The following is a 46,529-nucleotide window of genomic DNA, read 5'->3' on the forward strand; positions in this document are numbered from 1 at the left end:
GCCGAGGTCAACCTACACGGTCGGCGACGGGGCTCTTGAATATCCGAACGCTGTTAGTTTATCGTGGCGATAGATACCTAACAACGTTCGGTTAGGAGTGTCCGTCATGGATCTGGAACTCGGCGAGGCCCACCGCGAGCTGCGCGAGGTTGCCCGCGCCTGGGTCGACAAGGAGGTCGTGCCCTACGCCACGGCCTGGGATCGCGCCGAATCGGTCGACACCGCGATCGTGCGCAAGCTCGGTGACATGGGATTTCTCGGCATCGAGATCCCGGAGGAGTACGGCGGCTCCGGTGGGGACGCGCTGTCGTACTGCCTCCTGCTCGAGGAGCTCGGCCGCGGCGACAGCTCGGTGCGCGGGATCGTCTCGGTTTCCCTGGGGCTGGTGGCCAAGTCGATCAAGACCTACGGCAGCGACGAGCAGAAACGGGACTGGCTGCCGCGATTGTGCGCGGGGGAGTCGCTGGGCTGCTTCGGCCTCACCGAACCGGGCACCGGATCCGACGCGGCGAATCTGACCACTCGGGCCGTGCGCGACGGCGCGGACTGGGTGCTGTCCGGCACCAAGATGTTCATCACCAACGGCACCTGGGCCGATGTCGCACTGATCTTCGCTCGCACCGGCGGGCCGGGACCGAAGGGCGTCACCGCATTCCTCTTGCCCACGGACACACCGGGTTTCGGCCGCACCGAGATCAAGGGCAAACTCGGCCTGCGCGGCCAGGCCACGGCGGAAATCGTGCTCGACGGGGTGCGGGTGCCGGATTCGGCGCGACTCGGTGCCGAGGGACAAGGCTTCCGAATCGCGATGGCCGCGTTGGACAAGGGCCGGATGGGTGTGGCGGCCGGCTGCGTCGGTGTCGCTCGTGCGTGTCTGGAGGCCGCCGTGCGGTACGCCGGGGAACGCGAGCAGTTCGGCAAATCCATCGCTTCCTATCAGCTGGTGCAGGAGCTGATCGCCGATATCGCCGTCGACGTGGAGGCCGCCCGGCTACTGACCTGGCGGGTCGCCGACCTGGTCGATCGCGGTCGGCCGTTCGGCACCGAGGCCTCGGTGGCGAAGCTGTTCGCCAGTGAGGCCGCGGTGAAGGCGGCGAACAACGCCATCCAGGTCTTCGGCGGGTACGGCTACATCGACGAATACCCGGTGTCGAAATATCTGCGCGACGCGCGGGTCCTCACCCTCTACGAGGGCACCAGCCAGATCCAGAAATTGCTCATCGGCCGCGCCCTCACCGGCGTGAATGCCTTCGTGTGACAACCGCTTTCGAGTTCGAGGAGAGTTTTTCATGTCGGATCAGCGCAGAGTCGCCGTGGTGACCGGAGCCGCGCGGGGGATCGGTGCGGCGACCGCGGCCCGGCTGGCCGCCGATGGCGCGGCGGTCGCCATCGCCGACCTCGACGAGGGTGCCTGCCGGGCCACGGCGGAAGAGATCGTCGCCGCCGGCGGCGTGGCGATACCGCTCGCCGTCGACGTCACCGACGAGGCGGGGGTGGACGCCGCCTTCGACCGGGTCGCAGCCGAACTGGGATCGCTCGACATCCTGGTCAACAACGCCGGTGTGCTGCGTGACAACCTGCTGTTCAAGATGTCGGTCGAGGACTGGGACACGGTGATCTCGGTCCACCTGCGCGGCGCCTTCCTGTGTTCCCGTGCCGCCCAACGGCATATGGTCGCGAAGCGGTACGGCAAGATCGTCAACACCTCCAGCGTCTCGGCGCTCGGCAACCGCGGCCAGGCCAACTATTCGGCGGCCAAGATGGGCATCCAGGGGCTGACCCGCACCCTGGCCATCGAACTGGGCCCGTACGGCATCAATGTCAACGCCGTCGCGCCGGGTTTCATCGTCACCGAGATGACGGCCGCCACCGCGGCGCGGGTCGGCGTGCCGGTCGAACAGTGGCAGGCGAAATCGGCCGAAATCACCCCGATGCGCCGGGTCGGGCGCCCCGAGGACATCGCGAACACCGTCGCCTTCCTCGCCTCCGACGAGGCGTCGTTCATCACCGGCCAGACCATTTACGTCGACGGCGGTCGTCGGCTCTGAAATCCGCCCAGGAGAAGATCATGCGCAGAACCAGCTATACCGAGGATCACGAAGCCTTCCGCCGGACCGTCCGCAAGTTCATCGAAACCGAGGTGGTTCCGGTCTACGACAAGTGGTACGAGGCGGGCATCGTGCCCCGCGAGTTCTATTACAAGCTCGCCGAATTGGGTGTCTTCGGCATCGAGGTGCCCGAGGAAAACGGCGGCGCGGGCATCGAATCGTTCAAATTCCAGGCCGTCCTCATGGAGGAGGCGGCTCGGGCCGGGGTGTCGTTCGGTGGTTCCAGCGTGCATGTCGGACTCTGCCTGCCGTACCTGAAGAAACTCGCCACCGACGAGCAGAAGCAGCGCTGGCTGCCCGGCTTCGCCGCCGGCGAGATCATGTTCGCCATCGCCATGACCGAGCCGGGCACCGGCTCCGATCTGGCCGGAATGCGCACCACCGCAAAGCTTTCCGAGGGCGGCACGCACTACGTGCTGAACGGCGCCAAGACCTTCATCACCGGTGGCGTGAACGCCGACCGGGTGATCGTCTGCGCGCGCACCGCCCCGCCGCGCGCCGACGACCGCCGCTTCGGCATCTCGCTGCTGGTGGTCGATACGAAATCCCCCGGCTACACGGTGGGCCGCAAACTCGACAAGCTGGGCCTGAAGGTGTCCGACACCGCCGAGCTGACCTTCACCGAGGTGCGGGTTCCGGTCGAGGATCTGCTCGGCGAGGAGAACAAGGGTTTCTCCTACCTGGGCCAGAACCTGCCACAGGAACGTCTCTCGATCGCCGTCGGCGCCTACGCCCAGGCCGCGGCCGCGGTGCGATTCGCCCAGGAATACACCGAGCAGCGCAACGTCTTCGGCAAACCGGTGGCCTCGTTCCAGAACACGAAATTCGAACTCGCGGCCTGTAAGGCCGAGGTCGACGCGGCCGAGGCCGTGGTCGACCGTGCCCTGGACGCGCTCGACGCCGATGAGCTCAGCGCCGCCGACGCCGCCTCGGCGAAACTGTTCTGCACCGAGGTCGCCGCCCGCGTCATCGACCGCTGCCTGCAGTTGCACGGCGGCTACGGCTATATCAACGAGTACCCGATCGCGCGGCTGTACGCCGACAACCGGGTCAACCGCATCTACGGCGGGACGAACGAGGTCATGAAGATGATCATCGCCAAGGATATGGGGTTGTGAACGCGACCCTGTCGCTGGCGAGCATCCTCGCCGAACCGGCGCGACGCCGGCCCGGTCACGTCGCGCTCATCGAAGGCGACCAGCGACTTACCTTCGCCGAATTGTGGTGTGCGGCACGGGAACAGGCCGGCGCACTGATCGACCGCGGCATCCGTCCCGGGGATCGGGTCGCGCTGATGTGCCCGAATACCGCCGACTTTCCCCGCGCCTACTACGCGATTCTCGCGGCCGGTGCGACCGTGGTGCCGGTTCATCTGCTGCTCACCGCGGACGAGGCCGAATTCGTGCTGCGCGACAGTGAGGCGACGCTGCTGATCTGTCATCCGCAGGTGGAATCGGTCGGCGCCGAAGCGGCCCGGCGAGTCGGGATCGACTGCGTGCGACCGCAAGCCCTCTCCGGCACGCCGATCGAGCTGTTCGTGCCGCGCGGCCCGCTCGACACCGCGGTCGTGTTCTACACCAGCGGCACGACCGGCCGGCCCAAGGGCGCCGAGCTGAGCCATCTCAACATGGTCATGTGCGCCACCGTCAACGCCTTCGACGCCAACGATGTGCACCGCGACGACATCGCGCTGGGCGCGCTACCGCTGTTCCATGTATTCGGGCAGACGGTATCGATGAATTCGACCTGGCGAGCCGGGGCGACCCTGGTGCTGATGCCGAGATTCACCGCCGCCGAAGCGATTCGGCTGATGGTGGCCGAGCGGGTGAACACCTTCCACGGTGTTCCGACGATGTATCACGGATTGCTCGAGGCGGCCGCCGACGCCGCCGAACTGCCCGGGTTGCGGCTGTGCATCTCCGGTGGTGCGGCCCTGCCGCTACCGGTGCTGGAGCGCTTCGAGGAGGTGTTCCACGCGCAGATCCTGGAGGGGTACGGGTTGTCGGAGACCTCGCCCACCGCCGCGGTGAACCAGCCGGTCTTCGGCGCTCGTCCCGGCACCGTCGGACACCCGGTGTGGGGCGTCGACGTGGAGATCGCCGATCCCGGCCGCGCCGACCGCATCGAGTTGCTGCCCACCGGCAGCATCGGTGAAGTGGTGGTGCGCGGGCACAACGTATTCGGCGGATACACCGGCAATCCGGAGGCGAGCGCGCGGGCCGTGGTCGACGGCTGGTTCCGCACCGGCGATCTCGGCGTGCGCGACGAGCAGGGATATCTGCGGATCGTCGACCGGATCAAGGAGATGATCATCCGCGGCGGATTCAACGTCTATCCCACCGAGGTGGAGGAGGCGCTGCTGCGGCATCCGAAGATCGCGCAGGTGGCGGTGATCGGGGTGCCGGACGAGACCTACGGCGAGGAAATCGTCGCGGTCGTGGTCCCCGCCGATGAGCTGACCGCGGCCGACGTCATCGCCTACGGTCGCGAACATGTGGCACGGTACAAATATCCCAGGCGGGTGGAGTTCGTCTCCGAACTGCCGCTGGGACCGACGCACAAGGTGCTCAAACGCGAACTGAAGCAACGTTTCGGGTGAGCCGCTCGAGCGGGCGGATGCACGGAAGGGACGAGAGATGACCGATTTCGCCGATCTGGACGCGCTCGCCGCGGCGGTGGGCACCGAACTCGGAGTCAGCGACTGGATGCAGATCGATCAGGATCGCATCGACACGTTCGCCGACGCCACCGGCGACCACCAGTGGATCCACGTCGATGCCGACAAGGCCGCCCAGGGCCCCTACGGGCACACCATCGCGCACGGATTCCTCACGCTGTCGCTACTGGTGCCGCTGAGCAACCAGGCGACCACCGTGGGCGGCATCCGAATGGGAATCAACTACGGGCTCAACAAGGTTCGCTTCATCACGCCGGTGCCCTCGGGTGGGCGCATCCGCGCTCGCGTGCACCTGGACTCCGTTACCGAGATCCCCGGCGGCCTCCAGGCGGTCCGTACCGTCACCATCGAATTGGAGGGCGCCGACAAGCCCGCATGTGTGGCCGAAAGTATCGTGCGCTATCTGAAGTGAGAGGGCCGGTCATCCCGTCGCCGGCGTGAGTCTGAGCACCGGGATGGCCCGGTCGGTCTTCTCCTCGTAGCCGCGGAAGCGGGGCTGTTCGGAGCAGATGCGTTCCCATGCCGCCGCGCGTTCGGCGCCCTCGAGCTGTTCGACGTGGACCGGGAATTCGCGTCCACCGACCTCGGCCCACACCTGATCCGGATGAGCGGCGATGTTGTGGTACCAGGCCGGGTTGTCCCGCGAGCCACCCATCGAGGCCGCGATCAACCAGCCCTTGCTGTCGGGGAAGCGGGCCACGGTCACCCGGCGCCGCTGCCCGGATTTGGCGCCGACGGTGGTCAGATACAGCAGATCGATCCCCTGGAACCGGTCGCCCCGGAAGCGGTGGTAGCGCTCCATCGTCCGCATGACGACGCGAGTGACCGGATTCGCCGCCATCGCGGGCTTACCGCGCGTCCCCCGGGGTGTTTTCGGAAAGCTCATGGCACCGCTCCTCGCTGCCTGCTTTCCTGGCGATTCTACCGATCCCGGCGGATCTACTCGCCGAGTTCGTTGCTCACCTTCACCCAGCGATCGAGCAGATGCGTCGCCGCGCCGCTGTCGACGGCCTCGGCGACCCGCTCCAGCGCGGGACGCAGCAGCTCGTGAATATCGGTGCCGGCGTGGGCGGGGGACAATTCGTAGGCGACGACGGCGGCGGCCGAATTCAGCAGCACCGCGTCGCGCACCGCACCGGGGGCACCGGCGAACATCTCGCGCGCGATCGCGGCATTGACGGTCGCGTCGCCGCCGCGCAGGGCCGCCGGATCGACCCGGGCGATACCCAGCCGTTCCGGATCGATCACGGTTTCGCGCTGCTCCCGGCCGGCGACCACCCAGACATCGGTGGTATCGGCGGTGGTGATCTCGTCGAGCCCGTCGTTCCCGCGCACCACCAGCGCGTTGGCGCCGCGCTCGGCGAACGCTCCGGCGATCACGGGGACCAGGTCGGCGAACGCGCAGCCGATCAGGCCCGCGCTCGGCTGCGCCGGGTTGGTCAGCGGGCCCAGCACGTTGAAGACGGTCGGGATGCCGATCTCCTTGCGCGCCGGACCGGCGAAACGCAGCGCCGGGTGGAACAGCGGGGCGAAGCAGAAGCCGATGCCCACCTCGCGCACACACCGGGCCACCGACTCGGGGCTCAGGGCGATGCGCACACCCAGCGCCTCGAGGACATCGGCGCCGCCGCTCTTGGACGAGGCCGCCCGATTGCCGTGCTTGACCACCGGGATTCCCGCAGCCGACACGACGATCGCGGACATGGTGGAGATATTGACGGTGCCGGAACGATCGCCGCCGGTGCCGACGATGTCGACCGCGCCGATATCCAGCGAGACCCGCCGGGCATGGCTCAACATGCCGCTCGCCAGGCCGGACAGCTCGATCGCGGTGGGGCCCTTCATCTTGATGGCCACACCGAAGGCGGCGATCTGCGCCGGGGTGGCGTTGTCGGAGAAGATCTCGTCGATCGCCCACGCGGCCTCCTCCGCGGTCAGATCGACCCCGTCGGTCAGGGCACCGAGAATCTCGGGCCAGCTGCGCGCGCTCATCACATCTCCCGTTCGCGATCGGAGCACCCGGCGACGACCGCGCGGGTGCGCAACGAGCACCCGCCGCGTCGTCGGCAGATGCCCGGCTAGCAGCCTAATCGGAGGACCCGACGGTTTTCCTCCCGGCGGGTGCGGTACCGAACGGCCCGAGCGTGCCCGCGAGCTAGCGAGAGCTCGAATCGACCCCGCTCGGCTGCAGCGCGTCCCAGCCCACCGCGGTGCCGTCGTGTCGCTGGGCCAGACCGGCCATGCGCGACCGTTCCTGCGAACAATGCAGGGCATCGAGGAGCTGAACGCGCTGCAATACCAACTCGATATGACCGGAATCGTCCCGATCGCCGGTCACGGCCTGGTCCACGGGAGCGTAGCCGTCCTGCGCGGCGATCGAGACGACCTCGGCCCGGGCCGCGGCCGGGATCCGCAGATGATGACGCAGCAGCGCCGGTTCTCCCGGCCGCCAGCCGACCGCGCGCTCCAGTGCGCCGGAGCAGGCCTCGGCATCGTCGAAACTCGATACGACGACGACCAGATCCGTTCGTGCCGGATCCAATTCCGCCGTCGCGGCCCGGCCGGACAGCCGCCGCCACACCGATCGAATTCCCATTCCGCCCGCCTTCCGTCGCCCTGTTCCGCAATATTCCACACGCCGAAATTCCCAGCTGTTCACGTTGGCATCGGCGCTCGACCTGCGGGTTCACCGGACACGCCGAATGCTGCCCCAGACCCGCACGCGCGCTGGTGATTCCGGCCCCGACACCCCGAATTCGCACCCGGGTACGCCTGTCGTACTACGACGAGTCATACTTACCGGCGTGACGACCGCAGTAGGGACCCCAGGATCGGCCATTACTCAGCGTGTGCATTCGCTGAACCGGCCCAACATGGTCAGCGTCGGAACCATCATCTGGCTGTCGAGCGAGCTGATGTTCTTCGCCGGCCTCTTCGCCATGTACTTCGTCGCTCGTGCCCAGGCTCATGGCAACTGGCCGCCGGAACCGACCGAGCTGAACCTCAAGCTCGCCGTGCCGGTCACGGCCGTGCTGATCGCGTCCTCGTTCACCTGCCAGATGGGCGTGTTCTCCGCCGAGCGTGGTGACGTCTTCGGACTGCGGCGCTGGTACGTGCTCACCTTCCTCATGGGCCTGTTCTTCGTGATCGGCCAGGGCACCGAGTACCACGCGCTCTACCAAGAGGGCACCACCATCTCGAGCAGCATCTACGGCTCGGTGTTCTTCATCACCACCGGCTTCCACGGTCTGCACGTCATCGGCGGTCTCATCGCGTTCATCTTCCTGCTGGTCCGCACCAAGGTCAGTAAGTTCACCCCGGCGCAGGCCACGGCCGCGATCGTCGTCTCCTACTACTGGCACTTCGTCGACATCGTCTGGATCGGGCTGTTCGCCACGATCTACTTCGTCCGCTAGCCGGGCGGCGGCCGTCACGCGCGGTCCGCGACAAAAACACACTTTGCACAAGTCGGTTCCGTCTACTCCAAAGGGACACAGATGAGTTCATCTCCCCCGTCAGCGCCAGATCCCACGAGCGGGATCGGCAGCGCTGAGAACAACCAGGCCATCAAGACCCGCAAGCAGCGCCGGATGCGCCGCAAGCTCGCCGGCGGTCTGGTTCTTCTGATGGGCCTCGTCGGAGCCGGCTTCGCGGCATCGGCGCTCACCCCGCATGCGCAGGTGGCCACGGCGAACGAGGATCAGTCCGCGCTCATCCGCGAGGGTAAGCAGCTCTACGAGACCTCCTGCATCACCTGTCACGGTGCGAACCTGCAGGGTGTGCAGGACCGCGGCCCCAGCCTGATCGGCGTCGGCGAGGCGGCGGTCTACTTCCAGGTGTCCTCCGGCCGCATGCCGGCCGCGGCGAACGGTTCGCAGATCCAGCGCAAGCCGCCGAAGTTCGACGCCCGCCAGACCGACGCGCTGGGCGCCTACATCGCGGCCAACGGCGGCGGCCCGACCGTGGTCCGCGACCCCAACGGCGAGATCGCGCAGGAATCCCTGATCAAGGGCGCCGACCTGGGCCGCGGTGGCGAGTTGTTCCGCCTCAACTGCGCGTCCTGCCACAACTTCACCGGTAAGGGCGGTGCGCTGTCCTCCGGTAAGTTCGCGCCGCCGCTGGAGCCGGCCTCCGCGCAGCAGATCTACACCGCGATGCTCACCGGCCCGCAGAACATGCCGAAATTCTCCGACCGGCAGCTGTCTCCGGAGGAAAAGCGTGACATCGTGGCATATGTGAAGGATCGCACCGAGTCCAAGCCGGAGGGCGGCTACGGCCTGGGTGGCTTCGGTCCCGCTACCGAGGGGCTGGCGATCTGGGTCATCGGCATCGTGGCGCTGGTCGGCTCGGCGATGTGGATCGGTTCCCGATCATGAGTAACAGCGAACAGGAGCGAAACGACATGAGCCGGCCTGAGGATGGCGGCGGCAACGCAGGGGACAAGGACGTGAACCTGAACCCCACCGAGGAACAGCTCGACGCGATGTCGAAAGAGGAGCTGGTCGAACTCGGCACCGCGCGCGACGGGGTCGACGTCGTCTATCGCGCTCCGCGCTGGCCGGTTCCGGGCACCCGCGCGGAGAAGCGTGCCGAGCGTCAGGTGACGTTGTGGTTCGCCATCTCCGGACTGGCGGCCGCCGCGCTGATCGGGGTCTTCCTGTTCTGGCCGTGGGAGTACAAGGGCCGCCACGAGGACGGCAACGGCCTCTACTCGCTGGCCACCCCGCTCTACGGCCTGCTGCTGGGTATCGCGGTGCTGGCGATCGGCGTCGCCGCGGTCCTGATCCGCAAGAAGTTCGTCCCGAACGAAATCTCCATCCAGACCCGCCACGACGGCCCCTCCGACGAGGTGGACCGGCGCACGCTGGGCGCGCAGCTGTCGGACGCGCTGGAGACCTCGACCCTGGGTCGCCGCAAGATGATCACCCGTACCGCCGGACTGGGCGTGGGTGTGCTGGGTATCGGCGCACTGTTCCTGTTCGTCGGCGGCATGATCAAGAACCCGTGGGCCAAGGGCGACAAGTCCCCGCTGTGGGTGTCGGGCTGGACCCCGGACTACCCGGGCCAGACCATCTACCTGCGCAAGGACACCGGTCGGCCCGAGGACATCGTGCTGGTGCGTCCCGAGGACCTCGACGCCGGCGCCATGGAGACCGTGTTCCCCTGGAAAGAGGAATGGCGCGGCAAGAAGGAGGAGGAGCTCCAGTCGCTGCGCGGCATTCGCAACGCGGTCATGTTGATCCGTCTGCGCACCGAGGACGCGCAGAAAGCGATCAAGCGCAAGGGCCAGGAGAGCTTCAACTTCGGCGACTACTTCGCCTACTCGAAGATCTGCACCCACCTGGGCTGCCCGACCTCGCTGTTCGAGCAGCAGACCAACCGCATCCTGTGCCCGTGCCATCAGTCGCAGTTCTCGGCCACCGAGTGGGGTAAGCCGGTCTTCGGTCCCGCCGCCCGCGCGCTGCCGCAGCTGCCGATCACCGTCAACACCGACGGCTTCCTGGTCGCCAACGGCGACTTCATCGAGCCGCTCGGACCGGCCTTCTGGGAGCGTCGTTCATGAGCCCAAGCAAAGTGGTCGCTCAGGCCAACGAGATGGACGAGCGGTATCGTGCCGCGGCGTTCGTGAAGCGGTCGATCAACAAGGTCTTCCCGACCCATTGGTCGTTCCTGCTGGGTGAGATCGCGCTGTACGCGTTCATCATCCTGCTGCTGTCGGGTGTGTACCTGACGCTGTTCTTCGATCCGTCGATGACCGAGGTCGTCTACCACGGGTCCTACCAGCCGCTGCGTGGCGTGACCATGTCGCGTGCCTACGAATCGGCGCTGCAGATCTCCTTCGAGGTCCGCGGTGGTCTGTTCGTCCGGCAGGTGCACCACTGGGCCGCGCTGCTGTTCGCGTGCTCGATCATCATCCACCTGTTCCGCATCTTCTTCACCGGCGCGTTCCGCAAGCCGCGTGAGGCGAACTGGGTGATCGGCTCGCTGCTGCTGATCCTGGCGATGTTCGAGGGCTTCTTCGGATACTCGCTGCCCGACGACCTGCTCTCGGGTACCGGTCTGCGGGCCGCCTTCGGCGGTATCACGATGGGTATTCCGCTGGTCGGTACCTGGATGCACTGGCTGATCTTCGGCGGTGACTTCCCGGGCACGATCATCATCCCGCGCCTGTACGTCGCCCACATCCTGCTCTTCCCGGGCATCATGCTGGCGTTGATCGCGGCGCACGTGGCGATCGTCTGGTACCAGAAGCACACCCAGTTCCCCGGACCCGGCCGCACCGAGAACAACGTGGTCGGTGCCCGCATCGTGCCGGTGTTCGCCGCCGACCAGGGTGCGTTCTTCATGTTCACCCTCGGCGTGGTCGCCGTCATGGGTGGTGTGCTGCAGATCAACCCGATCTGGAACCTGGGTCCCTACAACCCGTCTCAGGTCTCCGCGGGTTCGCAGCCGGACTTCTACATGATGTGGACCGACGGTATGGCCCGTCTGATGCCGCCGTGGGAGCTGTATCTGGGCCGCTACACAGTGCCGGCGCCGTTCTGGGTCGCGCTCGTCATGGGCCTGGTGTTCGTGGTGCTGATCGCCTACCCGTGGATCGAGAAGAAGCTGACCGGCGACACGGTGCACCACAACATCCTGCAGCGGCCGCGCGACGTGCCGGTGCGGACGGCCATCGGTGCCATGGCCATCGCGTTCTACCTGGTGCTGACCTTGGCGTGTGTCAACGACATCATCGCGCTGAAGTTCGACGTATCGCTGAACGCGACCACCTGGTTCTTCCGGATCGCACTGCTGCTGGCGCCGCCGATCGCCTACTTCCTGGCGTACCGGATGTGCCTGGGTCTGCAGCGCGCCGACCGTCAGGTGCTCGAGCACGGCATCGAGACCGGTGTGATCAAGCGACTGCCGCACGGTGAGTACATCGAGGTGCACCAGCCGCTGGGCCCGGTCGACGACCACGGCCACCCGATCCCGCTGGAGTACCAGGGTGCGCCGGTGCCGAAGAAGATGAACAAGCTCGGCTGGGCGGGCAAGCCCGGTTCCGGTTCGTTCCTGCGGGCCGACCCGGCCGCCGAGGCCGATGCCCTCGTCGCCGCCGAGCACGAGGCCGAGCACAAGCAGCTCCAGGTCCTGGCGGCCTACCAGGAGCAGAGCAGCGGCGGTGGCGGCAAGCACAGCCACTGATCCGTTCGTCGCACGAGGCCCCGAGTCGATTCCGGCTCGGGGCCTCGTCGCGTCTCGACCGCCGCGGCGGCTGCCGGTTCGTCGGGGGCGCGCAATAGACTCGCGCCATGATTACCGCGATCGTGTTGATCCACGCCGAGGCCGCCCGCATCCCGGAAACCGCGCAGGCGCTGGCCGATCTCGACGGCGTCGCCGAGGTGTATTCCTGCGCCGGGGACGTCGATCTGATCGCGGTGGTGCGGGTGCGCGACCACGAGCAGATCGCGGAGGTGGTCACCGGGCGGGTGAACAAGACGGCGGGCGTGCTGCGCACCACGACCCATATCGCCTTCAAGTCGTATTCGAGTGCGGAGGTGGAGGCGGGGTTCTCGCTCGGCGAATGAGCGGGCGCGACCACGCGGCCTAGGTGCCGGTGCGGGCGAGATATTCGCCTGCGGCCGATTCGGCGCGGGCAGCGGATTCGGCCCGCTCGAGCCATCCCAGCCAGGGCCCGGCGCCCAGCCGTGGTTCCCGATAGCCCTCGCTGGTGCGCACGATGCGGGTGCCGGGCTGGTCGAGCCAGCGGGCGATGAGTGCGGTCTCCTCGGGCGAGGCGCCCCGCAGCGGGGGATGGCGGGGGTCGTCGAGGCCGTCGCCGATGCCGGGCAGTGGAGCGGCCGGGGCGTCGGCGACGGTGTGCAGCGTCGCGGGCAGGACGGTCTCCGCGGCGGCGACCAGGCTCTCGACCACCGGCATCGGAGCGACGCCGCGGGCGGCGGTCCCGGCCGCGGCCAGGCGGCCGTAACGGATCACCGTGAATTCCCAGCCGCCGTTGCCGTCGGGACGGGCGGCGATCAGTTCGGCGATCCGCGCGAGCGCGGCCAATCGCTGGGTGCGGCGTAGGACGCGCACCAGCGCGCAGGTGCGGTCCCGCAGGCGCGCCGCCGCTTCGAAATGTTCGGCCGCGACGTACTCGTCGATCCGGGCGGCAATGGCTCGCAACGGGGCGTCGTCGCGGCCGATGAACAGTTCCCGCACCGCCCGCGGTGCGATCGCGTAGTCGGCGGCCGTCGCGCGCGGCCCGAACGTCGCGGCCGGGCAGCAGCCGACGGCGGCGGGTGGGCAGTCGGCGCCGTGTGCGCCGCCGCGCGGGATGCGGGTGGTGCAGGTGCGCAGTCCGCTGTACTCGGCCAGCGTCTCACCGACCTCGGTGGCCTCGGTGCGAGAACCGAAGGGGCCCAGGGCATAGGCGGTCGGCGTGCGGCTCACCGCGAACCGGGGGAACGCCTCGTCGGTCAAGGTCAGCCACCATGCGCGTTTCGGGAATTTGGAGCGTCGGTTGTACGGCGGGGTGTGCGCGACCAGGAGCCGCAGCTCCCGCACCCCCGCCTCGAGGGCGTGCGCACACCGCACGTGATCCACCCGCTGCGCGAGCATGACCATTTCCCGCATCCGGGTGCGGGTTTCGGACCCGGTGAAGTAATTGCGTACTCGGCGGCGCAGATTCACCGCCGTTCCGATGTAGAGCACCTCGTCGGAGGGGCCGCGGAACAGGTAGACCCCCGGGGTGGCCGGCAGATCCGCGGCCAGGACGCGTTTGGCGCGCTGTCGCCGGGTGACCTCGGGGAGATAGTCGATGAGCTCGGGCAGGGTCTGCACGCCGAGATTGCCCACCCGCTCGAACAGCGCGTGCATGACGTCGACGGTGGCGCGAGCATCGTCGAGGGCGCGGTGGATGGGCCGGGTCGAGGCACCGAGCAGCTGCGCCAGCGCCGAGAGGCGGACGGTCGGCGCCTCCTCCCGGTCGAGGATGCGGCGGGCCAGCTGGACCGTGCACAGCACCTGGAAGGCGGGCCATTCGGCGCCGCAGCGCTGTGCGGCCGCCCGCAGGAAGGACATGTCGAAGCGGGCGTTGTGGGCGACGAGCACTGCGCCGGAAGCGAATTCGAGGAATCCGGGCAGTACCGACTCGATCCGTGGCGCCTGTCGCACCATAGCCGTGGTGATGCCGGTGACTTGCACGATCTGCGGCGGAATCGCGCAGCCCGGATCCACGAGGGTGGCGAATTCCCCCAGGACCTCGCCGCCGCGCACCTTCACCGCGCCGATTTCGGTGATCGCGTCTCCCTCGGGTCGCGTGCCGGTGGTCTCGAGGTCGACCACGACGAAGGTGACCTCGCACAGTGCCGGCTCGGGTTCGTCGCCGCCGTGACCGGGGATTTCGAGGGCCAGCTGGGCCGGTCGCGGAGCGGGGGTTGCCACGGCGAGCAGCGTAGGCGCAGGGTCCGACACGAACGGTCGCCGAAGCCGCGCAGCGACGAGGTTTGCGATGTGCGCGGTTCGGATTGCGCGAATATGCGGAAATGTGACCAGGCCCACAGTAATTCGGTTCAGCTATTGATCATGGTGGGTACGGCGGCGCGGTGCGGTCGCGACCGTCGGCTGGGTTCGATCCAGGGGTGGGTGCTGTAAACCTGCGGACTGTTCGGTTGGTTTTTGGTAGATCGAATCCGGGCTACGTGCGCTTTCGGGGGTCTGCCGGTCGGTCCGAGGTGGGGCGGCGCGCCCGATGGCGGGTGTCGGGATACCGCCGGGATCGCAACCGAACCGCCCCATCGTTATCGATTCGTGATTGCTGTGAGTTATCTCGCAGGCCATCGACCGGGGCTTCTTACCTGATCTCGTTTCGGATCGGCTGGGCTTTACAACGCACCGTTATGTCCTCGTAACCTTTTCGAGACCTCACGGAGTCCGACGCACCACCGGGTGCGGCGTCGTGGGGCAGATGAGGAGTACCGCATCATGGCGATCAAGCGACAGGTTCAGGGGCTGCCTCGCACCGCCCGCAGGGCCGTTGCGGCCGGAGCCGTTGGCGCAGCCACCCTCAGCGCTCTGTTGCTCCCGGCGACCACCGCCGCCGCCGCGCCGGTCACCGTACCCGGCGTCGGCACCTTCGACGTTCCCGACCAGGTCCTCGGCGCTATTCCGCCGGGTGCTGTTCCGCCGGGCGTGCAGATTCCGGGCATCGGCCCGGCGCCGTTCGCGCCGCAGCAGACCGTCGGCCGGCGTGCGGCCGACGCGGCCCTGTCCAAGGTCGGTGCTCCCTACTCCTACGGCGCCGCCGGTCCGGACGCCTTCGACTGCTCGGGCCTGGTGAAGTGGTCCTACGAGCAGGCCGGCCGGGAACTTCCCCGTACCAGCTACGAGCAGCTCGACGCGGGCACCCCGGTGTCGCTGGACGCGCTGGAGCCCGGCGATGTGGTGTCGTTCTACGGCGGCAGCCACTCCGCCCTGTACGTGGGTGACGGCAATGTGGTGCACGCTTCCACCGCCGGTGAGCCGGTGAAGGTCGCCCCGATCTCCTCGATGCCGGTGGCGGGCGCTCGCCGCTACTGATCTGCTCGGCCCGGATCGGCGCATTCCGTACAGTTCGGACCGCCGATCCGGGCATTCCGGGTATACGGCGTGATCGTTTCGTGGCCTGCTGGACATGGACGGTCGCCGTTCCGTAACCTTATCGAGACCTTCGTGGTTTCCAGCTCGGGACGAGAGAACGGGGCACGGCAGGCCGTGACAGCGCACAAAGGTAACGCGCAGCGCAGCAACAGAACCAGGCGCCTGGTCGGCGGGTCACTCGCGGTGGGTGTGCTGGTATTCGGGGCGGGGACGGGTGGTCTGGCCGCCGCCGATCCGGCACCGGCCGGGCAGCCGGCCACGGCCGGCGACGCCGTGCAGCGTCTGATCGAGCTGTCCCACCAATCCGAGCAGTTGAATCAGCAGGCGCTGGCCGCACAGGGCGACCTGGAAGCCAAACAGGCCGCCGCCCGCGACGCCGACGCGAAACTCACCACGGCGACCCAGGCCGTCGATGCCGCCAAGGCCGAAGTGCGCAAATATCAACCGGCCGTGGACCGTACCGCCGTCGCCGCCTATCAGGGGGCCCGGACGAACCGCCTCTTCTCGGTGCTCGTCTCCGATTCCCCGCAGCAGTTGCTGGATCAGATGTCGACTCTGGACGTGCTGTCCACCCAGACCGCCGACCAGCTGGCCCAGTTCTCGAAGGCCTCCGCCTCGGCCACCGCCGCCGAAACCGCGGCCAAGACCGCCGCCGACTCAGCCCGGGCCGCCTCCCAGAAGGCCGATCAGGTGCGCGCGGATCTGGAACGCAAGCGCGCCGATCTGCAGGGCGCGATGGCGCAGGTCATCCAGGCGTGGGGCGCGTTGTCGGCGGGGGAGAAGTCCACCCTGGCCGGATCGCTGTTCCCGCCCGGATTCGACCGCGACACCCTGCTGCGCGGGCTGGTGCCGGGCAGCGGCACCAGCGCCCTCGCGGCCGGGCTCACCCGCGTCGGGGACCCCTATGTCTGGGGCGCGACCGGTCCCGATCAGTTCGATTGCTCGGGGTTGGTGCAATGGGCCTTCCACCACGTGGGAATCGATCTGCCGCGCACCAGCCAGGCTCAGGCCACCGTCGGTACGCCGGTCTCCCGCGACGACCTGCAGCCCGGTGACGTGGTGTTCTTCTATTCCGATGCCTCCCACGTCGGCATCTACGCCGGAAACGGCATGATCCTGCACGCGTCCACGTTCGGTGTGCCGGTCGCGGTGGCGCCGATGGGTAATACGCCTTTCCATTCCGCACGCCGATACTGGATCGGAATGCCGTAAACACTGCGAGAATCTGGCGGCGAGTAATCACACCGATGTGAGGATCGTGTCGAATGAGCGCTTTGCTGCGGGTCCGGGACTGGCTGGCACATCGTCGACGGTTCGAATTCGTCGCCACCATCGCGATGGTCGTCGCGCTGACCGCGGCGGGCGGCGCGTTGCTGCTGTTACCGAAGTCCGGCCTGCCTACCGTTCCCGCCGCCACCAGCTCCGACTCCGCGCCGATGACCCACGCCGATCCGCAGGTCCCGGACCTGCGGCGGATCATGAGTTCGTACGGACCCGTTGTCGCCCAACAGGTTTCCGGTGACGACGGGAAGCTGTCGGTGGTGCTCGGCCATCCGTATCAGCGTGGCGACGTCGACCAGTTGGCGCGCGAGGTCGGTCCGGCGGTGACGGCCGTCTCGGAGGTGTGGGGTACCGACTGGGCACACGAGGCGGTCGTCGCCGTCGCCTCCGGTCCGTCGGAGTTCGCGGCCCTGACCCACGCCACCGGCCCGGTCTCCAACGAGGTCGCGGCCGCCTCGGTCGCGGACCCGTTCGTTCCCGGCGCTCGGCCCACCGGCCAGCGCATCGTCTTCGCCGCCGATGCCGGCCGCCGCCTGGGACCGGACGGGCTGCGCGAGACGCTGCGACACGAGCTCACCCACGTCGCGGCGCGGGCGCAGACCGTCGACGGTTCGCCGCAGTGGGTGCTGGAGGGATTCGCCGAATACTGCGGCCGTCGGGGCGGGCAGCAGCGGTTCGCGCAGGTCGCGCCGACCGTGACCACCCGCGCGCGGGCCGGCGACCTGCCCGCCGATCTGCCCGCCGACGCCGCATTCGTGCCCTCCGCCGACACCAGCGCCGCTCTGGCCTACGAACAGGCCTGGTCGGCCAACGCCTTCGTCGCCGACCGGTTCGGGGAGCCGAAGCTCGTGGCGCTCTACCGGCGGCTGGCCAGCGGGCCACAGGATCGCGCGGCGCTGGACCACGGCCTGCGCGAGATCCTCGGCATCGATCACGACGCGTTCGTCGCGGCCTGGCGCGAGTGGATCAAGGCGCGAGTGGCGGCCTAGGCCCGGCCCGGCCGGGACCGGGCGCACCCATAGACTCGGCCCATGGCCCGCACGCTGTTGATCACCAACGACTTTCCGCCGCGCCCGGGCGGGATCCAGTCGTATGTCCATTCGCTCGCCGTGCGGATGCCGTCGGAGGATCTCGTCGTCTACGCGCCGCGCTGGCGCGGTGATTCCCACCTGCGTTTCGACGCCGAACAGCCGTTCCGGGTGGTCCGGCATCCGACCACGCTGATGCTGCCGACCCCGCTGGTTGTGCGCCGGGCGGCGAAACTGCTGCGCGAGCATCGGTGCGACACCGTATGGTTCGGTGCCGCGGCGCCGCTGGCGTTGATGTCGCCCGCGCTGCGGCGCGCCGGTGCGGATCGCATCCTGGCCAGTACGCACGGTCACGAGGTGGGATGGTCGATGCTGCCGGCCGCCCGGCAGGTGCTGCGGGTGATCGGCGATCACACCGATGTCGTCACCTACGTCAGCAAATACACCCGGCGGCGGTTCGCGGCGGCCTTCGGGGCGCAGGCCGCGCTGGAATATCTGCCCCCGGGCGTCGACAGTTCGATCTTCCGTCCGGACCCGGCGGCGCGAGCCGAATTGCGCGCCCGCTACGGCCTCGGTGAGCGTCCGACCGTGCTGTGTCTGTCGCGGCTGGTCCCGCGCAAGGGACAGGACATGCTGATCCTCGCGATGCGGGAAATCCGTCGCCGGGTCGACGGCGCGGTCCTGGTGATCGCCGGCGGCGGGCCGTACGAGGACAAGCTGCGCGGTTTGGTGCGGGCACTGGACCTCGACGGCGATGTGGTCTTCACCGGGCGGGTCCCCGCGGCCGAACTGGCCGCCCACCACACCATCGCCGACGTCTTCGCGATGCCCTCGCGCACCCGGGGCGCGGGGCTGGACGTGGAGGGTCTGGGCATCGTCTACCTGGAAGCCTCGGCGACCGGAGTGCCGGTGGTCGCCGGAAATTCCGGTGGAGCACCGGAAACGGTTCTCGAGGGGCGCACCGGCACCGTGGTGGACGGTCGCAGCGAGAGTGCGATCGCGGCGGCGGTCGCCGACATCCTCGGTGACCCCGACCGAGCGGCCCGGATGGGTGCCGCCGGGCGGGAATGGGTGGCCGATCAGTGGCGCTGGGACGTGCTCGGCGCCCGGCTGCGTACTCTGCTCGATCCGGCGGTGCGGTCGGGGGCGGGCGGCGCCGGGAACTAGGTGGTGCCGATCGGAGCCCGGGTCGTTACCGTGTCGGCGCTGTGACCCAGTAGGCTCGGCTCCCATGAGCGAGCGCAGCGAGCCACAGCCGTGAGCAGCATTCAGGTGGCCGACCAGACCTTCGTCGCCGCTTCGGGCGCCGCGGTCGCCGAGGTGCTGGCCGACCGCGCACGGTGGCGGCGGTGGTGGCCCGACCTCACCCTGGAAGTTCGAGAAGACCGCGGCGACAAGGGTATTCGCTGGTCGGTCGCCGGCCCGCTGACCGGCACCATGGAAGTGTGGTTGGAGCCGTCGCTGGACGGGGTGATCCTGCACTACTTCCTGCACGCCGAGCCGCCGGGCGCGGCCTCGTTGTCGCCGCGAACCCTGATGGCGGCCAACAGATCCCGCCGGGTGGCCGGGAAGAAGATGTCCTTCGAGGTGAAAGCACGGCTGGAGGCCGGCCGACCCGCCGGTGTGTCCCCGGCACGATAGGTCGAAAGGAAACGCTGTCAGTCATGGCCGACCGGACCCAGAGGTCGATCATCGTCGATGCCCCCTCGGATCGCGTGATGGCCGTCATCGCCGATCTACCGTCGTATCCGGAGTGGGTTTCGGCGGCGCGATCGGTGGACGTACTCGAGACCTACCCGGACGGGCGGGCGCGCACCGCGCGGTTCGTCCTGGACGCCGGCGTCGTCAAGGACACCTACGTGCTGTCCTACGACTGGCGCGCCGACGGCCGGGCGGTGAGCTGGAAACTGGTCAGCGGTGAGCTGCAGAAGGCCCAGGACGGCACCTACGAGCTCATCGACCAGCCCGACGGCACCACCCAGGTGGTGTACGAGCTGACCGTGGACCTCAGCATTCCGATGATCGGGATGTTCAAACGCAAAGCCGAGAAGGTGATCACCGATACGGCCCTGAAGGAACTCAAGAAACGGGTCGAAGGCTGACGGCGGCCGCGCAGCGCGGTCGTGGTGCCGTCACGACCCGGCTCGAACTGTTCATCGGCAAGGGCGGAGTCGGAAAGACGACGCTGGCCTGCGCGGCGGCCATCGCCGCGGTGCAGGCCGGGCAGCGGGTCCTGGTCGCCTCGATCGATCAGGCCCATTCCCTCGGTGACGCACTGGGTTTCCGCTTCGCGCACGACCCGGGCACGGTCGCCGGGGTGGCGACCGTCGCCCCCGGGTTCGACGTCATCGAGATCGATTCCCTTGCGCTGCTGGAGGATCGGTTCCGTGAGGTGGTGCGGATGATCGGCGGCGCCGGCCACGACCACGGCATCGACCTCGCGGCCCTGGACCCGGCCGAACTGACCGGGCTGCCCGGGGTGCAGGAACTGCTGGCCCTGAGCGAGATCGCGCAGTTCGCGGGCGAGGACGACTGGGATCTGATCATCGTCGACTGCCCGCCGTCGGCGGATATGCTGCGCATCGTCACCGCACCGGACACACTGCTCGGCTATCTGGAACGAGTGTGGCCGCAACATGCCCGCATGATGAGTGCCACCGGAACCGATCTGCGGCGGGCGGTGCTGGCCTCGACGATCGAGCGGATCGCGGCGGCGGTGACCGCCATTCGCGATTTGCTGGCCGATCCGCACCGCACCGGAGCACGGTTGATCACCGGCCCGGAGCGGGTGGCACTGGCCGAATCGGCGCGGGTGCGCTCGGCGGCGGCGCTGCTCGGGATGCGCCTGGACGCGGTGGTGGTGAACAAGGTGCTCCCACCCGTACCCGAGGGTCCGCCGCATCCGGCCGTGCAGTGGTATGTGCAGCGGCGCGCCGAACAACTCGACGTGATCGCCGAATTGCGCCGCCGGATGCCCGATGTGCCGGTGACCATCGCCCATCACAGCGGACCGGAACCGGTCGGCCCCCGGGCGCTGGCGGCGCTCGCTCAGGCGCTGCCGGTTCGTGGCAACCCGCCGGCTCCGGCGGCAGACCCTATGCTTGGCGATGCGATGCCGGAGCAGGGCGGTGCGGCCGGGGCGCCGGAGGTGCGGTGGGAGTCGGGCACCGGGCTGGAGTCGGTGTTCACGCTGCGGCTGCGGCTGCCGGTGGTCGACCCGGGCACACTGCGACTCGGACGAGTGGAGGACGATGTGATCGTGGGAGCGGACGGGGTCCGGCGGCGGCTACGCCTGGCGCCGGTGTTGCGACGGTGCACGGTCGATGACGCCGAACTCGTCGACGGTCAGCTCGTCGTGCGCTTCCGGCCCGACCCGAGGGTGTGGCCGCAATGACCCACGCCCACGACGACAGTTTCGGCGAATTCGCCCAGGAGCTGCGCGCACTCGCCGAAACGCTGCTCGAACGCATCGAGCCCGCGTTGCGCCGCGCGGCCGCCGACGATCGGCAGTGGGACAGCTGCAGCTGGTGCCCGGTCTGCGCGGCGGCCGCGCTGGTCCGCGGGGAACATCACGAGGTGGTCGCCGCGATCGCCGATCACGGCACGGCGATCGTGACCGTGCTGCGCGAGGCCCTGGCCGGTGTCCCGGTCGAACCGCTGCTGCCGGACGACCTTCCGGATCCGGACGCCGGGTCGGCGAACGAATCCGGTACCGCCGCAGACGAATTCGATCCCGGCCTCGGGCGCACCGCGGCCGACGGGTGGATCGCGGACGGGGTGGGCGCGCAAGACGCCGATCCGGGCGCCGCGAATCCTGCCGCCGACGAGGGCCGGCACCGGGCCGGCGCGACCCGATCCGGACGTGTGGACGCACAGCAGGACGGACCGGCGCGCGCAGCGGTAGCGGGCGGCACCGAAGGAAGCCGAGCGGGCGGCGCGGGGGAGACATCCGCTGCGGCCGCCGAGCCGGGCGACGCCCGGTCCGGGCGGCGTTCGAAACGTGCCGGGCGGGGGCGGGATTCGGCCGAGCGAACCGGCTATGTTCCCATCCCCGTGCGGTTCGAGAAATGACCACGCGGATCGGGCGCGAGGCCCCACTGACCGTCGGCATCGATGTCGGCGGGACGAATATCCGCGCCTCGGTCGTCGACGGCACCGGCGAGGTGCTCGACACCGTGCAGGCCCCCACGCCGCATTCCGCGCACGCGCTCGAGGACGGTCTCGATCGCGCGGTACGAGAACTGTGCGCGCGCCACGACATCGGTGCGGTCGGGCTGGCGGTCGCCGGATTCGTCGACGAATCCCGGTCCTCGGTCCGGTTCGCGCCGCATCTGCCGTGGGAGGACACCGCGGTCGCCGGGCGGCTCGGGCGTCGGCTCGGCCTGCCGGTGATTCTCGAACACGATGCCAACGCCGCGATGTGGGCGGAATACCGGTTCGGCGCGGCGGCCGGCGCGCACAACGGAGTACTGGTCGCGATCGGTACCGGCATCGGGGCGGCGCTGCTGGTGGAGGGCCGGCTGTATCGCGGAAGTTACGGTGTCGCACCCGAACTCGGTCACTTGCAGGTCGTTCCGCACGGCCGGGTGTGTCCGTGTGGGAAACGCGGGTGCTGGGAGCGATATTGCAGCGGAACGGCTCTGGTCGACACCGCGATCGAAATGCTCGCCACCGATCCGATGCCGTCGACGATTCTGGCGCGCGAAGTCGTCGGTGACCCGGGATCGCTGACCGGGCGGCGAGTCGCGGGCGCGGCGCACGACGGTGATCCGGTGGCACTGCACGTGATGGCGGATTTCGCCCGCTGGCTCGGCCTGGGCTTGGCGTTCGTCAGCGATATCTTCGACCCGGACCTGATCGTCATCGCGGGCGGGGTCAGCTCCTCGGCGCCGCTGTTCCTCGACGATGCGCGCGAACACTACGCCGAGGCCATCACCGGCGGCCGCCATCGCCCGCTGGCCCGCATCCGCACCACCCAGCTCGGTGAGGCGGCCGGCATGATCGGCGCCGCCGAACTCGCCCGCACAGCGTTGGCCGGCGGGGGCCCCGAGGGGACCGGCCGCGAACCGGCCGCGCCGCGCTCCGAACGAGCCCGCTCGGCCGCGGGGCGCGAGTAGGCGGCGCTGCGCCGGGCTGCGATTCGGATCGGCGGAAACCGATCGTCGTGCCCCGCGAAAGTGGATCGGGACCGGCAATCGGTTTGTTTCCACCCCCGGATGCGCCCTTCGTGTACCCGAATTCACCGATGTGATTGCCGACATGTGAAATACCTCGTGTGGGGTTGGTCGCAGCAGGTCGGCGGCGGTAGAGTCGGGTCCAGGAGGAGCCTGCGACGAGGCCGGTCCCGTTCGAACAATCACAGGGGAAAGGACGCAATGTTCTACTGGCTGCTCAAATTCGTGCTGGTCGGGCCCTTCATGCACCTTTACAACCGTCCCAAGGTCGAGGGCGTGGAGAATATCCCCGCCGACGGAGCAGTCATCCTCGCCGGCAACCATTTGTCGTTCACCGACTGGTTGTTCACTCCGCTGATGAGTCCGCGGCGAATCACCTATCTGGCCAAGGCCGAGTACTTCACCACGCCCGGCTTCAAGGGCCGGCTGCAGAAGTTCTTCTTCGCCGGCACCGGCCAATATCCGATCGACCGCAGCGGCGCCAGCGCGGCCGAGGATGCGCTCAACACGGCCCGCAAGCTGCTGCGGGAGGGTCGCATGGTGGGTCTGTACCCGGAGGGCACTCGCTCGCCCGACGGCCGACTGTACAAGGGCAAGACCGGGGTGGCACGCCTCGCCCTGGAGACCGGTGTGCCGGTGATCCCGGTGGCACTGATCGGCACCGACGAGGTGTGCCCGCCCGGCCCGTTCCGGTGGCGCCGTCGCCGCGTCACCGTGAAATTCGGTGCGCCGATCGACTTCTCCCGGTACGAGGGGATGGGCGGTAACCGCTTCGTCGAGCGGGCCGTCACCGACGAGATCATGTACGAGCTGATGCGGATGTCGGGCCAGGAGTACGTCGACGTGTACGCCGCCAGCCTGAAGAAGGGCGTGCCGTCCGGCAGCCGCCCCGAGGCCGAGCGCATCCCGGAAACCCTGGCGAGCTGAACAAACGGCCCCGCAACTACCCCGAATTCGGCCTCCGGACCTCGTCCGGGGGCCGAATTCGTATCGGTGGTTTCGGCGCCCGCCGATCCCCGGGCGGGAGCGGTGTGGTCAGGCCGTGCGCACCCGCGCCGGCACAGCGAGCGGGCGGCAGCGGCGCATCGCTGCCGAATCCGCTACCGCTGATCGATTCCCGTGATCGCCCCGCTGCGCCGGAAGGCCTCGATCGCCTCGTACTTGGCGAGGTTGTGCCGCGCGTCCGCGAGCGCGTCGTGGGCATCGGCCGGGACCGGCGGCAATTCCGGGCGGCCGTGCTGATCCCAATGCTGGCGCAATTCGTTGGTGTAGCGCGGCAGGGCCGCGGGCAGATCCACCATCGAACCCCAGAGCTGGCAGAACGCCACGTGATCGTAGGCGCCCACCCATGCCCACAACTCCGGCCGCACGGTCGGGCGGGGAACGAGGAATTGATAGAGGTCGTCGCGAATGCGCTGCCGGCTGCGCCACAGCGGCGACGACGGTGCGGGGAGTTTCGGCAGGACATTGCGCCGCACCCATTGTCCGGCTCGCTCCGGGTCGAATTCGGTTGATACCGCGTAATATTCCCGACCGTCCTCGCAGACCACGCCGATCGAAATCAGATCGATCGTCACCCCGTCTTCGATGAATTCGCAGTCATAAAAATATTTCACGCGGTCAGTGCCCTTCCCGATTCGGCGTCCACCGGTGTTCGCGGTGCGATGTCGGCCGAACCGCCCGACCCGGCCCTGCGCTCGAGGTTACGGCCCACCCCGGGCGGCCGGATTCATCGCCCCCTACCCTCCGGGTTACCCCACGATTGCGGAAGGTCCGTATTCTGATCTGGTGAACTGGACCGTCGACGTACCGATCGATCGCTTGCCGGAACTGCCACCGTTGCCCGCCGAGCTCCGTCGGCGCCTCGACGCCGCACTCGCCCGCCCCGCCCTGCAGCAGCCGTCGTGGGATCCCGAGCAGGCCGCCACCATGCGTACCGTCCTCGAGAGTGTGCCGCCGCTGTGCGTGCCGGCCGAGGTCGAGGAGCTGCGCCTGCGACTGGCCGAAGTCGCCCGCGGCGAAGCCTTCCTGATGCAGGGCGGCGACTGTGCGGAAACCTTCGCCGACAACACCGAGCCGCACATCCGCGGCAATATCCGCACCCTGCTGCAGATGGCGGTGGTGCTCACCTACGGTGCGAGCCTGCCGGTGGTCAAGGTCGCCCGGATCGCGGGCCAGTACGCCAAACCTCGCTCGGCCGATGTCGACGCGCTCGGACTCAAGTCCTATCGCGGCGATATGGTCAACTCGCTCGTCGCCGAGCCCGCCCAGCGCGAACACGATCCCTCGCGGCTGGTGCGCGCCTATGCCAACGCCAGCGCCGCCATGAATCTGGTGCGCGCGCTGACCGGCGCGGGCATGGCCGACCTGCACAAGGTGCACGACTGGAACCGCGATTTCGTCGCGCAGTCGCCCGCCGGCGCGCGCTACGAGCAGATGGCCTCCGAGATCGATCGCGGCCTGGCCTTCATGAACGCTTGCCGGGTCCAGGACCCCAGCCTGCAGTCGGCGAAGATCTACTGCAGCCACGAGGCCCTGGTCCTCGACTACGAGCGCGCGATGCTGCGGTTGTCGCACAACGCCGCCGGCGATCCGGTGCTCTACGACCTGTCCGCGCACTTCCTGTGGATCGGTGAGCGCACCCGCCAGCTCGACGGTGCGCACATCGCCTTCGCCGAACTGCTCGCCAACCCGATCGGAATCAAGATCGGCCCGGGCACCACCCCGGATCAGGCGGTCGAATACGTCGAACGGCTCGACCCGAACAACGAGCCGGGCCGGCTCACCCTCGTCGCGCGGATGAGTAACACGAAGGTCCGCGACGTGCTGCCGCCGATCATCGAGAAGGTGCAGGCGACGGGCCATCAGGTGATCTGGCAGTGCGATCCTATGCACGGCAACACCCACGAGTCCTCGACCGGTTACAAGACCCGTCACTTCGACCGCATCGTGGACGAGGTGCAGGGCTTCTTCGAGGTGCACCACGCCCTGGGCACCCATCCCGGCGGCCTGCACATCGAGCTGACCGGTGAGAATGTCACCGAATGTCTCGGCGGCGCGCAGGACATCTCCGATCTGGACCTCGAGGACCGGTACGAGACGGCCTGCGATCCTCGCCTGAATACGCAGCAGTCCCTGGAATTGGCATTCCTGGTCGCCGAGATGCTGCGGTGACGGATCGGCCATAGTGGACGTCGTATTTCGCAATGACGAGGGACCTTCGCGCGGCGCCGGCCGCTCGCGCGGGGATATCCCGGCGAGCGCGCAGAGCGCGCCGCACATCGGCCATGTCGATCGCACCATCCTGCGTTTGCTGCGCGATCGCGATCGTGACGGGATACCGTCGGAGGTGGTGCTGCGCGACGGCAGCCGGCTGCTGATCTTCAACATCAGCTGGGGGTACGAGATCTCCTGGGATTTCGATCTCGACCACGGCTATGTGCCGAGTGCGGCGGCCGCACAGATCACCACCAACATCAGCCCGAGCATCGGTGGGGTCCCGGTGGAGGTGTTCACCACCGCGGCAGTGGTGGCGGTCAACGATCCGGAGACCGGGACGCCCCTGCTGGCCGTCGGCTGAGGCCCGTGATCCGTCACGGCAGCGTGACATGATCCGCAAAAGTTAGCTGTGCGGTTGCTGAACTCCGAAACCTGCACTAGGTTCCCACTCGTGGGACTGCAGCGGCACCAGGCTGTGCGGGACGTGTTCGGAGAGGATCGCTATGCAAGGCGCGTCGATAACCAGGAAAGCGCATTCGCCTGCTGATCGTTCGATTTCCCCCGGGCGGGCGACGAACAGACCCGTCGCCGCCCTCGCCGAGCATGTGTTCGAGGTCGACGGTGTCCCGGTCACGCTCGTGATCGAGCGGCCCGAGGTCGACCGCGCCGGAATTGCCTGGCGATGCCGGTTGCGGGTGGTACGAGGCAACGGGCGTCTGGAACAGTCCCAGGTGGTCGGGGCGAGCGCCAGCGCGGTCCTCCAGCAGGCGCTCGACCTGGCCAGCTCGCGGCTCGGCGTCAGCGAGGCGGAACTGCTCGGCGGGGCGGATGTCGGCGGGGTCGTCGGCTGATCGGTACCGAGCCGGCCCGAGGACGAGAGTCCTTGCGGGGCAGAGGACTACGGGATCGGAGACCTACCGGATCAGAAGGGCAGCACGGTGAGGGTCACGGTGGATCCGGGCGCCACATTCGCACCGCCGAACGGGGATTGCACCCGGACGGTGCCCCGGTCACCGCTGAATACCTGATTCAGCACGACCTTCAGCCCGAGATTCTCGAGTTCGGTACGCGCCGCGGCGGCGTTCCTGCCGATGACGTCCGGGACCTGGACGGCGTTGGAGACGATCAACGTCACCGACGAACCGGACAGAGCCTGGGTCCCGGCCGCCGGGTCGGTGCCCGCGACCTGGCCCGATTTGACCCGGGAATCGAATTCGTCCCGGGTGTCGGCGACCGTGATGCCGACGTTCTGCAGGGCCGTTCTGGCCTCCTCGACGGTTTTGCCGCGCACGTCGGGCACCTTCACCGGCTGGGAGCCCTTACTGCGGTAGACCTTCACCTGTGCGCCGGTCGGCAGGACGGTGCCCGGTGCCGGATCCAGTTGCGCCACCGAACCTTTCGGCGCGGTACTGGGGCGTTCCCCGCCGTCGACGGGTGTCAGGCCGGCATCACGGATGAGCTGATGGACCGTCTTCGCGTCCTGCCCGGTCCGGAATTGCGGCACCTGTGGCTGACCACTGGACACCAGGACCGCGACCGTCGAACCCTTCAGCACCCGCGCTCCCGCCGACGGATCGGTGCCCACCACGCCGCCGACCGGAATGATGTCGGAGGCTTTGCTGCGCACCGTCGTCTCGAACCCGGCGTTCTTCAGCGTCGCCGTCGCCTGCTCGGTGTTCATCCCCGCGATGGGCGGTACCGACGAATAGCGGCCGACCCCGAGCCACCAGCCGCCGATGCCGAGCAGCAGGGCCAGCACCACCACCACGGCGGCCCAGATCAGCACCCGGCGTCGGGAGCTGCCTCGATCGGCCTGGAATTCCTGCCGGTAGGGCGGTTGCGGCGGTGGCGGGGCGAGCCGGGAGGGTTCCGGTTCCGGGTCCGGCATCGGATGCGCGGCGGTCATCACCCGGGTGTGTGCGGGTTCGGCGGCGAGCCGCGTCGTCGCCTCCGTGATCGGCCGGCCGGTATTCGCGGGCTCGGCGGGACCGGCAGGGGTCTGGGCCACCCGGTACCGCGCCGACAGATGCTCCGCCGATTCCTGCGGGGCCGGCACCCGGTACTCGGGCAGATGCAGGACCGCGGCGATGCGATGCAGTTCGGCCGCCATCTCGGTCGCGTCGGCGAACCGGTGTGCCGGCTCGCGAGCGGTGGCGTGGGCGACCAGTTCGTCGAATTCCGGCGGCACCCCCTCGATGAACCGGCTGGGGCTCGGCACATCCTTCTCGACCCGCTGATAGGCGATCGACAGCGACGTGTCGCCGGTGAACGGTGTTCGGCCGGTGAGCAATTCGAAGATCAGGATGCCGAAGGAGTACACGTCGCTGCGGGCGTCGGCACTGCCCGCGGTCACCTGCTCCGGAGACAGGTAGGCGGCGGTCCCGAGGATGACGCTGGCCGAGGTCAGGTTCGATCCCGCAACGGCCCGGACCAGGCCGAAATCGGCGATCTTGACCTCACCGGCATCGGAGATCAGCACGTTCTCGGGTTTGATGTCGCGATGCACCAGCCCGGCCGCGTGGGCGACACCGATGGCGCGCAGCACCGGTTCGGCCACCGCTCGCACCGCGTGCGGCGGCATCGGGCCGCGTTCGCGCAGCAACTCGCGCAGGGTGCCGCCCTCGACCAATTCCATGATCAGGAACGGGTACTCCCCGTCCACCCCCTGGTCGTAGACGGCCACCAGCGACGGGTGCTTGAGCTTGGCCACCGAGCGGGCCTCGAATTCGAAGCGGGTGAGGAACTGCGGATCGCCGGAGAACTTCGGGTCCATCACCTTGATCGCCACGGGCCGGTCCAGCCGGGTGTCGACTCCCCGGAACACCATCGACATCCCACCGCGCGCGATCGGCGCGTCGATGCGGTAGCGCCCGTCCAGCATCTGGCCGATCAACTGCAGTCCTTTCGAAATTCCACCAGCGGATGCCGCCCCGAGACGGCATACCCGATCGTATAGGCGCGGGCCGTCCCGGTCGCTGAGGACGTCCTCACCGTGCCCGGTCGCCGGGCGTATGCCGTATCCGCCACGCGACGGACTACCGTTGTCCCCGTGAGTGCATTTCCCTGCAGCGACGATGTCGTTCCCGAATCGGTGACCCTGCTCCCGTTGCCGGATGTGGCCGAACAACTCGGCATCGCGGTGACCAGAGTGCATCAGATGCTGCGCGATCATCAGTTGATCGCGATCCGCCGCGGCGGTATCGCCGGTATCCCGAAGGACTTCTTCGATTCCTCGGGCGCGGTCGTCAAACCCCTGCCGGGGCTCATCACGGTGATGCGGGATGCGAAGTACTCGAACGAGGAAATCCTCGAGTGGCTCTACACCGCCGATGATTCGCTGCCCGGCCGGCCCATCGACGCCATCCACGGCCCGCTGGCACGGGAGGTCGTGCGCCGCGCCGCGGCCGAGCCCTTCTGATCCGGCACCGGGCGAGCCCGGCTCCCGGTTCGTCCGCGAGCCGGGTCGCCCCAGGAGGTCCGGCGACCCGGGCGGCCGCCGACAGCAGGATGCCGGCCCGGCAGACCGCGGCGGGTACTACGCGATGAGGTGGGCCGCCCGGTCGGCCCCGGCGGTGTGCTCGGCCGGAATGCCGATCGTCGGACGGGGGGCGGACCGCAGGCGGCTGACTCCGGCACCCAGCTCGGTGACCGCGACCCGCAGCCGACGTGGCGTGGGAACCGTTGCGCGGCGGTCGAATACGGCGTAGTCGTGGCGTTCGATCTCGTCGAGGATTCCGGCGTACAGCACGGCGGCGGTGCGTATCGCGGGCCGGACCCGAGGCCGCAGCAAGTCGATGCCCGGCAGCGCGGTGCGGTACACCGAGCGGGTGACGGCGATCAGATGGGCCAGGGCGCGACGGACCCGCGGGTCGGTCCGGCCGGTGCGCCGGCAGTGCGCGAGCAACCCGGCATCGACACCGAAGGCCGAGAGCGCGTCGCCCGGCAGGTAGATGCGTCCGCGATCGAGGTCCTCGGCGATGTCGCGCAGGAAATTGGTGAGCTGGAATGCCTCACCCAGCGCCGCGGCCGCCGGTTCGGCCGCCGCTACCGGCACCACGGTGCCGAGGACGGGAAGTAGTTGCAACCCGATCGCCGCCGCCGAACCCCGCATGTACTCGCGAAGTTCCCCCATATCCGCGTATCGGTCGCGGAACAGCGCACTTCCAGGCACGTCCATCCGCATGGCGTCGAGGAACACCCGGAAATGTTCGGGCGCGATGCGATACCGGGCGACGGTGTCGGTGAGCGCGTACAGGATCGGGCCGTCGATCGCCGTGCCCGCGGCCGCGCGGTCGGCGACGACGGGCCGGTCGCGGGGGTGGGGCGGAACACAGCCGACGGGGAAGGGCTCGTCCGATACGGCATCGAGCGGCCTCGAAGTGGACAGCGCTGTGCGCACTTGCCGCTCGATCCGGTCGAGATGCGCTACGGCGGAGAGCGGATCGCCCGCGGCGCGGGCTGCGTCCGTTCCCGTGCGGCCGGCGGATGGATCGCCCACAGCCGACGCGACGTCCCGGTTTCCGGAACCGGTTGCGCCGCAGCCCGTTTCCGCGCAGTCCACGATGTCGTCGACGGTGCGGGCGAAGGCGTACAGGGCGTGGACCGCCGTCCGCTGCGGTGCGGACAGCAGCCGGGTGGCCAGGAAATAAGTGCGGCCGTGTGCCGCGGCGATCGCTCTGCAGTGCCGGTACGCGGCCGCCAGGTCGGCATCGGGGCCGCGGCCGGTCATGGTTTGGGTCTGCCCGAATCGGCGCGCAACCGCAGCGGATCCACCTTGCGCAGCGACAGCGCCGCCACCACGGCGACGAAGGTGGCCGCCGCGACGTGCCAGAGGTTGTACAACCCGATCGAGCCGCCCGGCTGGAAGACGAGCATCAGCCACGTGCACAATCCGACCAGGATCATCAGCGTGGTCGTCGACATGGCGAAACCGGCGGCCAGGGCCAACGGCCACGAGTAGTACCACGGCAGAGCGGCGGGGGAGAGGATCACGATCGCGACGAAGGCGATGAGAATGCCCATCACCGCATCACGTTCGGTGCTCTTGTAGCGCCACCAGGTCCACACCAGGATGATCACCAGCGCCAGCGCGCAGAGTGCGCGGGTCCACACCAGCACCTCGCCGAGATTCAGCGGCGTGACCCAGGTGACCATGTGCGCCATGATCGTCGGCAGCGACAGCCAGTTGATGATCTTCTTCGAACCCGACAGGGCGGTCAGCCAGCCGATCCCCACCCCGGCGGCGGCCGAGGCGGCGATGAAGACGACCGCGAAGACCGAGACTCCCAGGCCCGCGATCTTGACGAAGGTGCGAATCGGATGCGGTAGCGGGCCCTCGTTCTCGGCCGCGCGTCGTTCCCGTTCGTGAATCATCCAGATCCACACCAGGAAGGGCAGTGCCACACCGGCGGTCGCCTTGATCGCGACCCCGATCGCGACCACGACGATACCGGCGACGTGGTGGCGTTCGAGAACCAGCGCGATGCCGGCGGCCATCAGGCCGACCATCAGCATCTCGTTGTGCACACCGCCGATCAGGTGGATGAGCACCAGCGGATTGAGCACCGCGAGCCACAGCGCGACCGTCGGCTTCCCGCCGAGGTGTTTGGTCATATACGGGACGGCCCACATCATCAGCGCCAGGCCCGGCAGCATGACCAGGCGCATCGCGATCGTGCCCGCCACCACGTTGTCGCCGGTGATGCTGGTGATCGCCTGCCCCATCAGCAGGAAGATCGGGCCGTACGGCGCGGTCGTGGTGGTCCAAACCGGGCTCACATTGTCCAGCAGCACACCGGGATTGACGACCGGGCCGACCTTGTACGGGTCGAATCCGTCGCGCAGCAGGGCGCCCTGGGCCAGATAGGAGTAGACGTCCTGACTGAACATCGGAACCGCGAACAGCAGCGGCAGGATCCAGATGCCGACGATCGCGCGCAATTCGTTCAGCGTGACCGTGCTGGCCGGGCGGTCGGTACGGGCGCCGGTGCCGATGGTGATGCGGCCCAGCCGGACCCACGCGATGATCATCGACAGCACGCCCAGCCACACCACGATGGTGGCCAGCGCGTAACCGTGACCGAATCGCAGCCAGGACAGGTGGGCGGCTTCCAGCAGCGGATCGCTGCGGCGGACCGCGCCGGCGCCGAGGCCGCCGACGGTGATCATGACCGCACCCCAGAACCCGAGCAGGGCGGCGTGCCCCTCCGGACTGCGGAAGAAGTCGCCGGCCCAGCGGATCCACCAGCGCAGGGTGTGGACGGCCGGTTCGGGCACCGGCACGGTGGCGGTCACCGGTGCCGTGGTGACCGCGCTGGTCACAGGCGCTGTCGCGGGGGCGGTATCCGTATCGGGGGTCGGCATGGTTCGTCTTCCCCCCGGGAATGTCGTGCGGTCGCAACCGCGGCGAGTGGTTCGGTCGCGGGCCAGTTTAATGGGTTGCCGGCAACCCTAGCGCGCCGGTCGGCGACGTGCCGCCGTCGGCGTGCCGCACGCCGCCGGTAATGCGTTCGGCGGCCAGTTTTCCCGACAGCAGGGCGGTGGGTACGCCGACGCCCGGAGTGGTGCCGCACCCGGCCAGCACCACATTCGCCGCGGTGCGCACGAGATTGCGGGTGCGGAACGGCCCGGTCTGGCGGAACAGATGCGCCGCGGAGAACGGTGTGCCCGCGATCATGCCGCGGTCCGACCAGGTTTGCGGCGTGTCCAGGTGGTCGACGGTGAAATGGTCGGCGATACCGCGATATCCGCGCTCTTCCAGCACGTCCAGCAGCTCGCGCAGGTAGGCTGGCCCGAGGCGGGCCCAATCCAGCGGCGCCGCATCGAGATTCGGACACGGGGCGAGCAGCGACAGCGGTTCGTGCCGGCCGGTCGCGCGCGCGATGAACTGACCGGGATCGGTGAGCGCCGGCCGGGTCAGCAGCAACGACGGATCGCTCATCAGCCGGCCGCGGCCGCGACCGGCGGCGATCTCGGTGAACGTCCGGGTCCACTGCCGGCCGAAATCGATGGTGTGGTGGGCCTGCAGCGGCCACTGCGCCGCGATCCGCGCCGGCACCGTGCCGTGCGCGACCACCGCGGACGGGGCGGCGCGCAGCGGCCGCCGCCGTCGGATGCCGAAGCGATCGAGCGAGCCCAGATCGGCGGTCAGCACCACCGCGTCGCAGTCGACGCCGCGGCCGTCGGCGGTGCGGACTCGCCGGGCCCGGCCGGCGGCATACTCGATGCCGGTGACCTCGCAGTTCAATTCCAGCCGGCCGCCCGCGCCGGTGAAGGCGGCCGCGAGCGCCGCGGTGATCGCCCGCATACCGCCGACCGGGAAGTACACCCCGAGCGACGTGTCCATATGTGGGATCGCGCCGTAGACGGCCAGTGCTTGGTCCGGCGCCGTGCCGGCGTAGAGGGCCTGAAAGGTGAACAGCCGGGCCGGCTGCTCCGCGCCCAGGATTCGCTGCACCCGCGGCCCCAGCCGCCCGAATGCGCCCAGTCGCACCAGTTCCCACAGTGCCGCCCGCTTGGCCGGGATCCGGACCATATCCAGGGGCGAGTCGAAATTGGTGTCCATGAACTGGTCGTAGGCCGCGTCGTAGATACGAGCCAGCCACCCGCGCAGATCGAGGTAGCGCCGGGCCGTATCGTCGCCGCACGTCCGCCGCAGCTCCGCCGCCATCCGCTCGGGATCGGAGTAGACGCCGATCACACTGCCGTCGGCGAAGCGGGCCCGGTAGCCGGGATCGACCCGGTGGATGACCAGGTTGTGCTCGGCAGTGCTGGAGCCGACGGCGGCCAAGGTCCGGTCGATCAGGTTCGGAAGTGTGAGAATCGTTGCGCCGGAGTCGATCTCGTAGTCGGGCCCACGGTAACGCCCGACCCGGCCGCCGGGGTGGTCGGCGCGCTCGAGCAGGGTGACCGTGCGTCCGGCGCCGACCAGATGCAGTGCGGCGGCCAGCCCGGACAGGCCGGCGCCGACGACGACGATCCGGTCGCTGGGCCCGGTAACGGTCCTCATGCGACGCGCCGGGTCGCGGCCAGGGCCATCGCGCGCAATCGCTGTCCCGCGGCGGGGGTGACCGAACTGGCGGCCAGGGCGGCGAGCCCGCGTTCGGTGAGCTCGTCGATGCGGCGTTCCACGTCGGCGACCGCACCCAGGTCGGTGATCACATCGCGCAACCGCGTCACCTGGTCGGGGGTCAGATCGGTACCGAGTGAGTCGCGCAGCAGCCGGGCCGCGGCGGGATCGGTGGCGTCGGCCCGCCGCAACGCCTCGGCCACCAGCACCGTCCGCTTGCCCTCGCGCAGATCGTCGCCGGAAGGTTTGCCGGTGACCGCCGGATCGCCGAAGACGCCGAGCAGATCGTCGCGCAGCTGGAAGGCGATGCCGATATCGGTGCCGAACTCCCGGTAGGCGGCGATCAGCTCCGCCTCCGCGCCGGCGAGCGCGGCTCCCAGATGCAGCGGGCGCTCCACGGTGTAGGCGGCGGTCTTGTAGCGGTTGATCCGCAGCGCGGCGGCCACCGAATCGTCGGCTCCGGCCTCGCCGTGCACGTCGAGCAGCTGGCCGCCCATCACCTCGGTGCGCATGGCGGCCCACACGGGGGCGAAGCGGGCCCGGGCGGCGGCATCCAGCCCGGCCGCGGCGATCATGTCGTCGGCCCAGGTCAGCGCGAGATCGCCGATGAGGATGGCGACGCTGGTACCGAAATGTGCCGAATCGCCGCCCCAACCGCGGTCGCGGTGGCGACGTTCGAAGTCCACGTGCACGGTGGGGTACCCGCGACGGGTTCGGGAGGAATCGATGATGTCGTCGTGGATCAGTGCGCAGGCCTGGACCAGTTCCAGCGCCGAGCAGGCGGTCAGGACCGCGTCGGCCTGGGCGCCGTCGGGGTCACCGCCCGCGCCGAGCCAGCCGGTCCACGCGAACGACGGCCGGGTGCGCTTGCCGCCGCGCAGCACGAAATCCTCGAGCGCGGCCGTGGCCGAGACGAAAACCGGTCCCAGTTCGGCGACCAGTTCGCGGCGGCCGGCGAAGAATCCGGTCAGCGCCTGTTCGACCGCGCGTACCAGCGCGGCCGAGTCGTTCGGCGCCGGACGTGCCGGGCTGGCCGGGCCAACGGACAACACAACCTCCAGATAGTCATCGTATCGGCGAGCCGACACCGGACGAGCCGGGCAATTCCGGCGCGCCCGAGGTGTCGCCGGCGCTGATACCTCGCGGTGTACCGCGACGAGTCGTCGGTCCCCGGCTCACCTTCGCCCGGGCCGGCCATCGCGAACGATTCGCGTCGCGGCGCCCGCCGGACCACCGAGAACCTTACTGCGTCCGGTTCACGACCCGAGCGGCCCGTGGCGCGGGCAGGACAGGCGTCCTCCCGAATCCGGCCGCCGGGGCGGCCCGGAAACCGCCCGGGCTCGCGGACCAGCGGCTGGACCGGGGCGAATCCGGGCCGGGCGACCCGTCGGACCAGGCCGTCCTACTACACTGGACCGGTGAGTTTCGACAACGTGCGGGGACGATCGACCCCAGGCCGACCTTCCCGGACGCCGTCCGGAACTCCCTCCGTGGTGGGGCAGCTGCGTCGGCGGCCCGACGGCGGCATTCCGTTCTCGGTGGAATTCAACCCGCCGCGCGACGCCGCGGCCGAAGCCCGGCTCTGGCGCGCCGCCCGCGAATTCGAGCGGATGCACCCGGCCTTCGTCTCGATGACCTACGGCGCGGGGGGATCGACCCGCGACCGCACCGCCCGTATCACCGGACAGCTGGCCCGCGAAACCACCCTGCTGACCGTCGCGCACCTGACCGCGGTCGGGCACAGCGTGGCCGAGCTGCGCTCGATCGTCGGCAGCTACGCCGATGCCGGCATCCGCAACATGCTCGTGCTGCGCGGCGACCCGCCCGGCGATCCGCTGGGGGAGTGGCGCAAGCACCCGGAGGGCGTCGAATACGCGGAGGAATTGGTCCGCATCGTCTGTGGCCTGGGCGACTTCCACGTCGGCGTGGCGTCGTTCCCGCAGGGGCACTACCGGTCTCCCGACCTCGACCACGACACCCGCTATCTGGTCGCGAAACTGCGTGCGGGAGCGGAATATTCGATTACGCAGATGTTCTTCGACGTGGAACACTATCTGCGCCTGCGGGATCGGGTCGCCGCCTGCGACGCCGAGCAGGGCGCCAAACCCATCATTCCGGAGCTGATGCCGATCACCTCGCTGCGCACGGTGCAGCGCGCCGAGGAACTCTCGGGCCGGGCGTTGCCCGCAGCGGTGATGCAGCGGCTGGAACGCGCCGCCGGCAACGATCCGGAGGCCAACCGCAACGCGGTGCGTGCGGTCGGCATCGAGATCGCGACCGAGATCGCGCAGCGGCTGATCGACGAGGGCGCGCCCTGCCTGCATTTCATCACCCTGAACTTCGCCAAGGCGACCACCGAGGTCCTGACCAACCTGGGCTACACCGTGACCCCGGCGGCCGTCAGCGCCTGATCGGCGTTTCGCGCGCGAGTTGCCACGCATTCGCGCGCACCGGCGGTACCCTCTCGTGCACCGTGACGACGCGGAGGTCCCCGAGTCATGCTGTGCGGCCCGGCGGACCGACCTGGTGCGGATGTTCCGCCGAACGCAGGAGACCCCGATGGCCGTGGTAACCAGTTTCGTCCGCCTGTCCGCCGCGCTCACCGTGACCGGTGCGCTGACCTTCGCGGGTGCGGTGACCGCCGCCGCGGCACCACCGGATCCGGCCGCCGCGATTGCCGCGGCGGGGCAGAACCAGGCGGCCGCAAGCGATTTGCTGGGCGCCTATCAGAGCGCCGTGGACGGGCTGAAACAGCTCGGTATCCAGCCCTTCCTGTGGCCTTCCGCCGCCGCGTTCTGCCAGGACGGCAGCACGCTCGGACTGGTTCCGGCCCTGGCCGGCGCGGTGCCCGGACCGTGGCCGAACCTGGCGGTGCCGGTGCCCGGGCTGGATCTGTCGGCGGTGAAGGCCGGGCAGACCATGTTCGCGTTCGTCCCCTACGGCCTCGGCCCCGACGGCCCGGACACCGCCGGCATGCAGGTGGCGTGGTTCAACGTGGCGAACGGGCGCGGCGGATTCGCGGCCATGGGGCCGCTGTCGCAGGTCGTCTCGTCGATGATCCCGGCCGATCTGCCACCGCAGGTGCGCCCGGCCTTCGAACAGGGGATCCGGAACTTCTTCCTCTCGGCGCTGCCGCTCGGCGGCGTGCGCGCGGTGCCGGTCGACACCGGTTCGGGCACCGTCCTGGCGGCGGTGTTCGGCACCGTTCGCAACGGCGATCACACCTGCCTGTTCCTGCCGACGGTCGGCATCACCTCGGTGCGCTGATCGCCGCGGGTCCGGGCCGGGCCGGGTTCGGACCCGCCGGCACCGACCGGCCCTTCCAGCGCAGCAGGCCGCGCCGGTGGAGCCGCCACGACCGGGCCGACAGGCGCAGATAGGCACCGATCGAGATCGGATGTGCCAGTGCCGCAAGGCCGTCGGCGCCGCGCAGGTCACCGCCGGATTCCAGCGAACGGGCGAGCAGCCGGCTCGCGACGGCCAGGCCGTAACCCGTCGCGCCCACCCGGCGCAGCCGTCCGCGACCGCATACCGCCGCGACGGCCGGTAGCAGCCAGCTCACCGCGGCCACCACATCGACGCCGACCGCACCCGCCGGCCCGCCGTAGGCCGACCACAGCCACCGGGTGTATCCCTGCTCTACTTCCGCCGCGCCCCGGTACATCCGGGTGCTCGCCATCGTCCCGGCCGCGACGAGTTCGGTCCGGTGCCCGGCACGGCGCAGGGCCCGTGCCAACGCGAGGTCCTCGGTGACGGACCCGGCGACGGCGGCATGCCCGCCCACCGCGCGATAGACGGCGGCGTCGAAGACCAGAAACTGCCCGCACGCCACCGCGGTCGACGGCCGCAGGCTGCGGTTTGCCACGCGCACCGGCAAGGAGGCGGCCCAGGACCAGCACAGCAGCGGTTGCACCAGCCGTTCCACGACGGTCTCGGCCCGCTGATACGGCCACGGCGCCACCGAACCCGCTGCGCTGCGGCGCAATTCGCGTACCGCGGCGGCGATGGTCCAGGGCTGCAACCGGACATCGGCATCGAGAAAGATCAGCGCACCCGGTGGCGGATCGGCACAGATTCCGGCCAGTTCGGCCAGACGGGCGCACGCCGCGGTCTTCCCGGTCCAGCCGGGCGGCGGTTCGGTATCGGCGGCGACGACGGTGAATCGCTCGTCGTCCCCGATGGCCTCGACCGCGGCGGGAAAGGTGCCGTCGGTGGAACCGTCGTCGAGAATCCACACGCGCATCCGCGAAACTCCCTGTTGGGCCCGCAGATCCGCGATCAGCCCCGGCAGTCGCGCGGCCTCGTCGCGGGCCGGTATCGCGACGACCACCGGTTCGATCACCGGCGTCGCATCCGGCCGCAAGCGGCGCATGCTCAGCCGATTCGCCAGGGCCACCGCACATCCCGCGCCGGCGACGACGGTACCCGCGCAGACCAGTGGCTCGAACACCGCTCGCGCCGTCGCGGACAGCCGCGCGACGCCGCTCGGCGGCGGTGCCGCGACGGTGCGTAGGGCGCGCCCGGCGTTCATCGGCGGATCAGGCGTCCTGATGCGTCCGCGGCCGCCACGGCGGGGTGGGGTTGCGGTTCAGATAGGCCAGCACGGCGACGATGGCGGCCACGGCGAGCGTGATGCCGCCCACGATGCCGGCCCACCCGGCGAAGGAACGGGTGTTGGGGTCGGCGTAGCTGACCTCGGCCCGCACGGTGCTCACATCGCCGGCCGGCAGTTTCCACGACACCGTCGAATCCCCTTGGCGGGTGCCGTTGGTGGTGGCGACGCGGGCCGGGAAGGCGACCGTGAACTGGATGTCCGAGCCTTGTGGCGGAACGGATTTCAGATCCACCCGGCCGCTCAGCGTCACCTTGTCGCCGGTCCGGGTGAACTGCAGGTTGAACATGCCCTGCGTCTGATCCGACAGCGAGCCCAGCTGCTGCACCTCACCGAAGGTCAGGTCGTCGAAGTAGGCCTGACTGCCGACGTAGCCGTCCTGGGTGTAGGGCTCGACCCGGATCTTGGCGGCGAGCGTGTCGGGGGCCTTCAGCTGCGGGCCCTTGTCCTTGTCGTTGGCCGGGATCACGGCCGCCACCAGATGTCCGGAGACCCGGTCGTTGGACGACACACCCATCGACACCTGTACCCGCAGGCAGCCGGCCAGCAACGGTGCCAGCAGCAACGCCAGCAGTGCGATGGACGAGATGCGATGACGCCGGGTACGCCGCGGCGGGTGGGTCGATTCTGGCATCGATGGTGTCGGACTCGGCTGCACGGCACACATCGTGCCATGCGGCGCAGTGATCACCGGCACGCGACGGGGCCTTCGTTGCGCGCCGGCCCGGTGGCCGATTCGAATCGGGCCTGCTAGCGACCGGCCTCCGGCGTACCGGTGCACCGGGGTGTGTCGCCGGCGCCGTTTCGGACCGCCTGGCGGCCGGTTCGTCCGACCCGCCGTACCGCCCACCGCGCGGTGGGTACGGCGACCAGCCCGAGCCCGATCGCGCCGTAGCCGGCGGAGGCCGGCAGATCCAGGAACACCGCGTGGGCGAGAGCCGATCCGAACCATGTCCACAGCAGCACCGCGATCGGCACCGCCGGCCCGGCGCCGCGGGGTGCGCACCGAGGTTCGAGCACGGCGAGCAGAGCGGCCATCACCGCGCCGACCGCGAACCACCCCAGATAGTTCGTATACGGGATATCACCTGCTCCGGGTAACCCCGGCTGCGCCGAACACCAGGTCCACTGCCCGTCGGCGACCATCTGCGGATCGAGGAAGAGATCCCAGCCGACCGCGCCGACGGCGGTGGTCAGGACCCGAGCGCCGGTGCGCCGGCACAGCAGTCCGGCCGCGACCCAGATCGGGTAGAGCCCGCCGATCCAGGCCACCGGCACGAGGAGGGGCACGTCGGCCAGTTCGGGGCCGAGCCGGCCGTGCGCGTAGTGATAGCACCCGAACGGGAAACCGGTTGCGGTGCCGACGATTTCGGCGAGCAGGCCGACGCCGCCGACGATCGCCGCACAGCCGGCCGCCCAGCCCGGGCCGCGGGAAACGGTGGCGTGCAGCATCGCGGTCGCGGCCGCCAGCACGACGATCGACACCGTCACCCGATCGCGGGCCGTCCCGGCGGTGAGTGGGTAGCTGATCTGCGCGGCCACCCAGGCCAGAGTCGTCAGCGCCGGCCACAGCCGCGCGGTCATCGCCGGGCGAACCGGCCGCGGCGTACCGAGCGCAGCACCAGCCGCGCCGCGGTTCGCCCGCTGGCGCCGGACACTCCGCCGCCCGGATGTGTCGAGGCGCCGGTCAGATACAAGCCCGGCGCGCCGGGCACTCGCTGTCCGGACAGTTCCGGCAGCGGCCGCCAGAAGAACATCTGATCCAGGGACATCTCGACATGCATCACATTGCCGCCGACGAGGCCCAGCTCGCGTTCCAGATCCGCCGGGGTCTGCACGTGGCGCTGCCGCACGGAATCGGCGAAACCCGGTGCGTACCCGTCCACTTCGGCGATGATGCGATCGGCCTCGCGGGCGCCGTGGTCGGCCCAGTCGCTGCCGTCGGCGAGCCGGTACGGATGCCATTGCGCCCACAGCGACAGCTGATGTTGTCCGGGCGGTGCGATGGTCGGGTCCAGCGCGCTGAAGCTCATCGCGAGAACCACCGGCCGCGGCGGTAGTTCACCGGCCAGGGCCGCACCGTGCGCGAGCCGCAACTGCCGCCGGTCGGTCACCAGCAGTTGCAGGCCGCGCGCCGATTCGGCCGCGGTGGCGCCGGGGTAGCCGGGCAGCGTGTCGGTGGCCGCCCGCACCACCATGCCGATTCCGGGCCCGACTCGGATCCGGCGCCGCCATTCGTCGAGGACGCCGGCGTCGAATCCGCCGCGGCGCAACAGGTCCAGCGTGGTCAGCACATGAGCCCCGGAGACGACGGTCCGGGCGGACAGCTCGCGCCCGGCCGCGGTCCGGACCCGCCAGCCGTCGCCCGCGCGCCGCAATTCGACGACCGCATCGCCGGCGGTGACCACACCGCCGTCCGCGCGCAGCCGCGCGACCAGCGCCGCGGTCAGCGCGCCGCTGCCGCCGACCGCGCGGCCGGGCGGCAGGGTATGCATGAGGGCCGCGAAGCCGGCCATCGGCGCGGTGCCGGGTTCGGACATCGGCGGCCCGGACTGCGCGCCGAACCAGGCCAGGGCCGCCTTGAGCCGCTCGTTGTCGAACCAGCTGTCCAGCAACGCGTCTCCGGACTGCAGGAATTCGCGTGACAGCGCGCTACCGCCGCCGCGGGCGTCCAGCCCCCAGAACGAACGCACGAATCGGCCCGGGGTGGGAGCGCCGCCGAAGGCGCGCATCACCCGCTGGGCGCGGGGCCCCCAGGTGTGCACGAACCGGCGGTAGGCGTCGGCCTCGCGCGATCCGCAGGCGCGTTCGACGGCGGCGCAGGTGCGGTCGAGATCGCGGTGGAACACGATCGGCGCGTCCGTCGAACCGGGCGGCGCGGGGGCGAAACCCCAAGGGTCGCAATCGATGTACCGCAATCCGAACTTCGCCAGTTCGAGCTCCTCGATGATCCCGGTGTGCCGGATCATGATGTGCGCCGAGGAACCGCGATCCACCAGATGTCCGGGAAACCGCTCCACCGTCGACACCGCGCCGCCGAGCACCTCGTCGCGTTCCAGGACCTCCACCGGCTCGCCGGCCCGCGCCAGATAACAGGCGGCGACCAGCGCGTTGTGGCCGGACCCGATGATCAGCGTGGTCACTGCGCGGGCGCCTGCAACGGCAGCCGGCGGCCCAGCACGGCGAAGCGGCGGGTGTCGCCGGAGAAGACGAAATGCCTGACCACATCGGTGAAGCCCTGCCGCCGGTACAGCCGCCAGGCCCGGTTGTCCTCGTGGTCGACCTCCGGGGTGGACAGCAGCACGGCCGCCTCGGTGCGCTGTTCGAGCAGCCGAACCAGCAGTGTTTCGCCGATGCCGCGCCCCTGTGCGGACGGGTGGACGTGCAGTTCGGTCAGTTCGAAATAGTCCGACAGGACCGCGCGAGCGGTCTGCTCCGGCCAGCCCGAGCGCCGCATTCCGGTGTGCACCTGCTGATGCCACCACTGATGCGGTGCGCCCCGGTAGCCGTAGGCGATCGCGACGATCGGCGCCGTCCGCAGATCGATGCGGCCGTCGTCGTCGGGCACCACCGCCGCGACCGCCTGCCAGCCGGGCCGGGTCGTGTGTTCGGCCCACATGGGAGCACGGTGGTGCTCGGTGCCGCGCGGGTAGTCCATCGCCGCGACATAGACCGCCAGCGCATCGTGCAATCGCTGACGCAGCGTCGCGGCCGAGATGTCGACGACGACGGGGGCGGGCGTGTGGCGGGGCCGGACGGCGGTCATGTGCGGGGAGCCATATCTTCGGGGGCCGTCTCTGTCTGTCGGATGGCCGCGGAGGTCGCGGCCGCGTTCGGGTGGGCCATATCCAGGGTGCGCGGCTCTCGTTCGTCGCGAAAGTTGTCGGTGGTCCTCTCTATATTCACACCAATTGAAACGTTCGAATATCTGTTCGGTTCACCGCGGTGGACCGGGGTCGGATATGCGAAGTGTGGAGGTGTCGAGATGGCTGGTCGGATGAACGATCCGCGACGGGCGGGCCGGGCGGGCGGACTGCTCGACCGTGCCGACACGATGGTGCAGCAGGCCTGGGCCGAACCCGATCCCCGCGAGCGGTTGCGCACCGCCTACCTGGCCGCGCTGCGCGGGGCCGGGGCGGTGCTCGCCGCGACCGGCGCCGACCGGGCGCCGCGGGCCCGTTCCCGCAATGCCTGGGTGCTGATGCAGCAGGCCGCGCCGGAATTCGTGATGTGGTCGGACTACTTCAGTTCCTACTCCGAAACCCGCGCCGCGCTCGAGGCCGGGCTGGATCGCGCGATCAGCGATACCCAGGCCGACCAGTTCGCCTCCCGGGTCGAGGCATTCCTGCGTGATGTGGAGGACGCACTGGCCGTCAGCGCAGCTCGGTTGCGTCCAGCGGCCGGCTGGCTCGCCGACGGCACGGCGTGAACATCGGCGAGTAGGTGGTAGCGCACTGATCGAACTCGTATCATTGGTGGCAGTAGCCGCCAAGGTCGGCTACTTGTCGTCTACCCGGAGGCGACAACCAGGACCTAGTGCCGGGGGAGGTACCGTGCCACTCTCCGAGCACGAGCAGCGCATGCTCGAACAGATCGAGAGCGCGCTCTATGCTGAGGACCCCAAATTCGCCTCGACCGTTCGTGGTGGACGGCTTCGTTCTGCCACCGGAAGACGCAGACTTCAGGCGGCCGCGCTCTTCGTCCTCGGCCTCGTTCTTCTTGTTGCGGGTATCGCGTTGCCGGTGAAGCCGGGCGGGTTCCCCATCATCAGCCTGCTCGGCTTCATCGTGATGTTCGGTGCGGGTGTGCTGTTGCTGCTGGGTGGTTCGGGGATGTCCAAGGGAGGCCGGGGCAGCGCTGACGCCGCCACGGGTCCCGGGGGCGCGCCCGGACGAGCGGCAAAGAGCAAGCAGCGCAAGGCCGGTGGCTTCTCCGCTCGGATGGAGGACCGGTTCAGACGTCGCTTCGAACAGGACAGCTGAGCGTCGACTCGGCTCCCGGACGCGGAGGCGAGTGACCGAAGACGGTTGCGCGATGATTGCCGTGCCTGTTAGCCGATAGCCGATAAACGAAGATTGCGAACGACACGCCGTAGCTTGCGGCGTGTCGTTTTCGTATCGGGGGAGTGGTTCTGATCACCGTCGCGCTCGCGCTGTTTCACCGATCCCCGCGATTCCCCACGCTTCCCCACCCGGATCCCCCACTACTTCCCACCCGACCGCAGCGCCCCTCCGAACTGCAGGTTTGCTGATTGTTGTCGGACCGTCGTCGCCGGCGCCGAGGCGCGCCGGAGGAACTCGCCGAAATCTCCCCACCCCGGTGATAGCTGAGCTGACCAGCCGAATCGCCTGCCCGGGGACCGAGATCACCGCGGCTTTCGATTGAAAGTGGGGGAAAGTGGGGTAATGTGGAGCGCGCACTGATAAGAGGCCGACCAGACGAGGTGATCGAGCGGGAGGTGTCGAGACTGTGTTTCTCGGTACCTACACGCCTCGGCTGGACGACAAAGGGCGACTGACGTTGCCTGCGAAGTTTCGCGACGAACTGGCGGGAGGGTTGATGGTCACGAAAGGACAGGACCACAGCCTTGCCGTCTATCCCAAAGAGGAGTTCACCGCGTTGGCGCGGCGAGCCGCGGCGGCGTCCCGAAGCAATCCGCAGGCAAGGGCTTTCGTTCGTGCCTTGGCGGCGTCCACGGACGAACAGCGTCCCGATGGGCAGGGCCGGATCACGTTGTCGGCCGAACATCGCCGATACGCGAATCTCACCAAGGACTGCGTGGTGATCGGCTCGGTCGATTTCCTCGAGATTTGGGACAAACAGGCGTGGGATTCCTACCTCGCCGAGCACGAGGAGGATTACTCGCTGGCAGGAGACGAGTCGCTGGGCGGAATTTTCTGATCCGAGACAGGCGAGTGCCCTGCGGCCTCTGCCCGACACGGACCCTGACGTACTTCCCCAACGCCAGGTGCCGTGCTTCGGACAGAGACCCCGGGGCATTGGCTGTCCACCCCAGGCAACCCACCCGTCGCAAGCACCGTGAGCCAGGATCCGGGAGGTCGAGGTGAATCATGACAGCGACCGCCCCCGCCATGTTCCGGTCCTGTTGCGGCGTGCCGACGAAATCCTCGGTCCCGCACTGGAATCCGGCGGTGTGCTGGTCGACGCCACCCTCGGTCTGGGCGGGCATGCCGAACATTTTCTGCGTACCTATCCGGCGATCCGGCTGATCGGACTGGACCGCGACACCGAGGCATTGCGCCTCGCCGGTGCCCGGCTGGAGCCCTTTGCCGACCGAATCACGTTGGTGCACACCAGGTACGACGGCCTTCCCGACGCCCTGCGGCAGGCGGGACTGCCCGAGCGCGGCTCGGTGCGCGCGGTGCTGATGGATCTGGGCGTGTCCTCGATGCAGCTCGACGAGGCCGACCGTGGGTTCGCCTATTCGGTGGACGCACCGCTGGATATGCGCATGGATCCGACCGGTGATCTCACCGCCGCCGATGTGCTCAACACCTACAGCCACGGTGAGCTCGCCCGGATTCTGAAAACCTATGGCGAGGAACGGTTCGCCGGGCGCATCGCCGGCGAGATCGTGCGGCGGCGCGCGCAACGGCCGTTCACCACCAGCGCCCAGTTGGTGGAGTTGCTCTACGACGCGATTCCGGCGGCCACCCGGCGCACCGGCGGGCACCCCGCCAAGCGCACCTTCCAGGCGCTGCGGATCGAGGTGAACCGGGAGCTCGAGTCACTGCAGGCCGCGGTGCCGGCGGCACTGGACGCGCTGGAGGTGGGCGGCCGCATCGTCGTCATGTCCTACCAGTCGCTGGAGGACAAGGTTGTCAAACAGATCTTCGCGCAGGCGTCCGCGTCGCGAACACCGCTGGACCTACCGGTCGAATTGCCCGGTATGGGCCCGGAATTCGCGATTCTGACCCGAGGCGCGGAGAAGGCGAGCGAAGCAGAGATAGAGGAGAACCCACGCGCGGCGCCGGTGCGTATGCGGGCCGCGGAGCGAATACAGGCCGCCGGATGACGTCGATCCGGCACCGGGGGCACGGCCAGTCCCACAGGAACACGGTAGGGGAGGCAGGAATATGAGCGTGCGGACACGGGTGGACGCACCACGGCGGGCGCAGCGGTCCGCGCCACGGCAGGCGCAGAGCGCGGAGCGGGTGAAATCCGGTGCGGCCCAGCGCGCCTACGCGCGGCGGCGCAATCGCGCGGGGGAGAAGGCGCCGCTACCGCTACCGACTCGTACCGGCTCGCTGATGGCCGGCCGGCTGCCGTTCGTCGCGGCGATCCTCGCCTTGCTCGGCTGCGGCCTCCTGGCGACCCTGGTGCTGACCACGCACGCGGCCGAGGACAGCTATCAGCTCTCGGATGCGCGGCGCATCAATCGGCAGTTGCTCGACGAGCGTGCCGCGTTGCAGCGCGAGGTGGCCGCGGCCGATTCCGCGCCCGTGCTGGCCGAGCGTGCCCGGGAACTGGGCATGATTCCGGCGAAGGATCCGGCCCGGCTGCTGGTGGGGCCGGACGGTTCGGTCACGGTGATCGGTAAGGAGACTCCGGCCGAGGGGGCGCCGGTGCCGCCGCTCAACACCATCCCCAGCACGCCCGGTGTGCTCCCGCCGAAACTCGTTCAGGCCCAAGGGGAACGGTTGGTGCCGCTGACCACTACGCCGGCCCCGGCCGCGCCGACGTCACCCGCGCCGATGTCACCCGCGCCGGCGGCGCCG

General features: G+C 69.4%; 46 protein-coding genes. 31 read left to right on the forward strand and 15 right to left on the reverse strand.

Features of this window, described 5'->3' with window-relative positions:
* Positions 1-106: 106 nt before the first annotated feature.
* From ON37_RS08710 to ON37_RS08730, 5 genes are read left to right on the forward strand one after another with little or no spacing between them, the layout of a single operon-like run.
* On the forward strand, positions 107-1,258 hold the full coding sequence (locus tag ON37_RS08710; protein ID WP_040718328.1) for an acyl-CoA dehydrogenase family protein: 1,152 nt from the start codon (positions 107-109) through the stop codon (positions 1,256-1,258).
* 31 nt (positions 1,259-1,289) lie between these two features.
* Complete coding sequence (gene fabG / locus ON37_RS08715; RefSeq protein WP_040718330.1) at positions 1,290-2,048, forward strand: 3-oxoacyl-ACP reductase FabG; 759 nt, start codon at positions 1,290-1,292, stop codon at positions 2,046-2,048.
* 20 nt (positions 2,049-2,068) lie between these two features.
* Positions 2,069-3,226, forward strand: a complete 1,158-nt coding sequence (locus ON37_RS08720) for an acyl-CoA dehydrogenase family protein (protein WP_040718332.1) — start codon at positions 2,069-2,071, stop codon at positions 3,224-3,226.
* Positions 3,223-4,707 (forward strand): long-chain-fatty-acid--CoA ligase, encoded by a 1,485-nt coding sequence (locus tag ON37_RS08725; protein ID WP_040718333.1) that lies wholly within the window; start codon positions 3,223-3,225, stop codon positions 4,705-4,707. Before ON37_RS08720 ends, ON37_RS08725 begins: the two co-directional genes overlap by 4 nt.
* Before the next feature lie 37 nt (positions 4,708-4,744).
* Complete coding sequence (locus ON37_RS08730) at positions 4,745-5,197, forward strand: MaoC family dehydratase (protein ID WP_040718334.1); 453 nt, start codon at positions 4,745-4,747, stop codon at positions 5,195-5,197.
* A 9-nt stretch (positions 5,198-5,206) separates the two neighbouring features.
* On the opposite strand, the gene ON37_RS08735 is transcribed toward ON37_RS08730, so the two are convergent.
* From ON37_RS08735 to ON37_RS08745, 3 genes are all read right to left on the reverse strand, one after another.
* Positions 5,207-5,671, reverse strand: coding sequence for a nitroreductase family deazaflavin-dependent oxidoreductase (locus ON37_RS08735; RefSeq protein WP_085997251.1), 465 nt, complete (start codon positions 5,669-5,671; stop codon positions 5,207-5,209).
* Between the two features lie 53 nt (positions 5,672-5,724).
* A complete protein-coding gene (gene trpD, locus ON37_RS08740) occupies positions 5,725-6,777 on the reverse strand; it encodes an anthranilate phosphoribosyltransferase (protein WP_040718335.1) in 1,053 nt (350 codons plus the stop codon).
* Between the two features lie 163 nt (positions 6,778-6,940).
* On the reverse strand, positions 6,941-7,381 hold the full coding sequence (locus ON37_RS08745; protein ID WP_040718336.1) for a hypothetical protein: 441 nt from the start codon (positions 7,379-7,381) through the stop codon (positions 6,941-6,943).
* A gap of 208 nt (positions 7,382-7,589) precedes the next feature.
* On the opposite strand from ON37_RS08745, the gene ctaE reads away from it, so the two are divergent.
* The 5 genes from ctaE to ON37_RS08770 all read left to right on the forward strand — a co-directional run bounded on the left by ctaE (position 7,590) and on the right by ON37_RS08770 (position 12,356).
* Positions 7,590-8,201 (forward strand): aa3-type cytochrome oxidase subunit III, encoded by a 612-nt coding sequence (gene ctaE, locus ON37_RS08750; protein ID WP_040718337.1) that lies wholly within the window; start codon positions 7,590-7,592, stop codon positions 8,199-8,201.
* Between the two features lie 81 nt (positions 8,202-8,282).
* On the forward strand, positions 8,283-9,161 hold the full coding sequence (gene qcrC, locus ON37_RS08755; RefSeq protein WP_083892825.1) for a cytochrome bc1 complex diheme cytochrome c subunit: 879 nt from the start codon (positions 8,283-8,285) through the stop codon (positions 9,159-9,161).
* A 26-nt stretch (positions 9,162-9,187) separates the two neighbouring features.
* On the forward strand, positions 9,188-10,348 hold the full coding sequence (gene qcrA / locus ON37_RS08760) for a cytochrome bc1 complex Rieske iron-sulfur subunit (protein WP_051031372.1): 1,161 nt from the start codon (positions 9,188-9,190) through the stop codon (positions 10,346-10,348).
* Positions 10,345-11,973 carry a cytochrome bc1 complex cytochrome b subunit gene (gene qcrB, locus ON37_RS08765; protein ID WP_040718338.1) on the forward strand — a complete coding sequence of 543 codons (1,629 nt, stop codon included), beginning with the start codon at positions 10,345-10,347 and terminating at the stop codon, positions 11,971-11,973. Before qcrA ends, qcrB begins: the two co-directional genes overlap by 4 nt.
* 107 nt (positions 11,974-12,080) lie before the next feature.
* Positions 12,081-12,356: an Lrp/AsnC family transcriptional regulator gene (locus ON37_RS08770; RefSeq protein WP_040718339.1), complete on the forward strand. Its 276-nt coding sequence runs from the start codon at positions 12,081-12,083 to the stop codon at positions 12,354-12,356.
* 19 nt (positions 12,357-12,375) lie between these two features.
* On the opposite strand, the gene ON37_RS08775 is transcribed toward ON37_RS08770, so the two are convergent.
* Complete coding sequence (locus tag ON37_RS08775) at positions 12,376-14,214, reverse strand: DEDD exonuclease domain-containing protein (protein WP_083892826.1); 1,839 nt, start codon at positions 14,212-14,214, stop codon at positions 12,376-12,378.
* A 540-nt stretch (positions 14,215-14,754) separates the two neighbouring features.
* Here ON37_RS08775 and ON37_RS08780 point away from each other — a divergent pair.
* From ON37_RS08780 to ON37_RS08825, 10 genes are all read left to right on the forward strand, one after another.
* On the forward strand, positions 14,755-15,348 hold the full coding sequence (locus tag ON37_RS08780; RefSeq protein ID WP_040718340.1) for a C40 family peptidase: 594 nt from the start codon (positions 14,755-14,757) through the stop codon (positions 15,346-15,348).
* A gap of 174 nt (positions 15,349-15,522) precedes the next feature.
* On the forward strand, positions 15,523-16,620 hold the full coding sequence (locus ON37_RS08785) for an NlpC/P60 family protein (protein ID WP_040718341.1): 1,098 nt from the start codon (positions 15,523-15,525) through the stop codon (positions 16,618-16,620).
* Between the two features lie 53 nt (positions 16,621-16,673).
* Complete coding sequence (locus ON37_RS08790) at positions 16,674-17,678, forward strand: hypothetical protein (RefSeq protein WP_040718342.1); 1,005 nt, start codon at positions 16,674-16,676, stop codon at positions 17,676-17,678.
* A gap of 42 nt (positions 17,679-17,720) precedes the next feature.
* Entirely contained in the window at positions 17,721-18,884 is a 1,164-nt protein-coding gene (locus ON37_RS08795) for a glycosyltransferase family 4 protein (RefSeq protein WP_040718343.1), read from the forward strand.
* A gap of 90 nt (positions 18,885-18,974) precedes the next feature.
* Positions 18,975-19,358 carry a polyketide cyclase / dehydrase and lipid transport gene (locus ON37_RS08800; RefSeq protein ID WP_040718344.1) on the forward strand — a complete coding sequence of 128 codons (384 nt, stop codon included), beginning with the start codon at positions 18,975-18,977 and terminating at the stop codon, positions 19,356-19,358.
* A gap of 23 nt (positions 19,359-19,381) precedes the next feature.
* Positions 19,382-19,819: an SRPBCC family protein gene (locus ON37_RS08805; protein ID WP_040718345.1), complete on the forward strand. Its 438-nt coding sequence runs from the start codon at positions 19,382-19,384 to the stop codon at positions 19,817-19,819.
* A gap of 83 nt (positions 19,820-19,902) precedes the next feature.
* Positions 19,903-21,111, forward strand: a complete 1,209-nt coding sequence (locus ON37_RS08810; RefSeq protein WP_245553121.1) for an ArsA family ATPase — start codon at positions 19,903-19,905, stop codon at positions 21,109-21,111.
* Positions 21,108-21,788: a hypothetical protein gene (locus ON37_RS34040; protein WP_245553118.1), complete on the forward strand. Its 681-nt coding sequence runs from the start codon at positions 21,108-21,110 to the stop codon at positions 21,786-21,788. The genes ON37_RS08810 and ON37_RS34040 overlap by 4 nt, the downstream gene beginning before the upstream one ends.
* Positions 21,785-22,834: an ROK family protein gene (locus tag ON37_RS08820; protein WP_051031364.1), complete on the forward strand. Its 1,050-nt coding sequence runs from the start codon at positions 21,785-21,787 to the stop codon at positions 22,832-22,834. Before ON37_RS34040 ends, ON37_RS08820 begins: the two co-directional genes overlap by 4 nt.
* 258 nt (positions 22,835-23,092) lie before the next feature.
* On the forward strand, positions 23,093-23,818 hold the full coding sequence (locus tag ON37_RS08825) for a lysophospholipid acyltransferase family protein (protein WP_040718346.1): 726 nt from the start codon (positions 23,093-23,095) through the stop codon (positions 23,816-23,818).
* A gap of 173 nt (positions 23,819-23,991) precedes the next feature.
* Here ON37_RS08825 and ON37_RS08830 read toward each other — a convergent pair whose 3' ends face one another.
* Positions 23,992-24,507: a polyadenylate-specific 3'-exoribonuclease AS gene (locus tag ON37_RS08830; protein WP_040718347.1), complete on the reverse strand. Its 516-nt coding sequence runs from the start codon at positions 24,505-24,507 to the stop codon at positions 23,992-23,994.
* A 172-nt stretch (positions 24,508-24,679) separates the two neighbouring features.
* Here ON37_RS08830 and ON37_RS08835 point away from each other — a divergent pair, with 172 nt between their 5' ends.
* The 3 genes from ON37_RS08835 (at position 24,680) to ON37_RS08845 (ending at position 26,961) form a co-directional block, all read left to right on the forward strand.
* Positions 24,680-26,065: a class II 3-deoxy-7-phosphoheptulonate synthase gene (locus ON37_RS08835; RefSeq protein WP_040718348.1), complete on the forward strand. Its 1,386-nt coding sequence runs from the start codon at positions 24,680-24,682 to the stop codon at positions 26,063-26,065.
* Between the two features lie 13 nt (positions 26,066-26,078).
* Positions 26,079-26,471: a hypothetical protein gene (locus ON37_RS08840; RefSeq protein WP_040718349.1), complete on the forward strand. Its 393-nt coding sequence runs from the start codon at positions 26,079-26,081 to the stop codon at positions 26,469-26,471.
* Positions 26,472-26,613: 142 nt separating this feature from the next.
* The gene (locus ON37_RS08845; protein WP_210741488.1) at positions 26,614-26,961 is read left to right on the forward strand and encodes a hypothetical protein; all 348 of its coding nucleotides are present in this window, start codon (positions 26,614-26,616) and stop codon (positions 26,959-26,961) included.
* Between the two features lie 71 nt (positions 26,962-27,032).
* Here the strand turns inward: ON37_RS08845 and pknB are convergent, their stop codons facing one another.
* Positions 27,033-28,991 carry a Stk1 family PASTA domain-containing Ser/Thr kinase gene (gene pknB, locus ON37_RS08850; RefSeq protein ID WP_051031375.1) on the reverse strand — a complete coding sequence of 653 codons (1,959 nt, stop codon included), beginning with the start codon at positions 28,989-28,991 and terminating at the stop codon, positions 27,033-27,035.
* Between the two features lie 168 nt (positions 28,992-29,159).
* On the opposite strand from pknB, the gene ON37_RS08855 reads away from it, so the two are divergent.
* A complete protein-coding gene (locus tag ON37_RS08855; protein ID WP_040718350.1) occupies positions 29,160-29,528 on the forward strand; it encodes an Rv2175c family DNA-binding protein in 369 nt (122 codons plus the stop codon).
* Between the two features lie 117 nt (positions 29,529-29,645).
* Here ON37_RS08855 and ON37_RS08860 read toward each other — a convergent pair whose 3' ends face one another.
* The 4 genes from ON37_RS08860 to ON37_RS08875 all read right to left on the reverse strand — a co-directional run bounded on the left by ON37_RS08860 (position 29,646) and on the right by ON37_RS08875 (position 35,239).
* Complete coding sequence (locus ON37_RS08860) at positions 29,646-30,839, reverse strand: phytoene/squalene synthase family protein (RefSeq protein ID WP_083892828.1); 1,194 nt, start codon at positions 30,837-30,839, stop codon at positions 29,646-29,648.
* Positions 30,836-32,473 carry an alpha-(1->6)-mannopyranosyltransferase A gene (locus ON37_RS08865; protein ID WP_083892829.1) on the reverse strand — a complete coding sequence of 546 codons (1,638 nt, stop codon included), beginning with the start codon at positions 32,471-32,473 and terminating at the stop codon, positions 30,836-30,838. Before ON37_RS08865 ends, ON37_RS08860 begins: the two co-directional genes overlap by 4 nt.
* Positions 32,474-32,540: 67 nt before the next feature.
* Entirely contained in the window at positions 32,541-34,118 is a 1,578-nt protein-coding gene (gene crtI / locus ON37_RS08870; RefSeq protein WP_040718351.1) for a phytoene desaturase family protein, read from the reverse strand.
* A complete protein-coding gene (locus tag ON37_RS08875; protein WP_040718382.1) occupies positions 34,115-35,239 on the reverse strand; it encodes a polyprenyl synthetase family protein in 1,125 nt (374 codons plus the stop codon). The genes crtI and ON37_RS08875 overlap by 4 nt, the downstream gene beginning before the upstream one ends.
* Positions 35,240-35,596: 357 nt before the next feature.
* Here ON37_RS08875 and ON37_RS08880 point away from each other — a divergent pair, with 357 nt between their 5' ends.
* Positions 35,597-36,589, forward strand: a complete 993-nt coding sequence (locus tag ON37_RS08880; RefSeq protein ID WP_083892830.1) for a methylenetetrahydrofolate reductase — start codon at positions 35,597-35,599, stop codon at positions 36,587-36,589.
* Between the two features lie 148 nt (positions 36,590-36,737).
* Complete coding sequence (locus ON37_RS08885) at positions 36,738-37,445, forward strand: hypothetical protein (RefSeq protein WP_040718383.1); 708 nt, start codon at positions 36,738-36,740, stop codon at positions 37,443-37,445.
* Here ON37_RS08885 and ON37_RS08890 read toward each other — a convergent pair.
* The 5 genes from ON37_RS08890 to ON37_RS08910 all read right to left on the reverse strand — a co-directional run bounded on the left by ON37_RS08890 (position 37,429) and on the right by ON37_RS08910 (position 42,556).
* Positions 37,429-38,709 carry a glycosyltransferase family 2 protein gene (locus ON37_RS08890; protein ID WP_083892831.1) on the reverse strand — a complete coding sequence of 427 codons (1,281 nt, stop codon included), beginning with the start codon at positions 38,707-38,709 and terminating at the stop codon, positions 37,429-37,431. The two genes, ON37_RS08885 and ON37_RS08890, sit on opposite strands and share 17 nt — an antisense overlap.
* 7 nt (positions 38,710-38,716) lie before the next feature.
* Positions 38,717-39,424 (reverse strand): LppM family (lipo)protein, encoded by a 708-nt coding sequence (locus tag ON37_RS08895; RefSeq protein WP_040718385.1) that lies wholly within the window; start codon positions 39,422-39,424, stop codon positions 38,717-38,719.
* 116 nt (positions 39,425-39,540) lie between these two features.
* A complete protein-coding gene (locus ON37_RS08900; protein ID WP_083892832.1) occupies positions 39,541-40,374 on the reverse strand; it encodes a carotenoid biosynthesis protein in 834 nt (277 codons plus the stop codon).
* Positions 40,371-41,933 carry a phytoene desaturase family protein gene (locus tag ON37_RS08905; protein WP_040718353.1) on the reverse strand — a complete coding sequence of 521 codons (1,563 nt, stop codon included), beginning with the start codon at positions 41,931-41,933 and terminating at the stop codon, positions 40,371-40,373. The genes ON37_RS08900 and ON37_RS08905 overlap by 4 nt, the downstream gene beginning before the upstream one ends.
* Entirely contained in the window at positions 41,930-42,556 is a 627-nt protein-coding gene (locus ON37_RS08910) for a GNAT family N-acetyltransferase (protein WP_040718354.1), read from the reverse strand. The genes ON37_RS08905 and ON37_RS08910 overlap by 4 nt, the downstream gene beginning before the upstream one ends.
* Positions 42,557-42,775: 219 nt before the next feature.
* On the opposite strand from ON37_RS08910, the gene ON37_RS08915 reads away from it, so the two are divergent.
* The 5 genes from ON37_RS08915 to ftsL all read left to right on the forward strand — a co-directional run.
* On the forward strand, positions 42,776-43,219 hold the full coding sequence (locus tag ON37_RS08915; RefSeq protein WP_051031365.1) for an SAV_6107 family HEPN domain-containing protein: 444 nt from the start codon (positions 42,776-42,778) through the stop codon (positions 43,217-43,219).
* A gap of 124 nt (positions 43,220-43,343) precedes the next feature.
* Entirely contained in the window at positions 43,344-43,772 is a 429-nt protein-coding gene (locus tag ON37_RS08920; RefSeq protein ID WP_040718355.1) for an SCO2097 family morphological protein, read from the forward strand.
* A 487-nt stretch (positions 43,773-44,259) separates the two neighbouring features.
* On the forward strand, positions 44,260-44,691 hold the full coding sequence (mraZ, locus tag ON37_RS08925; protein WP_040718356.1) for a division/cell wall cluster transcriptional repressor MraZ: 432 nt from the start codon (positions 44,260-44,262) through the stop codon (positions 44,689-44,691).
* Between the two features lie 163 nt (positions 44,692-44,854).
* Positions 44,855-45,826, forward strand: a complete 972-nt coding sequence (gene rsmH / locus ON37_RS08930; RefSeq protein WP_040718357.1) for a 16S rRNA (cytosine(1402)-N(4))-methyltransferase RsmH — start codon at positions 44,855-44,857, stop codon at positions 45,824-45,826.
* Between the two features lie 61 nt (positions 45,827-45,887).
* A partial coding sequence (gene ftsL / locus ON37_RS08935) for a cell division protein FtsL (RefSeq protein WP_245553120.1) occupies positions 45,888-46,529 on the forward strand: 642 nt, incomplete at its 3' end.

This window comes from Nocardia veterana NBRC 100344, from assembly GCF_000308855.1.
GTDB classification, from domain to species: Bacteria; Actinomycetota; Actinomycetes; order Mycobacteriales; family Mycobacteriaceae; genus Nocardia; species Nocardia veterana.

Coding starts and splice junctions, on each gene's coding strand:
- ON37_RS08885 (WP_040718383.1), top strand. CDS start 36,738: ATGGCCGTGGTAACCAGTTTCGTCCGCCTGTCCGCCGCGCTCACCGTG.
- ON37_RS08710 (WP_040718328.1), top strand. CDS start 107: ATGGATCTGGAACTCGGCGAGGCCCACCGCGAGCTGCGCGAGGTTGCC.
- ON37_RS08825 (WP_040718346.1), top strand. CDS start 23,093: ATGTTCTACTGGCTGCTCAAATTCGTGCTGGTCGGGCCCTTCATGCAC.
- ON37_RS08865 (WP_083892829.1), bottom strand. CDS start 32,473: ATGCCGACCCCCGATACGGATACCGCCCCCGCGACAGCGCCTGTGACC.
- ON37_RS08770 (WP_040718339.1), top strand. CDS start 12,081: ATGATTACCGCGATCGTGTTGATCCACGCCGAGGCCGCCCGCATCCCG.
- ON37_RS08895 (WP_040718385.1), bottom strand. CDS start 39,424: ATGCCAGAATCGACCCACCCGCCGCGGCGTACCCGGCGTCATCGCATC.
- ON37_RS08730 (WP_040718334.1), top strand. CDS start 4,745: ATGACCGATTTCGCCGATCTGGACGCGCTCGCCGCGGCGGTGGGCACC.
- trpD (WP_040718335.1), bottom strand. CDS start 6,777: ATGAGCGCGCGCAGCTGGCCCGAGATTCTCGGTGCCCTGACCGACGGG.
- ON37_RS08890 (WP_083892831.1), bottom strand. CDS start 38,709: ATGAACGCCGGGCGCGCCCTACGCACCGTCGCGGCACCGCCGCCGAGC.
- ON37_RS34040 (WP_245553118.1), top strand. CDS start 21,108: ATGACCCACGCCCACGACGACAGTTTCGGCGAATTCGCCCAGGAGCTG.
- ON37_RS08845 (WP_210741488.1), top strand. CDS start 26,614: ATGCAAGGCGCGTCGATAACCAGGAAAGCGCATTCGCCTGCTGATCGT.
- qcrC (WP_083892825.1), top strand. CDS start 8,283: ATGAGTTCATCTCCCCCGTCAGCGCCAGATCCCACGAGCGGGATCGGC.
- ON37_RS08910 (WP_040718354.1), bottom strand. CDS start 42,556: ATGACCGCCGTCCGGCCCCGCCACACGCCCGCCCCCGTCGTCGTCGAC.
- qcrB (WP_040718338.1), top strand. CDS start 10,345: ATGAGCCCAAGCAAAGTGGTCGCTCAGGCCAACGAGATGGACGAGCGG.
- ON37_RS08780 (WP_040718340.1), top strand. CDS start 14,755: ATGGCGATCAAGCGACAGGTTCAGGGGCTGCCTCGCACCGCCCGCAGG.
- ON37_RS08795 (WP_040718343.1), top strand. CDS start 17,721: ATGGCCCGCACGCTGTTGATCACCAACGACTTTCCGCCGCGCCCGGGC.
- ON37_RS08900 (WP_083892832.1), bottom strand. CDS start 40,374: ATGACCGCGCGGCTGTGGCCGGCGCTGACGACTCTGGCCTGGGTGGCC.
- pknB (WP_051031375.1), bottom strand. CDS start 28,991: ATGCTGGACGGGCGCTACCGCATCGACGCGCCGATCGCGCGCGGTGGG.
- ON37_RS08735 (WP_085997251.1), bottom strand. CDS start 5,671: ATGAGCTTTCCGAAAACACCCCGGGGGACGCGCGGTAAGCCCGCGATG.
- ON37_RS08790 (WP_040718342.1), top strand. CDS start 16,674: ATGAGCGCTTTGCTGCGGGTCCGGGACTGGCTGGCACATCGTCGACGG.
- crtI (WP_040718351.1), bottom strand. CDS start 34,118: ATGAGGACCGTTACCGGGCCCAGCGACCGGATCGTCGTCGTCGGCGCC.
- ON37_RS08820 (WP_051031364.1), top strand. CDS start 21,785: ATGACCACGCGGATCGGGCGCGAGGCCCCACTGACCGTCGGCATCGAT.
- ON37_RS08915 (WP_051031365.1), top strand. CDS start 42,776: ATGGCTGGTCGGATGAACGATCCGCGACGGGCGGGCCGGGCGGGCGGA.
- ON37_RS08745 (WP_040718336.1), bottom strand. CDS start 7,381: ATGGGAATTCGATCGGTGTGGCGGCGGCTGTCCGGCCGGGCCGCGACG.
- ON37_RS08805 (WP_040718345.1), top strand. CDS start 19,382: ATGGCCGACCGGACCCAGAGGTCGATCATCGTCGATGCCCCCTCGGAT.
- qcrA (WP_051031372.1), top strand. CDS start 9,188: ATGAGCCGGCCTGAGGATGGCGGCGGCAACGCAGGGGACAAGGACGTG.
- ON37_RS08720 (WP_040718332.1), top strand. CDS start 2,069: ATGCGCAGAACCAGCTATACCGAGGATCACGAAGCCTTCCGCCGGACC.
- fabG (WP_040718330.1), top strand. CDS start 1,290: ATGTCGGATCAGCGCAGAGTCGCCGTGGTGACCGGAGCCGCGCGGGGG.
- ON37_RS08860 (WP_083892828.1), bottom strand. CDS start 30,839: ATGACCGGCCGCGGCCCCGATGCCGACCTGGCGGCCGCGTACCGGCAC.